Origin of the sequence: Mycoplana rhizolycopersici (genome assembly GCF_013378445.1) — a bacterium.
GTDB lineage: Bacteria > Pseudomonadota > Alphaproteobacteria > Rhizobiales > Rhizobiaceae > Mycoplana > Mycoplana rhizolycopersici.
On the sequence record NZ_JABXYK010000009.1, the window covers coordinates 113,500 to 170,882 of the forward strand.

Below are 57,383 nucleotides of genomic sequence, written 5' to 3' on the forward strand. Positions count from 1 at the left end.
GGAGGTGTTCGACCTGCTGCAGGCGATGAACACCGGTCACGACGGTTCGATGGGAACGATCCACGCCAACTCGCCGCGCGAGTGCTTGAGCCGTATGGAATCGATGATTGCGATGGGCGGCTACACGCTCCCCGCAAAGACCGTGCGCGAAATCATCGCCGGCTCGGTGGACGTCGTCATCCAGGCCACGCGCCTGCGCGACGGCACACGCCGCATTACCCACATTACCGAGGTGGTGGGCATGGAAGGCGACGTCATCGTCACGCAGGACCTGATGCGCTTCGAGATCGAGGGAGAAGATGCCAACGGCCGGATTATCGGCCGCCATGTCGGCACCGGCATCGGCAAACCGCACTTCTGGGATCGCGCACGCTATTTCAACGAGGAGCGGCGCCTGGCGGCAACGCTCGACCAGATGCAGAAACCTGACTGACCGAGGGGCAGATGTTCGGACTTGATCCCACCATCGTCGCGATCGTCGCCCTGGCGGCGCTGGCCGCCGGCGCGCTCGGCTATGGCCTGCTGTTCTCGCGAATCGAGACGGAAAAGAAGGCCGAGAGCCGGGTCAACCGGGTCAAGTCCGCCGAAACGGACCAGAACAAGGTCAGGGCGGCCCGCGAGCGCATGCAGGAAATGTCCAAGCGCCGCAAGTCGGTGCAGGACTCGCTGAAAGACCTGGAGAAGAAGCAGCAGGAGCGCAACAAGAAGGCAGCGCCGACCCTCAAGGCAAAGCTGTCGCAGGCTGGCCTCAGCCTCACGCCGACCCAGTTCATTCTGATCGGCCTCGCCTTCGGCCTGTTCATGGCGTTCGCCTCGCTGGTGGCCGGCGCGCCGCCGGTCATTTCCGCAGGCCTATTCGTCATCGCGGGCCTGGGCGTGCCGCGCTGGGTTCTCAACTTCATCGTCAAGCGGCGCATGAACAAGTTCCTCGAAGAGTTTCCGAACTCGCTGGACGTCATGGTGCGCTCGATCAAGTCGGGCCTGCCGCTGACGGACGCTCTCCGACTTATTGCCGCCGAAGGACAGGACCCGGTGAAATCCGAGTTCCGTCGCGTCGTCGAATCCCAGCAGATGGGCCTGAGCATCCCGGAAGCCTGCGCACGCATGTACACGCACATCCCGCTTCAGGAAGTCAACTTTTTCTCGATCGTCATCGCCATCCAGAGCCAGGCCGGCGGAAACCTGTCGGAGGCGCTGAGCAACCTGTCGAAAGTCCTTCGCGAACGGCGGAAGATGAGGGCCAAGGTCTCGGCCATGTCGATGGAGGCGAAGGCGTCTGCGGCGATCATCGGTGCCCTGCCCCTGATCGTCATGCTGCTCGTCTACCTGACGACGCCCGAATACATGATGATCCTCTTCACTGATCCGCGTGGCCACCTGATCCTCGGATGCTCCGCGGTCTGGATGTCGATCGGCATTCTGATGATGCGCAACATGATCAATTTCGACATCTGAGGAAAAGCGATGAAGGATCTGGCAGCGACCCTCACCAATCCTGACCTGCTCTTGCCGGTCTTCGTCGCACTCGCGGTGCTCGCCACCTTCTATTCGCTCGCCGCACCTTATTTCGAGCGCGGTGACCTCGACAAGCGGATGAAGTCGGTGGCGCTGGAGCGTGACCAGATCCGCGCACGGGAACGGGCGCGGCTGAACTCCGAAGGGGGCCAGACCAAGGGTTCGCTGCGCGCTCAACAAAACGGCTCGGTGCGCCAGGTCGTGGAAAAGCTGAACCTGCGTCAGGCACTGGTGGACACGGGCACGGTCAACCGCCTGCGCCAGGCAGGCTACCGCTCGCAGAACGCGCTCAACATCTTCCTGTTTGCGCGCTTCGTCCTGCCGTTCATCTTCTTCGCGGTCGGCGCATTCTATATCTTCTACCTCGGCTATCTCGGCGACAAGCCGATGACCATCCGGCTTGTTGCTTCGATTGGCTCCGCCTATCTCGGCTTCTATGCGCCCAACATCTATATCTCGAACCGCATCAGCAAGCGTCAGCTCTCGATCAAGCGGGCATGGCCGGACGCGCTAGACCTGCTGCTCATCTGCGTCGAATCGGGCGTCTCGATGGAAGTGGCGTTGCGGCGCGTGGCGGACGAAATCGCCATGGCCTCACCGGAACTGGCCGAAGAACTGGTCCTGACGACCGCGGAACTTTCCTTCCTGCAGGACCGTCGTGTCGCCTATGAAAACCTCGGCACACGTACCGGCCTCGACATCGTCAAGGCCGTCATGCAGGCGCTCATCCAGGCCGAACGCTATGGCACGCCGATCGCGCAGGCGCTGCGCGTGCTCGCGCAGGAAAGCCGTGACACGCGCATGAACGAGGCCGAGAAGAAGGCCGCCGCGCTGCCACCCAAGCTGACGGTGCCGATGATCGTATTCTTCCTGCCGGTGCTGATCGCAGTCATTCTCGGCCCTGCCGGCATTCAGGTCGCCGACAACTTCTGACCGCCGGCCAAGCAACGGCCGTGCCCCGCCCCCGAAGAAGGGTCGGGGAGCGACGATTCCGGACTGAAGAGCGTTCGCCCGAGGCCAGAAAAAGCGTCGCGACGCCGCCAGCCCCGATCAAGGACAGGCGAGCGTCGGCGCAGGCGGCGGCAATCTCAGTTCAGTTGGTGTTGTTGTCGTCGTTCTGGGCGAGTTGCTTCCAGGAGTTCTGCTGGGAAAGCATGCTGCGAAGGTAGGCGACGTTTGCCTCGGCCTGTTCGGCGCTCAGTTCCTGCCGCGCGATCTGCTCCGCCTCGGCGAAGCGACCCTGCAGACCGATGGCGAGCGCGAGGTTCTGCCGGACGCTGGAATCGGCGCCGGGCTGCTGCGCGGCCGAACGCAGATAGGTTTCGGCCGTGCGAAGGTCGCGGGCGAGAAGATAGGACATGCCGAGATTGGACATGACCGACGGCTCGTTGGGCTTGAGGTCGAGCGCTTCGCGGTAGCGAGCGCGCGCCTCGTCGGAGCGGCCCAACTGGTCGAGGATTGCCCCTTCGGCCGACTTCAGCCGCCAGTCCGGCCGGTCAGGCGTCTGGGCGCGCTGGATCGTGCCCAGCGCCTGCTGGAGTTGGCCGGCCGCCGCCTGCGACTTTCCGTAGGCTGCCAGCACTTCGCGGTCACTCGAATGGAAGATGGCCACCTGCTGCATGACGGCGAGCGACTGATCGTTCCTTCCGGTCATGCGCAAGAGGTTTGCGTAGTTCAGGCCGGCCTGACGGTCCTTCGGGTTCTTCTCGTAGGCCTTGCCTACGCTCTCCGCCGCCCGGCTCAACTCGCTGGCGTTCATCTCCGTGATCGGCTTCGACATTTTCGGAATCGAGCCGGTCGTCATCTTGCTTGTGCCGGTCGAGCACCCCGCAAGGGTGACCGTGACCAGGGCAGTGGCCGTCAAAAGGACGAATTTTCGGCAAGACGTTTTTGCGTTGACGAAGCAAAGCATGAAAGATCCCCAGAGCGTCTCCTGCAGCGCGAAGGGAAAGAATCACGCCGCAATCCTCACTCCAGCAATATTCTGTTAACCCTAACAGAACGTTAATTCGCCGATTCCCGGACCTACCGCAAAGGCTCTGCCCCATGGCCCCGTACCAGTTCATCGAACGCCCTTCCCCCTTCAACACGCGCGGCGGCAAGACGCTTCCGATCTTCGCGATCACACCGGCCCACATCGAGACGGGGACGATCGACCCGATCGCGCTGGATTGGGCGAGAAAGGCGGGCTTCAGGGCCGAGTCCGGTTCACTCCTCCTCATTCCCACCGAGGACGGCCATCTGGGCGGCGCGCTGTTCGGCCTGGGCAAGACGCCCTCCGAGGCACCCTTCCTGACGGGCAAGCTGGCGCGGACGCTTCCGGCCGGAGACTGGCATATCGAGACGGCGCCGTTGACGGCGAACCGGCTTTCCCTCGGCTATGGTCTCGGCAGCTACCGGTTCGAGCGCTATCGCGGCGCGACCAAGGACGCGCCGACGCTGCTGATCCCCGGCGATGCGGATGCGGCCGACATCAGGCGTCAGCTTGCCGGGGTGTTCCTGGCGCGCGACCTCATCAACACGCCGACCAACGACATGGGCCCGGAAGCGCTGGAAGACGTCTTCCGGGCGCTCGGCGAGCACTACAAGGCCAAGGTCTCGGTGATAAAGGGCGACGATCTCCTGACGGAGAACTTCCCGCTGATCCACACCGTCGGCAGGGCTTCGGCGGAAGCCCCGCGGCTGCTCGAGATGCGCTGGGGCAAGAAGGGCCATCGCAAGGTCACGCTTGTGGGCAAGGGCGTCTGCTTCGATACGGGCGGGCTCGACATCAAGCCGGCATCGTCGATGCTGCTGATGAAGAAGGACCTGGGCGGGGCGGCAAACGTCATGGGTCTGGCGCTGATGATCATGGACGCCAAGCTGAAGATCGACCTGCGCGTGCTGGTTCCGGCTGTCGAAAACTCGATCTCGGCAAATGCCTTCCGGCCGGGCGACATCTATCGCAGCCGCAAGGGACTGACGGTGCAGATCGACAACACCGACGCCGAGGGCCGGCTGATCCTTGCCGACGCGCTCGCGCTCGCCGACGAGGACGAGCCGGACCTTCTGATCGACATGGCAACGCTGACGGGCGCTGCCCGCGTGGCACTCGGTCCCGATCTTCCGCCCTTCTTCACCGACGACGGAGATCTGGCCGCGGACCTCGCCGAGGCCAGCCTCTTTGTGGACGATCCGCTGTGGCGCATGCCGCTCTACATGGGCTACGACAAGGACGTATCCGCGCGGATAGCAGACCTGACGAACGCGCCGGCAGGCGGCATGGCAGGCGCCATCACCGCGGCCCTGTTCCTCAAGCGGTTCGTCACGCGTACCAAGAGCTGGGCGCATTTCGACATCTACGGCTGGGCACCGACCGAACGGCCGCATTCGCCGGTCGGCGGGGAAGCACAGGCAATTCGCGCGCTCTATCATCATTTGAGAATGTCAGCCGGCTAAGTAAATTTCCTTTGGCACAACGAATGCGATGCCCCGGATTGCGGGGCCTCGCATGCCTTGCAAATCTTCACCGATACGGTAGCGTAACGAAGTCTGCGTCGATCGATCGGGAAACACCTTGCCATTGGAACTCTCCGCCTCACAGGCGCTCGGCCTCTGGCATGCGGTCTCTTTCGGTCAGGTCAAGCTCGACGGACGCGACCTGACACTGAGACAGATGGCGATCCTGCTGGAGATCTATCTCGTACCGCCGCCGCATACCGTTCGCGGGCTGGCCGCCAAGCTCGGCGTCACCAAGCCCGTCATCACGCGCGCGCTGGACACGATGGGCGACATGGGGTTCGTGACGCGCGAACGCGACGAACGCGACCGCCGCAACGTCGTCATCAAGCGCACCGTGGACGGGGCGCTCTACCTTGAGAAGCTGTGCGACCTGATCATCGACCAGGGCCGTGCTCTGAAACCATGAGGCCATGATGAAAAGCCTTCCAGACCGGCGCCTGAACGCCTATCGCAGTGATCTCGCAGACGACGCGTTGCGCGGCATTGTCGAGGCGCCGCGTTACGTAGCCGGAACTGCGGGGAATGTTTCGGCTCCCGTCGTCGCCTTGCGACCGCGGCCGGACGTGGCGGCAGGCATCGATTCCGAGCTTCTTTTCGGCGAGACACTGAGGGTGCTGGACCGCGCCGGCGGCTGGGCATGGGTGAAGGCCGATTTCGACGGCTACGTCGGCTATGTCCCAGAGACGGATATCTCGAACGCCGGGGCGCCCGCCACCCACGTCGTCGCCGTTCCACGGACTTTCGCCTATACCGGTGCGGACCTGCGCACACCTGCGGCATTTGCTCTGTCTGTCGGCAGCCGGTTGACCGTGACCGGCGCGACCGAGACGCGCGGCACACGCTATCTGACGCTCGCCGGCGGCCAGTCGGTCGTCGCCTCCCATTGCGCGCCGGCGGGCCAACCGATTACCGACGACTACGTATCGATCGCCCTGCGCTTTCTGGAAACGCCTTATCTCTGGGGCGGGCGCAGCGGCTTCGGCATCGATTGCTCGGCTCTCGTCCAGCTTTCCATGATGATGGCCGGGCTGCGGGCGCCGCGTGATTCAGACATGCAGGCGAACGGTCTCGGCGTAACGATCGACCGGGCGGAACTTCGGCGCGGCGACCTCGTGTTCTGGAAGGGACACGTGGCGATCATGGAAGATACAGAGACGATCGTCCATGCGAACGGCAATACGATGAGCGTGGCGCGCGAGCGGCTGGACAGTGCCATCGAGCGGATCGGCTGGCTCTATCAGCAGCCGACGGGCTATCGCCGGCCGTAGGCCGCGCGCAGACCCGGCGAGAGAACGGATCAATAGCCGCTCGACCGATCGACGAGATGCTGGAGCGGCTCGCCGTTCTCATGACGGGCGATCTGCTGCTCCACATGGGCAAAGAGCGCCCTGACATCGGAAGCTGCGGCCGCATGCGGGGTGACGAACACCTTGCCGTGGTTCCATAGCCGGCTCTGAAGCGGCAGGGGCTCGGTTTCAAAGACGTCGAGTGACGCCCCCGCGAGCGTACCGGCATCGAGCGCGGCCAGGATATCGGCCTCAACCTGGCTGCCGCCGCGGCCGGCATTGACGAAGAACGGTCCGCCGAGCGGCCCGTTCCGGCGCAGCTTCGAAAAGAGCGCCGCATTGAAGATGCCGCGGGTGTCTGCGGTCAACGGCAGCAGGCCCACGAGGATGTCCGTGCGGGCAAGAAACGCGTCTTGTCCGGCAGCGTCGAACGTCTCCACGCCATCGACGACCTTCTTCCGGCGCGACCAGCCGATGACGTCGAAGCCCATCGTCTTGAGCTTACTGGCCGCATCCATGCCAAGCACCCCCATCCCCATGATGCCGACCGTCACATCGGCGGCCTCGGGCTGGTCGAGCTCATGCCAGACGCGCTTTTCGCTCTGCGTCTCATAGGCCTTGAACTGCCGCAGGTGCAGCAGGCACTGCAGGACCACCCATTCGCTCATGCGGTTCGTCAGGCTCGGATCAACGAAGCGAACGAGAGGAATGTCCGGCAGGCCGGGAACCGTCAGCAGGTGGTCCACGCCGGCACCACCCGAAAAGATCGCCTCCAGGCCTCGCGCCCTTGAGAACAGGTCGGGCGACGGCTTCCAGACCACCGCATAGCCGGCATCGGAAAGGTCGCGTGACCTGTTGGCGGGCAATCCGAGATCGATCACCTCACGGCCGGCGAAGGCACCCTTCAGTGCCGATGCGACCTGCTCGCGATCGAATTTCAGGTCGATGATGACGGGGCTTTTCTCTGACACGGCGATCCTGCATGAAAATGGAAGGAGATTTACTGGTGGACCACGTCCGACTTGACCGCGGCCAGATCGAACGCGGCAGCCATCAGCGCCCGGGTGTAGGGCATTTCCGGCGCCTCGATGATGCGCGACGCCAGCCCCTGCTCCACCACCTTGCCGGCGCGCATGACGATGATGTCGTTGGCAAGCGCACGAACGACCTTCAGGTCGTGGCTGATGAAAAGGTACGCGAGATTGTGTTTGGCCTGCAGGTCGCGCAGGAGGTCGACGACCTGGGCCTGTACGCTCATGTCCAGCGCCGAGGTTGGCTCGTCCAGCATCACGAAGTGCGGCTTCAGCACCATGGCGCGGGCGATCGCAATGCGCTGGCGCTGGCCGCCGGAGAACTCGTGGGGGTAGCGCCAGCGGGTGGATGCGTCGAGGCCCGTCTCCTCGAGGGCTGCGGCAACGCGGCGGTCGCGCTCGTCGGCGGTGAGCTTGGGCTCGTGGATCTGCAGCCCCTCGGCGACGATGTCGGCCACCGACATGCGCGGCGAAAGCGAACCGAAGGGATCCTGGAAGACGATCTGCATCCGGTTGCGGAGCGGGCGCATTTCCTGGAACGAATAGCTCGCGATGTCCTTGCCGATAAAGGCGATCCTGCCCGTGGAGGGAATGAGGCGCGTCAACGCCAGGCCGAGCGTCGTCTTGCCGGAGCCGGATTCACCCACGACGCCGAGCGTGTGTCCGGCGCGCAGCCTGAGGTCGATACCGTCGACCGCCTTCACGTGATCGACGACCTTGCGCATGAACCCCGCCTTGATCGGGAACCAGACCTTTATGTCGTCGGCCTCCATGACGACCGGTTTGGTGTCATCAGCCGGTAGCGGCATGCCGCGCGGCTCCGAAGACAGCAGGTGCCTTGTGTAGTCATGCTGCGGATCGGTGAAGATCGCTTCCACCGGCCCGCTTTCAACGATCTTGCCCTTGGTCATGACACAGACGCGATCGGCGAATTTGCGGACGATGCCGAGATCATGGGTGATGAAGAGCATGGACATGCCGTGCTCCTCCTTCAGCTTCTTCAGAAGCTCGAGGATCTGCGCCTGTACCGTGACGTCGAGTGCCGTCGTCGGCTCGTCGGCAATCAGGAGCTCGGGGCGGTTGGCCAACGCCATCGCGATCATCACGCGCTGGCGCTGGCCCCCGGAAAGTTCGTGCGGGTAGGCGGAAAGCCGCTTCTCCGGCTCGCGTATGCCGACCTGGTTGAGGAGTTCCAGCGTGCGCGCCCTGGCCGGCGCCCCCTTCAGCCCCTGGTGCAGTTCGAGGACCTCGCCGATCTGCCGCTCGATCGAGTGCAGCGGGTTGAGCGAGGTCATCGGCTCCTGGAAGATCATGGTGATGTCGTTGCCGCGCACATGCCGCAGCTTTTCATCCGCCGCGCCTAGAAGATCGCGGCCCTTGAACATCACCGAGCCAGACGGGTGGCTGGCGGCGGGATAGGGCAGAAGCTTGAGAATGGAATTCGCCGTCACCGACTTGCCGGAACCGGATTCGCCGACGAGCGCCACGACCTCGCCGCGTCCGATCTCGAAGGAAACGTGGTCGACGGCAATCGACGTCTTTCCGCCCTGATGGAAGGCGACCGAGAGGTCTTCCACCTTGAGGATCGGCTCGCTCTTCTTTTCGTTCATGGCCGGGCTCAACGGAAGGTCTTTCTCGGGTCGAAGGCGTCGCGGGTCGCTTCACCGACGAAAATCAAAAGCGACAGCATCAGCGACATGACGATGAAGGCCGTCAGCCCCAGCCACGGCGCCTGCAGGTTCTGCTTGCCCTGGGCGATCAGTTCGCCCAGCGACGGCGAACCCGGCGGCATGCCGAAGCCCAGGAAGTCGAGCGATGTCAGCGTGGTGATCGACCCCGACAGGATGAAGGGCAGAAAAGTCAGCGTCGCCACCATCGCATTCGGCAACAGATGGCGGACCATGATCGTGCCGTTGCCGACGCCGAGCGCGCGGGCGGCCCGCACGTATTCGAAGTTTCGCGCCCGGAGGAACTCGGCGCGCACGACGCCCACGAAGCCGACCCAGGAAAACAGCAGCATGATCGACAGCAGGATCCAGAAGCCGGGTGGCAGGATCGCCGAGATGATCAAGAGGATGTAAAGCACCGGCATCGACGACCAGATCTCGATGAAGCGCTGCATCAGAAGATCGGTCCAGCCGCCGAAATAGCCCTGCACGGCACCGGCAGACACGCCGACGATGGCAGACGCGATCGTCAGCGCGAGCCCGAAAAGGACCGAGATGCGGAAACCGTAGATGGAGCGGGCCAGCACGTCGCGCGCCTGGTCGTCCGTGCCGAGCCAGTTCATGTTGCCAAGCGTGCAGCCCCGGTCGGCCGCCCCTTCAGGGTAGCCGGAGCAGCGCTCCTCCGCGCTCATCAGCCAGAACGGCTTCGTCGGTGCGGAATGGGGGATGTTGGAATTGACGGTGCGATAGGAATAGCGGATCGGCGGCCAGACCATCCAGCCGTTCGCCTCGATCTCGTCGCGGATGAAGTCGGACTTGTAATCGGTCTCGGCAAGGAAACCGCCGAACTTTTCCTCCGGGTAGTTCACCAGCACAGGAAACAGGATCTCGCCCTTGTAGGAAGCGATGACCGGCCGGTCGTTGGCGATGAACTCGGCGCAAAGGCTGAGGAAAAACAGCACAAGGAAGATCCAGAGCGACCAGTAGCCGCGCCTGTTCGCCTTGAAATTCTCCCAGCGCCTCTGGTTGGTGGGGGAGAGAAAGCCCTTTGGCGGAGCCCCTTCGGGAAGGGCGCGGGCGTCGGGAAGAACGGCCATCAGACATCCCTCCGCTCGAAGTCGATGCGGGGATCGACCCAGGTGTAGATCAGGTCGGAAATCAAACTGACGACCAGCCCCATCAGCGAGAAGATGAAGAGCGTTGCAAAGACGATCGGATAGTCGCGACGCACCACGGCTTCGTAGCCGAGGCGGCCGAGGCCGTCGAGCGAGAAGATATATTCGATGAGCAGCGAGCCGGTGAAGAAGGCCGAAATGAAGGCGCCGGGAAAGCCGGCGATGATGATCAGCATAGCATTGCGGAAGACGTGGCCGTAGAGCACCTGGCGTTCGGTCAACCCCTTGGCGCGGGCGGTGACGACGTATTGCTTCTTGATCTCGTCGATGAAGGAGTTCTTCGTCAGCAGCGTCGTGGTGGCGAAGGCCGACAGCAGCAGCGTGATCAGCGGCAGCGTCATGTGCCACAGGTAGTCGAGCGGCTTCTGCCACCAGGGCAACTGCCAGAAATTGTCGGAGACGATGCCGCGCAGGGGGAACCAGTCGAAGAAGGATCCGCCCGCGAATACGACGATCAGCAGGATGCCGAACAGGAAGCTGGGCACGGCGTACCCGACGATGATGACACCCGAGGTCCAGACGTCGAAGGGCGAACCGTCGGAGACCGCCTTCTTGATGCCGAGCGGGATCGAGATCGCGTAGGAGAGGATCAGGATCCAGACGCCGAGCGAGATCGACACCGGCATTTTCTCGACGATCAGATCGACGACGGAGGTGTTGCGGAAGAAGCTCTCGCCGAAGTCGAAGCGGATATAGTTGCCCATCATCGTCAGGAAGCGTTCGAGCGGCGGCTTGTCGAAGCCGAACTGCTTTTCCAGCTTGGCGATGAACTCCGGATCAAGCCCGCGGGCGCCGCGATAGCCCGACGAGGCGTCCTGCGAGAAGTCCTGCAGCATGTCGCCGCCGCCGGACAGGCGGTCGCCGCCGCCCTGGCTGGTCAGGTCGGAAATCACCTGTTCGACCGGGCCGCCCGGCGCAAACTGCACGACGATGAAGGAGATCGCCATGATGCCCACGATCGTCGGGATCATCAGAAGCAGGCGTCTGAGGATGTAGGCGCCCATCAGCCGGGCCTCCGCGTGATCGCGGTTGCCATGCCGCCACCTGTCGCCCTGTCAGCTCTCAATCCGCGAATTCCCCGATAAACCTTGGCCGCCGTGGCGGTGATTCGTACTGGCTGCCATTTGGAGCGCCGCCGCGGCCCAATGCAAGCACTCACTCCGGCTTGACCTCGGTCGACCACCAGGCGTCGGGGAAGCCGATGCCGTAGGTCGGTAGCTCAGCCGGCCGGGTGATGCGGTTCCAGTAGGCGATCGGCGCGGCCATGCGGTAGTACATCGGCACGACGTAGTGATGCGCGAGCAATACGCGGTCCAGGGCTCTCGTCGCCGCAACCAGTTCCTCCCGGTCCTTGGCGAAGATGATACGGTTTATCAGGGCGTCGATCGCCGGATCGGAAATGCCGGCATAATTCTTGGAGCCCTGGCGCTCGACCGAGGAAGAACCCCAGTAGTCGCTCTGCTCGTTGCCCGGATGCAGGGTCTGGGCCCAGACGACCCAGGTCATGTCGTAGTCGAAGGCGCGCGTGCGATTGGTATATTGCGATGGATCGACGGTCCGGACCCGGGCGTCGATACCGATGCGCTTGAGATTGTTGGCGTAGGGAAGGGCGACACGCTCGAGCGTCGGGCTCGACAGCAGGATCTCGAAGGACAGCGGCTGGCCGGTGTCCTCCTTTACCATGCGATTTCCCTTCAGCACATAGCCTGCATCCTTGAGCAGGACGACGGCCTTGCGCAGGTTCTCGCGCTGCTTGCCCGGATCGCCGCCGGCAGGATTTTCGAACGGCGTCGTAAAGACGCTCGGCGGCACCTGATCCTTCAGTTCGTTGAGGATTTCCAGTTCCTTGCCTTCCGGCAGCCCCGAGGAGGCAAGCTCGGTTCCGAAGAAGAAGCTGTTGACCCGCTTGTACTGCTCATAGAAGACCGTCTTGTTCAGTTCCTCGAAATCGAAGGCGTAGCTCAGAGCCTCGCGAACCCGCTCGTCCTGGAACATCGGCTTGCGCATGTTCGGCACCATGGCCTGCATGATGCCGGTGGCGCGATACGGGTTGGCGATCTCCTCGCGCTTCACCCGTCCGTCGTTGACGGCGGGAAAGTCGTAACCCGTCGCCCAGCGGCTTGCCTGATTTTCGAACCAATAGTCCACATTGCCGGCGCGGAATGCCTCGAACTCGACGTTGCGGTCGCCGAAATAGGAATAGTCGATGCGTCCGAAATTGTTCTGGCCGACATTGACGTTCAGGTCCTTGCCCCAATAGTCGTCGCGCAATACGTAGCGGATCGTCGAACCCGGCGAGAAGGCGGCGATCTTGTAGGGTCCGGACCCCATCACCGGTTCAAGCGTCGTGCGCGAAATGTCGCGCTCCTTGCCCGATGCATCCTTGCCCTCCCACCAGTGCTTCGGCACGATCGGGAACTGGCCGAGGATCTGCGGCAGCTCGCGATTGTTCTTCTCGTCGAACTGGAAAGTGACGTCGCGATCGCCCGTCTTTTCAACGGAAAGGACGTGCTTGTAGTAGTTGGTGTAGAGCGGGTTATGCTCGATCACTTTTTCGAAGGAGAAGATCACGTCTTCCGGCGTCACCGGCTGGCCATCCGCCCATTTTGCCTCCGGGCGGAGCCGAAAGGTGGCAGACGAGATATCGTCCGGGTAGGAAACGCCCTCGGCCAGAAGGCCGTACGAGGTGGTGACCTCGTCCTCGGAAGACTTCATCAGTGTGTCGAAGACGAGGTTGAGGCCGGCTGCGGCCTCGCCCTTGGCCAGCAGCGGATTGAACGAATCAAACGTGCCGGCGCTGGAAAGCCGAAGCGTGCCGCCCTTCGGCGCCTTCGGGTTGACGTAGCTGTAGTGGGCAAAGCCGGCCGGATATTTGAGTTCGCCGACCGTGGAGATTCCGTGCCGCCATTCCGGCGCCTTCTCCTGCGCTCCCGCCCCCGCGGCCAGCGACGATATCGCCGCCGCAAGCACGAACGCACTGAGAATTCCGGATCTGCCAATCTTCATGCCAAGCCCCTTGTTGTCGATCGCCCAATCGTCTGCCGGAAAGATTAGACAAAATCCGGGCAAATGACAGAAGCCGCCATGAAAGCGGCGATTTTTTGCAGCCCCCTGCCATCGCAGATTTCATCCCCGCCCCGCGCGCACCGTGCTACTTCGTGCGCGAGCGACAGTTAAAATCGATTCTGGACGACGATATGTTTCCCACGTTCAAGCCACTCCTTACCCGTCTTGGAACCGCAGCAGCGCTTTTGGCGGCCATCGCCTCCCCGCTGCATGCCGAAGACAGACCAGCGCGGGAGCTTTTCGGCGGCAAGCCCCTGCCATCCGTGATGCAGCCGCAGGCCTACGGCTTCTATGCCAAGGGCTGCCTTGCCGGCGGCGTGGCTATCCCGACAGACGGGGCGACATGGCAGGCTATGCGGCTTTCGCGCAACCGCCGCTGGGGGCACCCGGCGATGATCGAATTGATCGAGCAGTTCTCCAGGGACGCGCGCACCAAGGTCGGCTGGAACGGGCTGCTTCTCGGCGACATCGCCCAGCCGCGCGGCGGGCCGATGTTGAACGGGCATGCCTCGCACCAGATCGGCCTCGATGCCGATATCTGGCTGACGCCGATGCCGGACCGGACGCTGACCTACCAGGAGCGCGAGAGCATCCAGGCAACCTCGATGCTCCAGCCGAAGAAGTTTCTGACGATCAATCCGAACGCCTGGAGCGAACGCCAGGCGCGACTGATCATGCTTGCTGCGAGCTATCCGCAGGTGGAGCGCATTTTCGTCAATCCGGCCATCAAGAAGAAGCTCTGCGACACCTGGACCGGCGACCGCACCGATCTTGGCAAGGTTCGCCCGATCTACGGGCACGACTACCATTTCCACATCCGCATCAAGTGCCCGCCCGGCTCGGCGAATTGCAAGGGGCAGGCGGCCGTGCCCGCCGGCGACGGCTGCGACAAGTCGCTCGCCTGGTGGTTCACCGACGAACCCTGGGCAAAACCTTCACCGAAAAAGGACCAAAAGCCGGCAAAGCCGCCGCGCCTTGCCACGCTTTCCGATCTACCGAAGGCCTGCGCGGTCGTTCTCGCAGGCCCGGCGCCCGCATCGGAGCAGGACGTCACATATGGCGGCGGCGGCAGTTCGCTCGCCTATTCAGCGAAGGAACCCGCCGATGACGGCATCGCCGCGGTGATTGCCGCCGATGGCGCGCAGCCTTCCTTCGCCGTTCCCGTGCCGCTGCCGCGCCCGTCGCTGCAATAGGAGCCGCTGCGACAGGATCGGGCGGCGATGCTCCAGTGGAGGCGGCTTTTCATGGCGACCATGGTCCTGTATAGAGCCATCAAATCGATTTAAGTTCGAGGTCGCCCCATGTCGCTTCCAAAGACCATCGCCCTTATCGCGCATGACGAGAAGAAGGACGAGATGGCGGATTTCGCCAGGCGCAACGAGGCTGCGCTACGGCAAAGCCGGATTTTTGCGACCGGAACGACCGGCGGTCGCGTGCTGGAAGCCTGCCCGGACCTCGACGTCACGCGCCTGAAGAGCGGGCCGCTCGGCGGCGACCAACAGATCGGCGCGCTGATCGCGACTGGTGAGGTCGACATGCTGATCTTTTTCGTCGATCCGCTGACGGCCATGCCGCACGACGTCGACGTGAAGGCTCTGATGCGGCTTGCGATCGTCTACGACATACCCATGGCATTGAACCTTGCCACGGCGGAACGGCTGGTTGCGGCCAACTGACAACGGTGGCAAAAGCTTTCGGATAGAAAACGGATTGCGGCACAGGCGCCTACAGGAAGAAACTGGTTTCATGGCAAAGTCGAACGATGGCGAACTCGCCTTTCCCTTTCCCATCCTGATCGGAGACATCGGCGGCACCAATGCCCGGTTCGCGCTCCTGCTCGACGCCTTCGCCGCGCCGAAGGAATATCCGATCATCCAGACCGCGCAATTCGAAAACATCGACGATGCGCTGCAGAACTGCATTCTCGACAAGACTTCGGTCCAGCCGCGTTCTGCCATCCTGGCACTGGCCGGACCGATCGAGGGCGACGAGGTTCCGCTGACCAATTGCGATTGGGTCGTGCGCCCGCGCGAGATGATCGCGAAGCTCGGCTTCGAGGAAGTGCTGCTCGTCAACGACTTTGAAGCGCAGGCGCTGGCCGTTGCCTCGCTTTCCGACGATGACAGGGAAAAGATCGGCGGAGGTGGCGAAAATCACGTTGCCTCGCGGGCGGTGCTCGGCCCGGGCACGGGGCTCGGGGTTGCTGGCCTGGTCCACGCCATGCACGCCTGGATACCGGTTCCCGGTGAAGGCGGACATATCGACATGGGACCGCGCACCGAGCGCGACTACCAGATCTGGCCCTTCCTGGAACCGATAGAGGGCCGCATCTCCGCCGAACAACTGCTCTGCGGCCGCGGCATCATGAACATCTACCGTGCCATCAGCGCTGCCGATGCACGGGAGGCGACGCTCGACATTCCCGCAGCGGTGACCTCGGCCGCGCTCACCGGTACGGATGCGGCCGCCGTGGAGACAGTCTCGCTGTTTTCCACCTATCTCGGGCGTGTCGCCGGCGACATTGCCATGATCTTCATGGCCAAGGGCGGCGTCTACCTGGCCGGCGGCATTTCGCAGAAGATCCTGCCGGCATTGCGCGGGCCGGAGTTCCGCGCTGCCTTCGAGGACAAGGCGCCGCACGGCGAGCTGCTGCGGCAAATTCCGACCTACGTGGTCACACATCCGATGGCGGCCCTTGCCGGGCTTGCTGCCTTCGCGCGCATGCCGGATCGATTCGGCGTCACCAGCGAAGGGCGCCACTGGCAGAGGTAGGCGGCCGCTTTGCGAAACGGCAGACTCGCCAAATTGGCTGCAAGGCACTATAGAGCGCCGCAACAGATGCCCGCTCCGGAGCGGGTATCCTCCGCAGCTGCAGGAAAGATGGGTTATTGAGCGAAAAGAGCCGTACCGATCGTCACGTCAGTGCCGAAACGATCACCGGCGTTCTGAAGCGCGTCATTGCGGAGAACGGTCGCGACCACATTCGCGGCTATGTTTTCGCGATCTTCTGCCTCATCGTCGTTGCCGGTTCCACAGCCTTCACCGCGTGGATCATGGAAGCGGTGGTCAACGAAGCGTTTGCCAACCGGCGCGCCGACCTCGTCGCCTGGATCTGCGGCGCGATCCTGGTCGCCTTCATCCTGCGTGGCTTCGCCACCTACGGCCAGGCCGTCACGCTGTCGAAAATCGGCAACAACATCGTCGCCAACTACCAGCGGCGGCTCTATTCGCACCTGATGTCGCTGAGCGTCGGTTTTTTCAGCGAGGCGCGCTCGGCACGGCTGGCGGCGCAGATCAACCAGAACATCAATGGCATCCGCGACGTGCTCAACATGACGGTGACGTCGATCGCACGCGATTTGCTGACGCTGATAGCGTTGATCGGCGTGATGATCTCGAAGGACCCGCTGCTGACGGGGATCGTCTTCTTCGTCGCCCCGCCGCTTCTGCTCGGCCTTCGCTACGTGTCCAAGCGGCTCAAGTCCGCAACCCGCGAATCCGTCGTCATCAACAGCCACGTGCTCGGCGCAATCCAGGAGACGATCCAGGGCATCAGCATCGTCAAGGCCTTCACGATGGAGGACCAGCTCCGCTCCAAGGTGGAGACGATCATCGAACAGGCGGAGAAGCGCTCCAACCGGATCGCGCGCCTGTCGGAGCGGACGGCGCCGATGACCGAGACGTTCGCGGGCGTGGCGATCGCCAGCGTGCTCGGCTATTCCGCCTATCAGGCGATCTATGGCGGGGTTCTGCCAGGCGCCTTCTTCGCCTTCATCGCCGCGCTTCTGATGGCCTATGATCCGGCCCGGCGCCTGGCGCGGCTGCAGGTGCAGATGGAGCGCGCCGTGGTCAATGCTCGGATGATCTACGAGATCCTCGACATCGAGCCGCACCAGCGCGACAAGCCGGACGCCAAACCGCTCGCGATCACCCAGGCCACGATCGAGTTCCGCGACGTGTCTTTCTCCTACGCCAATGGCGGCAAGAGCATCCTCAACGGCGTCAGCTTCATTGCCGAGGGCGGCAGGACGACCGCGCTCGTCGGGCCGTCGGGTGCGGGAAAATCGACCGTCATCAGCCTCATTCCCCGCTTTTACGATCCGGCGGCGGGGCAGATCCTGATTGACGGCCAGGACATTGCCAACGTCACCAAGCAATCGCTGCGCAACAACCTCGCCTATGTCTCCCAGCAGCCATATCTCTTCGAGGGGACGATCCGCGACAATATCCGCTACGGCCGCCCGGAGGCGAGCGATGCGGAAGTCGAAGAGGCAGCAAGACTCGCCTATGCGCACGACTTCATCCTCGATCAGCCGCAGGGCTACGAGACGCCGGTCGGCGAAAACGGCGTGACGCTTTCCGGCGGCCAGCGCCAGCGGCTGTCGATCGCGCGTGCGCTGGTGCGCAACGCGCCGATCCTGCTGCTCGACGAGGCGACCTCGGCGCTCGACACAGAGTCCGAACAGGCCGTGCAGAAGGCGCTGGACCACGCCATGAGCGGCCGGACGGTGGTGGTGATTGCCCATCGCCTGTCGACCGTTGTCAACGCCGACAAGATCATCGTCATGCAGAACGGGACGGTCGCCGAAGAGGGCACCCATGACGTCCTTGCCGTGCGGACCGACGGTCTCTACGCTCGCCTGCACAACCTGCAGGCACCGGGCGCCCCAGTGCAGGAAAACGAGAAGGAAGCGGGAAAATGACGGCAGCGGACATGAAGCTTGTCGTGGTCGGAGCGAGCGGCCGCATGGGCCAGGCGCTGATCAGAACCATCCACGCGATGGATGGTGCAAAGCTGCATGCAGCCGTCGTCCGCCCCGGTTCTCCCTTTGTCGGCAAGGACGCAGGCGAACTGGCGGGCCTGGGACCGATCGGCATCCCCGTGACGGACCAGCCGCTAGAGGCCTTCGTCGAGGCAGAAGGCGTGCTCGACTTCACGAAGCCCGAGATCACGGTCGAATTCGCTGGCCTCGCCGCACAGGCGCGGATCGTCCACGTCATCGGAACGACCGGTTGCTCCGCGGAGGACGAGGACAGAATTGGGGCTGCCGCCCGCCACGCCCGTGTCGTCAAGTCCGGCAACATGAGCCTCGGCGTCAATCTTCTCTCGGTGATGACGCGGCAGGCGGCGAAGGCGCTGGACGCGAACGACTGGGACATCGAGATCGTGGAAATGCACCATCGCCACAAGGTCGATGCGCCCTCCGGTACCGCACTTCTGCTCGGCGAGGCCGCCGCACAGGGCCGCGGCGTCCCGCTTGCCGAAAACGCCGTCCGGGTCCGCGACGGGCACACCGGACCGCGCGTCGCCGGCACCATCGGCTTTGCCACCTTGCGCGGCGGCTCTGTGATCGGCGAGCATTCGGTGCTGCTGGCCGGCGAAGGCGAGACCGTTACGATGTCCCATAGCGCCATCGACCGTTCGATCTTCGCGCGCGGGGCGGTGAAGGCCGCCCTGTGGGCGCGCGACAGGAAACCCGGACGCTATTCCATGCTCGACGTGCTCGGGCTGAACTGACCCCTATCCCAACGCGAGGAGCGAAGACCATATGAGCGGAACCCTTGTCCTTGTTCGCCACGGCCAGAGCGAATGGAACCTGAAGAACCTGTTCACCGGCTGGAAGGATCCGGACCTGACGCCGCTTGGCGTCGAGGAAGCCAATGCCGGCGGCAAGGCGCTGGCCGACACCGGCATCAAGTTCGACATCGCCTTTACCTCCGATCTTTCCCGCGCGCAGAAGACCTGCCAGATCGTGCTCGACAATGTCGGCCAGCCGGACCTGGAGACAATCCGCAACCAGGCGCTGAACGAGCGCGACTACGGCGACCTCTCCGGCCTCAACAAGGACGACGCCCGCGCCAAATGGGGCGAGGAGCAGGTGCACATCTGGCGCCGCTCCTACGATGTGCCGCCGCCGGGCGGCGAAAGCCTGCGCGACACCGGCGCCCGCGTCTGGCCCTACTACCTGACCGACATCCTGCCGCGTGTGCTTGCAGGGCAGACGGTGCTGGTCGCCGCCCACGGCAACTCACTGCGCGCGCTCGTAATGGTGCTCGACCGGCTGACGAAGGAACAGGTGCTGAACCTCAACCTCGCAACCGGCGTTCCGATGGTCTATCGGCTGAACGCGGATTCGACGGTCGCTTCGAAGGAAGTGCTCGGCGACATGTCCGGCGCGCACTGAGCGCAACGATCCAGATCAGATGAAAGGGCCGCTTGCGCGGCCCTTTTTGTATCACGCCTTGCCGGCTTCCCAGCCGAGCATGGCGCGCTTGCGGGTAAGGCCCCAGTGATATCCGGTCAGCGCCCCGCTCTTGCCGAGCGCGCGGTGGCACGGCACGACGAAGGAGATCGGATTGCGGCCCACGGCGGCACCGACCGCCCGCGAGGCAGTGGGCTGGCCGAGTTCTCCGGCGATATCCGAATAGGTCACGGCCTTGCCCATCGGAATGCGCAACAGCGCCTGCCAGACGCGGACCTGGAAGTCAGAACCGATGAGAACGATGCGCAGCGGCTCCTCCGGACGCCAGCGCCCGGGATCGAAAATCCGGTCGGCATACGCGACCGTCGCTTCCTGGTCGCGCACATAGGCAGCGTTGGGCCAACGGCAGGTCATGTCCTCGAGACAGGCCTGCTCGTTGCCGTCATCGGCGAATGCAAGGCCGGCAAGCCCGCGCTCGGTGGCCATCACCAGGGCTTGACCGAACGGCGAGGGATGGAAGCCATAACGGATCGTAAGACCGGCACCGCGCGCTTTCCACTCGCCCGGCGACATCGCTTCGTGGGTCACGAAGAGATCATGCAGGCGACCGGGACCGGACAAGCCTATTTCGATGCTGGTTTCGAGAAGCGGCATCGATTCCTGGCGAAGAAGGCGCTTGGCGTGGTCCAGCGTCACCGCCTGCAGGAACGCCTTCGGCGAAAGGCCGGCCCAGCGGGTAAATGTCTTCTGCAACTGCGTCGGCGGCTGCTTCAGGCGGGCCGCGATATCCTCCAGCGAAGGCTGGTCGCGATAGTCCTCGGTGATCAGCTCGATCACCTGTCGGACGGTTTCGTAGTCCGCCCCTTGCGGGGTGATGTCGGACTTCAGCGTGGCTGTCATGTTCATCGTTCGTCTCCTGTGGCAGCAGGAAATCACGCCGCCAGCCACAGCGCCACCCGAAACTTGCCCGCAGAAACGCGCCCCGGTCGTCAGAGCCCGCGCTTCACGCGGGCCAGCGCGCCGGCAAAGGTCGCAGCAAAGCGTTCGCGGTCGTCGAGATGGAGAAACGACCCGACGTCGGTGCGCCGGCCCTGCCCGCTGACTGACATGTCCGTAATTCCGATCTCCTCCTTGCGGGAGACCTTGAAGCGGGCCCAGAAGGGATTGAACTCATGCGCGGTCTCGAAGCCGGACGGGGCACGCTTGCGGATCGAGATGCTGGTACGCGAGACTTCGACCAGCTCGCATGCGCGGGCGGCGCGATTGTTGAGCCAGAAGGCACCGAACAGGATCAGAAAATCCGCGCCAAAGAACATCACGATCGGCCAGGCGCCGGAGACCAGGAAGATGGCCATATGCGCTACCGTCAGCATTCCCGCGATGAGGAAGAAGACGAAATGGCCGCGCTGGCCCAGCGAACGATGCGGCCTGAGTTCGGCGAAGAACACAGGCCGATCGTTCAGGGGCCGATCATTCAGGCCCCGGTCATCCAGGCTGATATCATCGTTGCCATCGCTCATGGCCACTGACTATAGAGGCAGCATGAAGAACGCGAAACCGAAATCGATGATCGCTGTGCGGGCGGCGCGCTCAGCTCCGAAGCGCGTCAGCAGGAGGCCGAGGACGGCCTACTCGCCCGACGAGGTGCGCGAGATCTTCCGGCGCTTCTCCATCCAGAGGCCGGAGCCGAAGGGAGAACTGGAGCACGTCAACCCGTTCACGCTCGTCGTTGCCGTCGCCCTTTCGGCGCAGGCGACCGATGCCGGCGTCAACAAGGCGACGCGGGCGCTCTTCAAGGTTGCCGATACACCGGAAAAGATGCTGGCGCTCGGCGAGGACAAGGTGCGCGACCATATCAAGACGATCGGGCTCTATCGCAACAAGGCCAAGAACGTGATCGCGCTCAGCCGAACGCTCGTCGACGAGTTCGGCGGCGAGGTGCCGCGCACACGCGAGGAACTGGTGACGTTGCCCGGCGTCGGCCGCAAGACGGCGAACGTGGTGATGTCCATGGCGTTCGGACAGGCGACGATGGCGGTCGACACCCACATCTTCCGCATCGCCAACCGGATCTGTCTGGCACCGGGCAAGACCCCGGACGAAGTCGAAGATCATCTGATGAAGATCGTGCCGGGCGAATACCTCTACCATGCCCACCACTGGCTGATCCTGCACGGCCGTTATGTCTGCAAGGCGCGCAAGCCGGAATGCGAACGCTGCGTGATCGCCGACATCTGCAAGTCAGCAGAGAAGACCTGCGACATTCCCGCGCCTCTCGTGGAACTGCCGCCGCAGGCGATCGTGGCGGCGCAGTAGCAGTCTGTCCAGATCGATCAGGCCGAAAGCCCGTCGAGCACTTCCGCAATCGCTGCCTCGAAGTCGGCGCGCTTGCCGCCGGCGGCAATCTCGAGCGCGGCGCGATCGAACGCAGACGAGAGCAATGCCGTCAGCTGTTCCACGAGAGGGATCCGGCGATCCTGATGCTGCAACAGCGCCGTCAGGCCGGCACGCAACGCCCCTTCCGCATTGTCTCGGTCAAGCGCGGCGACGGTGGCTGCGCCGAGCACGGCCGGTGCCTCCAGCAGCAGAAGCCGCGTGCGCCCGTCGACGGACATCGCGTCGAAGTATCCACGCGCACCGGCAAGGAGGGCTGCGCGTGGTTCGCCGGCCGTGACGGATGACGCCTCGATCTCTGCCACGACCAATTGAGCCTCCCGTTCGACGACGGCGAGGAACAGCGCCTTCTTGTCCTCGAAATGATGATAGAGCGCGCCGCGGGTGACGCCGGCTGCGGCGACGATGTCCGGCGTGGCCGTCTCGGCATACCCCTGTTCCACGAAAAGCCTGCGGGCGGCATCGATGAGCGCGGTGCGCGTCGCCTCCGTCCTGTCCTTGTTGCTGCGGCTCACAGCCCCTCCTTTACATACAGTCTGCATGTATGTTAAATAAAAACATACAGATTGTACGTCACCTATCAAGAAGGGAAAAGTGATGAAATGCACGAGCTACTATCCCGTCATCATGACCGACGACGTGCCCGGAACCGCGGCGTTCTACCGCCAGCATTTCGGTTTCACGCCCCTCTTCTCGAGCGATTGGTACGTTCACCTGCAATCGATCGACGATGAGCATGTAACGCTTGCCGTCCTGGACGGCCAGCACGAGACGATCCCGCCGTCCGGACGGGGCAAGGCCTCGGGCATCCTTCTCAATTTTGAAGTCGAGGATGTGGACGCGGTATACGATGCCTGCCGCGCGGCCGGGCTTCCGATCCTGAAGGACATCTGTGACGAAGCCTTCGGTCAGCGGCACTTCATCACTGCCGATCTGAACGGCGTGCTGATCGATGTCATCAAGCCGATCCCGCCCAGCGCGGAGTTCGCCGGCCAGTACGATCCGGCGGCATTACCGCAGTAGGGGCGCAGTAGCGTCAGCCGCGAAAGCCCGGATCGGCGCGCGAAAGCAACTTGTGCAGGTGAACCATGAGGCCGGCGGCGAAGAGCGGCGTCAGCAGGTTGACAATCGGCACGGCAAGAAATGCCGCGACGACGAGGCCGGCCAGAAATACCGTCGAGGCATGCTTGGCACGGAACAGGCGCGCGTCCTCCGGCGAACGGAAGCGCATCGCGGCGAATTCGAAGAACTCGCGCCCGAGCAGGTAGCCGTTGACCAGGAAGAAGGCGATCAGATTGATGCCGGGAATGAAAAGCAGGAGCAGCGCGACGAGGTTGCCGGCCAGCACCACGCCCAGAAACTTCAGCGACCCGGCGATCGCGGCACCGAGCGGCAAAGCCCGGCCGGGCTGGTCGGCAGGATAGTCACGCCTTTCCACGACCTCGGCCACGTCATCGAGGAAGAAACCGGCGATGACGGCGGTGACCGGGGCAAGCAGGAGTGCCATCGACAGCGCAAGGCCGATGCTCGCCACGATGCCAAAGACAAATGCCAGCCATCCCGCCCAGTCGGGCACGGCCGGCACGTAGTCGGCGAACCATGGCAGCACCCATGCGATGAAGCTCTCGCGCAGGGTGAACCACAGCACCGCCAGGACAAAAATCGTCAGGCCCAGAACCTTCCAGAAGACACGCCGCGTTTCCGGTGCCAGAAGATTGGCCAGCGCCAGCCGCGCCGCGTCGAGGATCATGCCGTTACTCCCTTGTTCCAGCAGCGATGTAGGGTGTGGGTGATCGTCCCGCAAGGCAGGGTTTGGCAACCGTCATTAAGGCCCCATTAAACGCCCGACACTAGACTCCCGGCCTGCAAGCACTGGGATCATAATAAATATTTTGGGAACTTTGATATGCGTGCCGTTCGGATCAGCAGACTGCTTCCAACCCTTTTCGTCCTGATGGTACTGCTGGGAGCGCTCCAAGGTGCCGTCGCGTTCCGCTCGCTGTCCACGATCACCGGCCAGTTCGAGCAGATCGGCAAGGAACGCATGCCCCAGATGAGCGAGATCCTGCAGATCAGCAACGCCTTCTCGGAATTGAGCGGGACCTATTCGGCCCATCTTCTCTCGATGGATCCGGACGAACTCACCGCAATCGAGACACAGATCACCGAACGCGCCGACGCCCTCGGCAAGCGGATCGACGCCTATGCGGCGAGCATCTCCAGCGTTGCGGATACCACGGCAACCGTCGCCACCATCAAGGAAAGCCTGTCCGCCTACCTCGCCGAATCGGAGAAACTGAAGCAGTTCTCCGCGATTGCCGCCAAGGGGCCGGCGCTTGAGGTCTTCCACGGTCCGATGCAGCAGCAGGCCGACAGGATCGATGCCGCGCTGAAGAGCCTGATCACGGCCAACCAGTCCTTGACGGCTACGGCCATCGACGCGGCCCAGGCGGAGCAGGATTCCGCCTATCGCCTGACCATTGCATCCCTCCTGCTTTCGGTCGGCCTCGCGATCGCCGCCATCTTCATCGTACAGCGCCGGGTCGTTCGCCCGCTCGGAGGCATTTCTGCAGCGATGGACAGAGTTGCCGACGGCAATATCGGGCAGGAAATTCCCTACGCGGAGCGACGCGACGAGATTGGCGAGATGGCGGCTGCCGTCGCCGTATTCCGCGACAATGCAGCGGAGCGGATGCGGCTCGAGCGGCAGGCCACGTCCGACCGTGCACTCGCCGAGGGTGAGCGCATGGCGCGCGATGCGGAGCGCAACCGCGAGAGCGGCAAGGTGCAGGCAGCCGTTGCCACGCTCGGCGAGGCCCTTGGCCGCCTTGCAGCCGGCGACATGACATCTTCGATCGAGACGCCCTTTGAAGGCGACCTCGACCGGCTGCGCCAGGACTTCAACACGTCGGTGTCGCACCTGCGTGAGGCGCTGTGCGAGGTCGGCGACAATGCCCGGGCGATCGACGCCAGCGCCCGAGAGATCCGCGCAGCAGCCGACGCAATGGCGCGCAGGACGGAAAATCAGGCGGCTTCTGTAGAAGAAACAGCGGCGGCCCTGGAACAGATCACCACCACGGTGAAGGATTCGACGCGGCGCGCCGAGGAAGCTGGTGCACTCGTGGCCCGTACGCGCCAGGGCGCGGAACGGTCGGGCGAGATCGTCCACCGTGCGATCGCCGCCATGCAGCAGATCGAGCGCTCCTCCGGCGAGATCGGCAACATCATCGGCGTAATCGATGACATCGCCTTCCAGACCAACCTGCTTGCCCTGAATGCCGGCGTCGAGGCCGCGCGCGCCGGGGAAGCCGGCAAGGGCTTTGCCGTCGTGGCGCAGGAAGTGCGCGAACTCGCCCAGCGCTCGGCCAACGCCGCCCGCGAAATCAAGACCCTTATCGGTGCCTCCGGCGAACATGTGGGCAGCGGCGTGGCGCTTGTCGCCGAGACCGGAACCGCACTGCAGGCGATCGTGACCGAGGTTCAGGAGATCAACGGCCATGTGCAGGCAATCGTGCAGGCCGCCCGCGAACAGGCCCTGGGCCTGTCGGAGATCAATACGGCCGTCGGCAACATGGATCAGGGTACGCAGCAGAATGCCGCCATGGTGGAAGAGACGACCGCCGCCAGCCACGGCCTCGCCAACGACGTTCAGGCGCTCAACGGCCTGATCGGCCGTTTCAACGTCGGGAACGCCATCAGCCAGCCTTCCCGTTCGCCGGGCCTGCAGGCCGCCGGATCGGATGGGACACCGGCGCCGCGGTCGGCAACGACACACCGCGAGCCGGGCGCATCATTCACTTCCGCACCGCCTGCCGCGCCGTCCGGCACGGTTACCCGGCTTCCGCGCAAATCCGCCGGCCAGTGGAACGTCAAGGCAGCCGGCGAGACGTCGAAAGCCGTCGCCTCGCCGGCGCACCTCCTTAAACAGAAGCTGATGGGCGCTCTCGGCGCCAAGTCGCAGAGCAAGGACGGCGACTGGGAGGAATTCTGATCCCATGGCCACGGGCCTGAGCCAGTGCCATTGGCGGGTCGAAGCGCCTCTCGCCGCCCTCAGTCCTTGTCGTTGAGCACGGAACTTTCGGCCGGCGGCGGATAGATATGCTCGCCGCCGCGATAGTCGCGGATGCGGAAGCAGCCGTCGTCGCCTTCCCGAACCGCTGGCGATAGCACCGGAACCTTGCCGTAGCCGCCCGGTATGTCGAGGATGTAGGTCGGCTGGCACAGGCCGGATATGCGGCCGCGCATCTGATCGACCAGCGCCCGGCCCTCATCGAGACCGAGGCGGAAATGGCTCGTGCCGGGCGCCAGATCCGGGTGATGAAGGTAGTAGGGCCGGATCCGGTTCTCGACAAAAGCGCGCATCAGCGCCGCCAGGACATCGGCGTCGTCATTGACGCCCTTCAAGAGGACGGTCTGGCTGATCATGGCGATGCCGGCATCGATCAGGCGGGCGCAGGCGGCGCGCGCATCCGCCGTCAGTTCGCGCGGATGGTTGGCATGCAGGGCCACATAGGTCGTCTTTCCCGACGCCATCAGCGCGTCGACGAGGCCTGCATCCACCTTGTAGGGATCGACGACAGGCACGCGCGTATGGAAGCGCACGACCCTGACGTGGCCGATCGCCGACAGGCGCTGCGTGATCTCGCGCAACCTGCGGGCAGACAGCACCAACGGATCGCCGCCGGTGAGGATCACCTCCCAGATCTCCGACCGTCCGGCAATATATTCGATCGCCCGGTCCAGTTCCTCGGGCGTCAGCGTTCCGAGGCCGGCGGGGCCGACCATCTCGCGTCGGAAACAGAACCGGCAATAGACCGGGCAAACATGAACCGCTTTCAGCAGTACCCGATCCGGGTAGCGATGGACGATGCCCGTGACGGGACTGTGCGCCAGATCTCCGATCGGGTCGGCCTGTTCCCCGGGCAGCGTCTCAAGCTCCGCGACATCCGGTATGAACTGGCGCGCGATCGGATCGGACGGATCGTTCCTATCGATCAGCGCTGCCATGGCGGGTGTTACGGCCACCGCATAACGCTCGCCGACGCGGGCGAGATCGTTGACCTCCACGTCGGGCGCAAGAAGCTGTGCGTCGTCCAGTTCCGCAACGGAGCGCAAAGTCCTCGCGCCGATCGACGCAACGGCCCCGGCCGGGATCTTTCGCGCCGTCCCGCTCACAACGCGGTCTCCGCAACCGGCGCCCAGATCACCTGGTCGATGCGCAAAGCGCCGGTCACGAGCATCACCAGACGGTCGAAGCCGAGCGCAATGCCGCTGGCCTCCGGCATGATCGCGAGTGCTGACAGAAAATCCTCGTCCAGCGGATAGTTTTCGCCGTAGACGCGCTGCTTCTCCGCCATCTCCAGACCGAAACGGCGGCGCTGTTCGGCTGCATCGGTGAGTTCGCCGAAGGCATTGGCGAGTTCGACACCGCAGGCATAGAGCTCGAAGCGTTCGGCAACCCGCGGATCGCGCGGCGAAGGCCGCGCAAGCGCGGCTTCGGCAACCGGATACTCGCAGAGGATCGTCGCGCGATCGAACCCCAGTTTCGGCTCGACGCACTCGACGAGGACGCGGCTGAAGAGATCGGCCCAGGTATCGTCGGCTGCAACGCGCAGTCCGCTTTCGGCCATTGCCTGCGCCAGTCCCTGCCGGTCCGTCGCCCCGTCCGAGGCAATCGTCGCCAGCAGGTCGATGCCGGCATGGCGCTCAAAGGCTTCCGCGACCGTCAGCCGTTCGGGCGTCGCAAACGGATCGCAGCTACTATTGCGATGAACGAGCCGGTCGGTCCCCGCCGTTCGGGCGGCCAGCGCCAGGATGTCGGCGCAGTCGTCCATCAGTGCCTCATAGCTCTCCCCGGCCCGGTACCATTCCAGCATGGTGAACTCCGGATGGTGCAGGGGGCCGCGCTCGCGGTTGCGATAGACGTGGGCAAAGCAGGCGATGCGTTTCTCACCCGCAGAGAGCAGCTTCTTGCAGGCGAATTCCGGCGACGTGTGCAGATAGAGCTGCGTCGCAACACCCGAATGGCCGATCGCCTCGGTGCGAAAGGCATGCAGATGCGCCTCATTCCCCGGCGATACCTGCAGGGTCGCCGTATCGACCTCGATGAAATCGCGCTCTGCGAAGAAGCCTCGCAACGCCGCCTGGACACGGTTGCGCGCGAGCAGGAACGGACGGCGGTCGGCATGGACGTCAGGCGTCCACCAGGGGGATGGGGCGGGGCTCTTCGCGGTCATGGCAAGTTTCTATCAGATTCCGGCGGACGTGCTGGCCTTTTACCGGAATTTAGGGTAGTTGCGGCCCGATCCCGCTTTCTGCGGTCCGGGGATGACACTTGCTGCGTCCTCTACGACGCGGCCGCTCCAGATACAAGGAAGTCTTATGGCAAAGATCATCGCTTCTTCCGTCCGCAAGGGCAATGTGCTCGACGTCGACGGCAAACTCTATGTGGTTCTGACAGCACAGAACTTCCACCCGGGCAAGGGCACGCCGGTCACACAGGTCGACATGCGCCGCATCTCCGACGGCGTGAAGGTATCGGAGCGCTACCGCACGACCGAACAGGTCGAGCGCGCCCATGTCGAAGACCGCGAGCACACCTTCCTTTACGAGGACAGCGACGGCTTCCACTTCATGAACCCGGAAAGCTACGACCAGCTGACCATGTCCCCCGACGACGTCGGCGATTCCAAGGCCTACCTGCAGGAAGGCATGGCCGTGATCCTGAAGACACACGAGGGCGTGGCGATCGCGCTCGACCTGCCGCGTCACGTGACGCTGGAGATCACCGAGACCGAGCCGGTTGTGAAGGGCCAGACGGCGTCCTCCTCCTACAAGCCCGCCATGCTTTCCAACGGCGTGCGCACGCTCGTTCCGCCGCACATCCAGGCTGGCACCCGCGTCGTGATCGCAACAGAAGACGGCTCCTACGTCGAGCGCGCCAAGGACTGACGATATTTCGCCGCCCGACGGGCAACCTTCGGGCGGCACCCCTTACAATCCGTCGAAAATCCGCTAAGACCGGTAACCGGCTCTTCCCTTTCGAGACGGATAAACTGCATGACCCAATTCGACGTGCTGACGGTCGGCAACGCGATTGTCGACATCATCGCCCGCTGCGACGAAACTTTCCTCACTGACAACGCCATCATCAAGGGCGCGATGAACCTCATCGACGCCGAGCGCGCCGAGTTGCTCTATTCGCGGATGGGACCGGCGGTGGAGGCCTCAGGCGGCAGCGCCGGCAACACGGCCGCCGGCATTGCCAGCTTCGGCGGGCGCGCGGCCTATTTCGGCAAGGTGGCAAGGGACCAGCTCGGCGACATCTTCACGCACGACATTCGCGCGCAGGGCGTCCACTTCGCGACCAGCCCGCTCGACCGCCTTCCGCCGACCGCGCGATCGATGATCTTCGTCACCGAGGACGGCGAACGCTCGATGAACACCTATCTCGGTGCCTGCGTCGAGCTTGGTCCCGAGGACGTCGAGGAGGAGGTCGTGGCCGCGGCCAAGGTGACCTATTTCGAGGGCTATCTCTGGGATCCTCCGCGCGCCAAGGAAGCCATTCTCGCCTGCGCCCGCATTGCCCACGCCAACGGGCGCGAGATGTCGATGACGCTTTCCGACAGCTTCTGCGTCCATCGTTACCGCGACGAATTCCTGGATCTGATGCGTTCGGGAACCGTCGACATCGTGTTCGCCAACAAGACCGAGGTCCTGGCGCTCTACGAGACGGAAAACTTCGAGTATGCGCTGTCGATGATCGAAAAGGACTGCCGCCTGGCGATCGTGACGATGAGCGAGGAGGGTTCGATCCTCATGAAGGACGGCGAACGCGTGCGGGTGCACGCCACCTCGATCGAGGCGGTGGTGGATACGACCGGGGCCGGCGATCTCTATGCCGCCGGCTTCCTTCACGGCTACACGCAAGGCCGCTCGCTTGAAGACTGCGGCAAGCTCGGCAGCCTTGCCGCGGGCATCGTGATCGAGCAGATCGGGCCGCGGCCGATGGTTTCCCTTGCGGACGCAGCAACGGAGGCCGGGCTCGCCTGAGCCCCGCCGGCGAGGCCGCTACTTGAAGGCTTCGCCGGGATAGGCGCCCCATATTTCGGCCTGCGAAACCCAACCGCCGGCGCCTTCGACCTCGGCCCTGCACCAGTCGCCGTTGCATTCGCCGACCTTGATGACGACGCCGGGCTCGAGCTTGGCGATGATGGCGCTCGACGACTGGGGATCCCGCCGCATGTTGACGAAGACGTCCGCGCCCTTGCCGCGCATCCAGGGTGCGGTGACCGCCGTGCGCTCTCCCGACAGGAGCGCCTGGTTGACCCAACCTTCCGTGCCGTCGGCGTCGCGGATCCGGCGCCAGTTGTCGTACTCCTGGATGATCTCGACCGGGACGCCCGATTTCATGTAGCGCCAGGCGACCGCGTAGTCGACGCTGGGCCCCACGCGCAGGTTCACGCTCTTGGCCTTGAGACTGACGAAACGCGGCAGGGGCAGCCCGCTCGGACCTTTTGCAGCTTGGGCGAAGGCGTTGGGAACTGCCTGGGATCCCAGGGCCATCAAGGCGACCAACACAACGGTGCGGATGCGAAAATGTAAGTGACGCATGACGTGATCCACTTCCAGCCAGACAAGGCATCCGGTGACCGGACCCCGGCCGAAGCACGCAATTCGCGCGACCGGTCTTCAGAGCGGATTGTCTTCGCGACGGGGTCTGGTAGAAAATGCCCTTGATGAAGCAAGTCTTGCCTATCTTGGTTAAGGACCCGTCAACAGGACGCCGAACGGACCATGACGAACAAGAAAAAGCCGAAGGTCTACCTCACCCGCCGACTGCCCGACGTGGTCGAAACGCGCATGCGCGAATTGTTCGATGCCGAGCTCAATATCGAGGACACCCCGCGCACGCAGCCGGAGTTGGTGGCGGCAGTCAGGAGCCATGACGTGCTGGTGCCGACGGTCACGGACCGAATCGACGCGGCGCTGATCGAGCAGGCAGGCCCGCAGCTCAAGCTTATCGCCAGCTTCTCCAACGGTGTGGACCATATCGACGTGGACGCGGCGGCGCGGCGCGGCATCACCGTCACCAACACGCCGAACGTTCTGACCGAGGATACCGCCGACATGACCATGGCGCTGATCCTGTCGGTGCCCAGAAGGCTTGCCGAGGGCGCGCACCTTCTGACCGACCGCAAGGGCGAGTGGGCCGGCTGGTCGCCCACCTGGATGCTCGGGCACAGGATCTGGGGCAAGCGCCTCGGCATTGTCGGCATGGGCCGGATCGGCACCGCCGTCGCCCGCCGCGCCAAGGCCTTCGGCCTGTCGATCCACTACCACAACCGCCACCGCGTGAGCACGGCGACGGAAGAGGCGCTGGAGGCAACCTACTGGGACAGCCTCGACCAGATGCTAGCGCGCGTCGACATCGTCTCGGTCAACTGCCCCTCGACGCCTGCGACCTACCATCTGCTCTCCGCCCGGCGGCTGGCGCTGATGCAGCCGTCGAGCTACATCGTCAACACCGCACGCGGAGGGATCATCGACGAGGTGGCGCTGATAAAATCTCTGCGCGAAGGAAAGATCGCCGGCGCCGGCCTCGACGTGTTCGAGCATGAACCCGCCGTCAACCCGAAACTGGTCAAGCTTGCGACCGAAGGCAAGGTGGTGCTCCTGCCGCATATGGGGTCTGCAACGCTGGAAGGGCGGATCGAGATGGGCGAGAAGGTCGTCATCAACATCCGCACCTTCTTCGACGGCCACCGCCCGCCCGACCGGGTCCTGCCCGGGCGCACCTGACGCTGCCAGCCAGGCGGAGGCAAGGGTTCAGAGGCGCTTCGTCATCTCGATGGATGTCGTCCGGTCGAAGCCCAGATGACGGTTCTCGGCCGTCTTCTCGAAGCCCATGGCGTGGAAACGTCCGTGGTTTTCCGTGAGTTCGATCCGCGTCTCCAGCCGCATCGCCTGAAGGGACAAGCTGCGGGCCTCGGCCTCAGTCGCCATCAACAGCGCGCGGCCGATGCCCTCCCCCTGCCGGTCCGGCACCACCGCAAGCTTACCGATGTAGAGGCGCTGCTGCTCCGGGCGGCAGAAGATGCAGCCCACCAACCGCTGGTCGTCGACCGCCAAAAAGACGATTTCGGACAGCGCCTTTTCCTTCAGGCTAGCCGGCGTCAGGCGGTGGGCCGAGGACGGCGGATCGATGCGGGCGTCCATGTAGGCGAAGGCGGTGCGTATCATCGCCAGCAGTTCGTCGTAGCGGTCGAAGGACGGCTCCAGGCGGCGGACCTGCATCACCGGGCCTCCTTGCGGCGACGGTAGCGCATGACGTCGAAACGTGCCGCAAGCCCGTCATACAAAAGCAGCCGTCCGACGAGGGGCTCGCCGGCGCCGGTGATGAGCTTGATCGCTTCCATCGCCATCAGCGTGCCGATCACGCCGGTCAGCGCGCCCACGATGCCGACCTCGGCGCAGGAGGGAACGACGCCGGGCGGAGGCGCTTCTGGAAAAAGGTCGCGGTAGGCCGGATTGGTTTTCCCGTCGTCATCCGTTTCCCACGGCTTCAGCACCGTCAGCGAGCCATCGAAGCGGCCGACCGCGCCGGTGACGAGCGGCACCCGTGTTGCCTCCGCCGCATCGGCGGCGGCATAGCGTGTCTCGAAGTTGTCCGACCCGTCGACCAGAAGATCGAAGCCTGCCAGAAGCTGCGTCGCGGTATCGGGCGTGAACCGACGCTCGAAGGCCGTGACCCGCACATGCGGATTGATCGCAGCGATGGCTGTCGCAGCACTTGCGACCTTCTTCTGTCCGATCGCGCCGGTCGCGTGGATCACCTGCCGCTGCAGGTTCGACAGCGCGACGATGTCATCATCGACGATGCCGATATGGCCGACGCCGGCGGCTGCGAGATACTGCAGCACGGGGGCGCCGAGACCGCCCGCGCCAATAACCAGAACGGACGCGTTCTTCAGCCGTTGCTGCCCTGCCCCGCCGATCTCCGAGAGAACGATGTGGCGCCGGTAACGCTCGATCTCGTCTGGCGCCAGCGCATCCCCACCCGGTATCCTGTCGAGCCTGGTTTTGTCGCCGGTCACGTGCCGTCTCCGAAGTTCCGTTTCATCCCTCGATCCTGCCGTTTTCGACGTTCAGCAGGCGCGCGCGCTCACCGAGCGCCGCAAACATCGCACGATCCGTTCCCGTCATGAAGGCCTGCCCGCCGAGCGCGTCGATACGATCGAACAGGGCCGCACGTCGCCCCTCGTCGAGATGGGCGGTGATCTCGTCCAGCAACAGCACCGGGGCATGTCCGGTCATGCCTGCGACGAGACCGGCATGGGCGAGGATCATCCCGACCAGCAGCGCCTTCTGCTCGCCGGTGGAGCAACGGGCCGCGTCCATGCCCTTTTCCCGATGGCGGATGAGGAGATCGACGCGGTGCGGGCCGTCGAGCGTTCGGCCGGCGGCGGCATCGCGAAAGCGGCCGTCGCGCAGGAGGGCGGCATATTCCTCCTCGATCTCGTAGGCGGGACGATCAAGCCGGTCGTCCAGAAATCCGCTCAGCGTCATGGAGGAAGACGGGAACGGCCCTTCGTCGCGAGACGCCTCGACGATATCGGCGAGCAGGCCGACCAGTTCCCGGCGCGCCAGCGCCATGGCGACGCCGAGCTCGGCCATCTGCGTTTCCAGTGCGTCCAGCCAGCGCGCATCGGGCCGGGGTTCCGACAGCAGGCGGTTGCGCCCACGCATCGCCTTTTCAAAATCGGCGGCCCTTCGCCCGTGTTCCGGGTCGAGCGACAGGACGAGCCGATCGAGGAAGCGGCGGCGATCGGAGGAGGAACCGGTGAATAGCCCATCCATCGAGGGCGTCAGCCAGACGACGCGCAAATGGTCAAGAAGTTCATCCACCGAACGTACCGTCGTGCCGTTCAGCCTGAGGCGACGCGATTGCCCGTCCTCGCCGGCATCCGTACCCGTGCCGATCTCGACTTCGCCCTGCATGCCGTCGATTGCCGCGAAAACGCTGAAGCCGCCGGCCGCACCCTCGCGGGCGACGTCGGCATAGGCCGCCCGGCGCAGCCCGCGTCCGGGAGAGAGGAACGAGACGGCCTCCATGAGGTTCGTCTTTCCCGCACCGTTTGCGCCGGTGAGTACGACATGGCGATCATCGAGCCCGAGCGCGACTGACGCATAGTTGCGAAAATCGTGAAGCTTGAGGCTGTAAATGGTGACCTTGTGGGGCATCGGGCATCCGGCTCTTTCGCCAGAGAGCTATGCCGAAGCGTTCCCCGACGCAAGGCCATCGGGGTACCTTCTCCAAAATCCGATACATTGCCGCTGCGACGTTCATTCCGCCTTAACGCCTCGTCCGGACAATGGTGCGGCCGTATCCGCGACCAGCCGGGAGCGGCCTCCGTCCTCAAGGTCGACATGACGCCGAACGAACGATCATTCCGCCTCTCCCTCGTGGTGGCCACGCTTGGCCGCACCGAGGAGCTGTCGCGTCTGTTTCGGTCGCTGGCGGAGCAGAACGGAAGTGATTTCGAGGTGATCGTCGTCGACCAGAACGAGGACGACCGTCTGCTGGATATTGTCGCGCCGTTCTCGCGGACGCTGGAGATCGTGCACCTGAAGACCTCGAGGAAGGGCGTCTGCCGTGCCCGCAATCTCGGCGCGGCCCAGGCGCGCGGCGAATGGCTCATGTTTCCGGACGACGACTGCTGGTATCCGGCCGACCTGCTGGAACGGTATTTCCGCCTGACGGACCGCATGCCCGCCGCCTTCTATTGCGGCCGGGCCACCAATGCCGCCGGCTCCACCATCATGGGCCAGTTCGAGACCGAAGCGACGACAATCGACCGCAGCAACGTCTGGACGACACTGATCGAGTGGATGCTCCTCGTGCGGCGAAGCGCTTTTGCCGCGACCGGCGGGTTCGACGAGAAGATCGGACCCGGCTCGGGCACGCCGTGGGGGGCATACGAAATCCAGGACCTTGCACTGACGCTCATCGAACGCGGCGAGACGGGGTACTACGATCCTTCCCTTTTCGGCCATCACCCCGAGGATGGCTGCGACCAGACCGTGCCCGAGAACATCGCCAAGATCCGCCGCTACAGCGCCGGCCTCGGCTATGTGATGCGCAAGCATCGCTTCGGCGCCGCCAGGTTTCTGCCGCGCCTCCTGCGGCCGATGGCCGGAATCGCGATCCATGCGCTCACGCTTCGGCCGGCCATGGCGCGGCGCTCGCAGCAGATCCTGATCGGCCGCTGGGACGGCTGGCGGACGTCCGCCGGCGCGATGCAACCGGCGCAGGATATCTTAACGTATGAACACTAGTTTTCCCCCGGGGCCGGCAGGGCCCTTCAGGGCAGGCAGCAAGGCGCAATGAGCAAGGGCATCATGTCGAATTCGATCATGAACGCGGCGGCGGGAATGCTGCTGCTCGTGACCGGCTTTGCCTGCTCGATTGCCATCGCCCGCCTCCTCGGGCCTGAGGCGAACGGCACCATTGCCTTTGCGCTCTGGGTCGCCACGACCGGTGCGCTCGTCGCCGAACTCGGGACCGGCGTGCTTTTGATGCGCTGCCTTCCCCAGTTGAAGGCGCGTGGCCTTGGCACCCAGGACCGGCGCGGTTTCGCCGCCTATCTCGCCTTGCCTGTGCTCGTCTCCACCGTCCTGCTCGTGATCCTCTATGCGTCCGCTTCGTGGGAAGCCGAGCGCGAAGCGGTGATCGGCACGCCGGAAAGCATCGTCATCCTTACGGGCGCGCTTCTCTTCGTGCAGTCGATCGGGGCGCTGACGAAGAATTATCTGGTCGGCGAGCAGCGGCTTTCCGCCTTCTTCCGCATCACCGCTCTTTCGTCGACCTTGCAACTCATTCTCGTCATCGGCGGCGCCTTCGGCTGGGGCGTGGAGGGCGCGTTGCTCGGCTATATCGCCGGGCAGGCCGCACCCTTTGCCTTTGCGCTCGGGATCCTGCTGTCGCCGCGCAACAGCGCCGGCTTTGCGCCGAAGGCGCTGATATCGTCGTCGGCCGTCCTGTTCTTCGAATTCGTCCTGAGCGCGGTGTTCCTCAACCGGCCGGAGCTTTTCTTTCTCCAGCAGTTCCGGAGCCTGGAGGAAGTCGGCTTCTACGCCGTGGCGCTGTCGCTTGCCAATCTGGCGCTGCAACTGCCCGTGCAACTGACAGGCAGCCTGCTGCCGTTCTATGTCCATAGCCGAGAAGGCGCCGACGGCGTCTTGCCGGCCGGCATCTTCGCCGCCGTCACGCGCAGCTTCGCCTACATCACCTTTCCGCTCTGCTTCGGGCTTGCCGCCATCGCCGAGCCGCTCGTCGTGACGATCTATGGTGAGAGCTTCAGGCCGAGCGGTCTCATCGTCGCGATCCTCGCCGCCGGCTCGCCCGCCTTCGTCTTCAGCCAGCTGACGACGCAGTACCTCTACTCCATGGATCGCATCGGCATCAGGCTGGTGACGACGGGTATCGGCGCGCTTGTCATGCTCATCGGCTGCATCGCCGTCATTCCGCAGTTCGGGGGGCCAGCCGGTGCGCTGGTACGCGGCGGCACCTTCCTGCTTATCTGCGTGCTTCTGCTTCGCAGCATGAAAAGCGCCGACATGTCGCCCCGGCTTGCGCTGACGGTCTGCAAGGTCGCGGCAGCGGCGGCAGTCTGCGGTCTCGTCGCCTTCGCCGTTACCGACATGGTCCCCGGTCTTGCAGGGCTGACGGCGGGTGTTATCGCCGGCGCATTGGCGTATGCCGTTTCCCTGCGTCTCATGCGCGCCGTCGATCCGGTGGATGCGCATGTCCTCGACATGGTCCTATCGCGATCATCGGCCCGCCTTGCCCCGCTTCGGCGCGGCTTGTCCTTCGTCGCCAGGGCGAAGGCGAATGCTCCCGCGGAGTGACTTGCCTAATGCGTCGCATCAAGGAACAGGGAACCGCCGACGTTTTCGATGCCGTATCCTGGGAACCGGGCTCGGCTTCCATCCCCGTATCCTTCGCGAGATCGGTCGGGCTCTACACGCCCGCAATTGCGGGGACGGTGCCTTCGGATTGCGCGGTGCTGTTCCTCAGTCCCTGGGGTTTCGAGGAAATGTGCACGCGCAAGCTGTGGCGCGATCTCGCCGAGCGCTTCGCCAGGTCTGGGATATCCAGCCTGCGTTTCGACTACCCCGGCACCGGTGACACGCCAGACGACATGGAATTTCCCGGCGGCCTTCCGGTATGGGAGACGGCGATCGAGGCGGCCGCCGCCGAGTTGCACAGGCTTTGCGGCACTTCGCGACTGATCCTGGTCGGGCATGGACTTGGTGCGACTTTTGCCGCCCTGAATGCCGGCAGGCTCGGAACTGTCGAAGGTGCCGTCATGATGGCGCCCGTCATCAGCGGCCGCTTCTACCTGCGCGAACTTGCCGCCTGGTCGAAAATGGTCGATGACGGCCTCGGGCTTTCCGACGAGCAGCGCATTGCCGGAAAAGTGTCGGTCGCCGGGCTCGTCATGCCGGCGGAAATCGCCGCCGCGGTCCGGGGTATCAGCGTTCACAATATCGAGACGACCCCGGCCCGGGCCGTGCTCGTCGTTCACCGTGCGGCGCGGGACAGCGAGGCTGCGTTCGCCGACCGGCTGGAGAGCCTGGGCGCGACCGTGACCCGCCAGGTTTATGCCGGCTACGACGATCTCGTATCGAATCCAACCATCGCAAGGCAGCCGGAGGCGGTGGCGACCGCCGTCGCCGACTGGGTCGCCGCGCTGGCCTCGGACGCCGGAACCGCCGTCGATCCTGAACTGCCGTCCGCGCCGGCAATCGTTACGGGCGGCGAATTCCGCGAGGAGCCGTTACGCTTCGGCCCCCGGCACAGGCTGTTCGGCACGCTCTGCCTGCCGAAGGGGGAGCGGCGCGGCGCCGCAGTCGTGCTGCTCGGGACGGCCTATGATCGGCAAGCCGGCTGGGGTCGCTCCGCAACGGAGACCGCGCGGTACCTGGCCGCAAACGGCGTCGCGTCGATGCGGTTCGACGCGGCCAATGTTGGCGACAGTCCACCGGTTGCCGGCGCTCCGGTACAGGTTCTCTTTTCCGCAGGGCAGCAGGACGATGTGAGAGCGGCCTTCGATCTCCTTGCGGAGCGCGGGCTCGGTCCGGCCGTGCTTGCCGGGCGCTGCAGCGGCGCCTATGTCGCCTTCCGCAGCTCACTGGACGAAAAGCGTTGCGCCGGCGTCGTTGCCATCAATCCGTTCACCTTCGTGTGGGACGAGGAGGAGAACGTCGAGGAGGCCCTGCGCTACAACCCGCGCTCTCTAGGCGACTACCGCAAGCGGGCACTGCGTGCCGAGACGTTCAGGCGACTGGTCTCCGGCCAGATCGATATCCCGCGGGCGGCAGGCAACATATGCCGCCAGCTTGGCAGCCGCGCTGCGCGCTCGGCACCCCGGATTTTCTGGCGGCTGTCGAAGTTCGGCCGGCTGAGGCATACGGTGCATGCATCCTTCGGCAGGCTTTCCGAACGCCACATCCCGATGCGGCTGATCTACAGCGAAACCGACGTCGGACTGGAACGCTATCACGCCTATTTCGGCGCGGACGGGGCGGCCATGAAGGCCTATCCGAATGTCAGCGTCGAGATCGTGCCGGGCGCAGACCACAACATGTCCCCGCCGGAGGCGAAGGCATTGTTGCGGCAGCGCATCCTGGAAATGGCGCTGGCTGCGGCGGAATAGCGCCCGCGGCAACATTGGTCGCGCCGACCTACGACAGCTGGCAAAGCCGTGTCGCACCATTCGACGGACGCACCTAAAAGGACAATGTGCCCGGCAAATTCAGTGCGCCGACCTCGCCCGTCGGGCGCTCCAATCCGCCGGTCCCGGTCAGGCGAATTGCGCGCGGTGTGCCGGGCGCGAGATGGAACCAGTTGTCGGACGGCAGAAATCCGGGGCAATCGATATGCACGGACTGGAGAAGCCGGTCCGACGAAATCTGCAACAGCCAGTTTCCATCGCTCTTCTCGACGACAACCGTCGCCGTCGCCGGATGAAGGGCGCGGGCGCGACCTTGCGGGAAATGGAAGGCTTCCGCAACGAGCGAGGATGTCTCGTGATCGCGCAACGTCGCGACAGTGACGTCATGCGCGGGCGGGCCGAAGCGGAAAGCATAGGTCGTGTCGAAGAAGGCGCCGAACAGATCGGTCGCGGCAATCGTTACCGCCTCGCGCGGATCCAGCGAAAGTTCGCAGCGCCCGGATACGACCGGCTGGCGCCCCTCGCGCAGGCAGGCGATTTCCAGAACGAACCCGCGCTCCACGTCGGTCTCATTCAGGACATGCACGTCCAGCCCGTTCGTGCCCTCGTCGGAAAGCAGGAGCTGCACCGGCCGGAAAGCGCGCCGAAGCGCGTGCCACGCCGGCTTGGGCAGGCCGGTGGCGTCGATAACGCCCCAGCCGGCGCCCGGAAGCAGATCCTGCAGGGTCCAGACCAGAGCGCCGTTGCAGGTCGATTGCGGGCGACGCCACTCTGCGAATGTCGTCTCCATCACCTCGCCGCTCACCGCCCGCGAGAGATCGAGATAGCGAGCCGGATTCTCGCGACGCAGGCGCGCGGGATCGCAGTCATAGAGCAGGCCGAGATAGTGGTCCCGTACGTCCTCGAAGTCCCAGGAAGCACCACGGTCGCGAGGGACGCGCGCCTTCCAGCGTGGATCGTGGACCGCGGGAACGGGCAGATGCGCATCCAGCGTCGCCTGCTCCGGCACATTGGCGAAAGCGAGCGATTCGGCGGCGAAACGCACACCGGCCCGGCGCGCATCCTCCAGCGGCCGGCAATAGGCGCCGACGCCGTAGTAGTGGGCAACCCCGGCATTGGGCGAGAACGGCATGGCGCCGCCAAAAGGGGAATTGGCGAGGTAGGGCACGTCCGGACGCAGCGCTTGCGCCACTTCCGGCAGAAGGCTGTCGGTCAGTGCGCCGCTCCAGCTGGCCTTCGGAAGACCCAGCATCGCCGCCTGCTGGAACATCTCGCTTCCGCCGCACAGAACGGCCAGCGACGGCGAGGCGGACATTCGGGTCAGCAGTTGCTCCGCCTCCGCGCGCAGGAGATCGCAGAACTCCGGTTCGGCAGCGGGATAGTCGAAGTTCGCCAGCATGAAATCCTGCCAGACGAGAATACCGAACTCGTCGCAAAGGTCGAAGAACGCCTTCGCCTCGTAGGCCATCGTGCCGCCGATGCGCAGCATGTTCATGCCCGCTTCGCGCGCAAGGCGGAGAAGCGGTTCGTATCGTTCCCGGTCGCCCGGCAGATCGACGATGTCGGCCGTCGTCCACACCGCGCCACGGCAGAAGACCGGTATGCCATTCACCTGCAGCGAGAAGCCGGAGCCATCCGGGCCGCGGTCGACGTGAAGTCGGCGAAAGCCTGTGCGCCCGATCACCCGCCGCTCTCCCGCGACATGGAGTTCGACCGCATGCAGAACGGGCTTCCCGTGCGTGTGCGGCCACCAGGGCTCGACGTCAGGCATGACCAAGTCAACCGACCAGCGGTCATCAGACATCCGCCTCATCGGCGCGCGAAAACGGCCGCAGCAGAGGTCCGGGGGCCCAGAGAGATCGCCAGCCCGTAACGAGACGTGAAGGTGTCCGCTTCCCTCGTCATCAAGAGTGGCGCGGATCTGCACATCCTCGATCGTGCCTTCCTGCGGTCGCCTCAGCCGCACCGGCCGGTACGGGCCTACAGCCTGTACCGACGGGCACCAGCCGGGCATGTGACCGAGCAGCGTGGTCCGCACGAGGCGCAGGCCCTGCGGCACGATCATCTGCGGGCGCCAGCGGGCGCGCGGGCCGCGACGTTCGAGATGTGGCCCCAGGGCACGGAAGCAGATGGCGAGACGATCATTGCCGCTTACGATCACTGCAATCTCATGGGCAACGAACATGGACCGCGAATCGAGCTTCCTCTCGCCGTTCCAGTAGACCTCCGCGATGGTCGCCAGGCCATCGAGGGCAAGAATGGCCGCGCCGGGCTCGCAGCCTGCAATGTCGAGGAAATACCAGGCGTCCCGGTCGATCAAGGGCTCAGGGTCCGTCCGATCGAACAGCCCGGCTCGCTCCAGCGCACCGGCAACGGTCCCCGGAACAGGCGCGTCAAACGCTATCATGTCTGCAGAGCGCATGGACGGGTCTGCCCATGCACCGGGCGGCGTCAGGCAGAGGCGCCAGCCGCTGTCGAGCCTCGTTTCGTGCTCGTTTCGAGGATCGCCCATCGTGCCGCTCCGGTCTAGTCGATGCGCCGGGAGAGCACCTGCATCAGCTCTTCCCAGGCTTCGACGGCCGGGTCCAGTGCGGTCGCGAGCGGCTCGAACCGCTTGCGCGTCACAGCGCGGGCAAGCTGGAACTGAACCGACTTCGCAACCTCGGAAATCCGGCGGGCAGCGTCCGACGCGGGCACCAGCGAACCGTCTGCTGCGAGCCAGTCGAGATGGCTTGCCGCCAGTTCGAAGTTGGCGCCGACCTGGCGCAGCGTGTTGAAGGCGTATTTGTGGAAGAAGCCGAACGGACGCTCCGCCACCGCCTCGACCTGTCTCGGGAAAACGCCGGCAAAGGCGGCGAGCGGATTTTCGCGAGGCCGGCGCGCAAAATGAACGCGCAGCAGGCGGCGGGCAGCCGCGCGCAGATCCGCTTCGGAGGGACAGGACTGCGGGAACTTGGCAAATTCGGTATAGGGCAGGAACGGCAGCGCATCGGCCGGCGCGTTCATCTGGAACAGCCCGTCGAAATCCTCACCCTCCAGACGGAAGAAGCCGGCATTGTGGAAGTAGTCCAGCGTCCGACCTTCTAGGTCGAGCCGGTTGATCGCGACCGTCGTCTTGCCGTGCTCCTGCCGGTAGGCGACACCGCGGGTATCGGGCATGTGGAAGCTGTCCATCTCGACGAGGCAGAGGCGGCCGCGGCCGATCTGCTCGGCGACATGCCGCTCCACCCTGTCATAGATCGCAAGCTCCGTGCAGCGTATGCCGTAGAGCGCCTCAAGATCTTCCAGGGGAACCTTGAAGAAGGTGAACTGGTCGCCCTCGAAATCCTGCGTCAGCGTGAAGCCGAGCATGGCTTCCGGCAAAAGCCCCTGCGCATGGAGGACTTCGATCCAGAGATCGACATAGCAATTGGTCTCCGGCCACATGCGCTCCTGATCGTGAAGCGCGTGCGGCCGGTAGTTGGCGGGATCCAGACCCGGAAGGACGCTCGGTGCCTGCAAGGTCAGCCCCAGAGGGTCTTGCGGACGTTTTCCGGCCAGTCGGCGACGTCGAGGCCGTGGGTATGGAACAGCGCCAGCGCGATGCGTTCCAGGCCGAAGCCGACGCAAGCGGTGTGCGCCACGTTGCCGTCCTCCATCGTCAGACCCCATTTCGAGCCGAACGCGTCCTGATGGTAATTGAAGCTCATGCAGGCGGTGGGCCTGGCGACCGAGGTGATCGGGATCAGAAGCTCGAACTTCAGGTTCTGGTCGCGCTGGTTGTTCGCCAGCATCTTGCCGGCCCGGCCGAAGAAGGGATCGTTGGCCACGTCGATGGTCACCTCGAGGCCGACTTCCTTCATCATCTGCACACCGCGATCCATCCAGGTTTGGCGGAATTCGGTGACATGCGTCTCCGTCCCCATGCAGACATATTCGCGCATGCGGAACAACTGCTGGCGCGCCGGATCCTGCGAGGGCTCATGGCGGAAGCAGTAGGACTGGAGATCGTAGAGCGCGCCCTTCGCCGGAATGCGGCCGCGCCGTGCGACCGTCGGATAAAGCGGATAGCAGGCAGCAGGGGTCAGGACGATGTCGGTCGCCTTCTGGTCCTTCGTCCAGTCCTCCTCGCCGACCTCCATGCACTGCAGCAGGCTCATGTGGTCGAGCTCGTTGCCGCAGAAAGAGTGGACGGTACCCGCCAGCTGCGGGAAGCTCTTCATGTAACCGCTCTTTTCGAAAAAGGCGCGGTTCATGCCCGGCGGGAAGCGCATGGCCTCGGCGCCATCGGCACCGCCAAAGCGATCGATCAGGCGCTCGAAGGCTGTGATCACGTCCTCGAACTGGCCGCTGCGGCCATAGAGGCCTTCAACGCCGGTGTCGATCAGAAGGCCGGCATCGAACAGCCGGTCGAGAAACGAGGTCTGCATATCCATCGTGCTTCACCCCACGAGACTGGTGTCCTGCTTGTGGACGAGCAGGAGGTTGGACGTATTGCCGAGAATGCGGTCGTTGGAGATCATCAGCTGGGCCGAGTGCGCGTCGCGCAGATGGCGTCCGAGGCTGAAGGGGGTACCGTTCTTGTAGCCCATGATCCCGCAGATCAGCATGGCGTGGTTGATGATCGTCAGGATCGTTTCCGACGAGCCGATCTTGAGATTGTTCATGGCGACGGCAAAGCCCATCGACGAGAGCCGGTCAGGATCTGCCTTTGCGGCTTCGAATTCCCGAAGACCCTCGACGACATTCGATTTGAGCATCTGCAGCAGGCTTGAGGCTTCGGCGAGCCGCAGCGCGCCGGGCGGCGTCTGGCCGGGGCTCCTGCGCGCCGCAGCGCGCACGAAAGCCTGTGCGCGGGCCATGGCATTGACGGCGATCCCGTACCAGACCGCGCTCCAGAGCAGGTGCGAGGTCGCCAGCATCGACTGGGCGGCAATCTCCGCAAACGGCTTGGGCAGGATCTGGGCCGCCGGCGCCTCGCCCTTGAAGAGATAGCCGTCGGAGCAGGTGCCGCGCATGCCGAGCGTGTCCCAGACATGGGTGCGCTCGAGCGTATACTGGTCCCTGGTGAAAACCGTCATCACCTGGTCGGTGGAAGCGGCATCCGCGTGGCTGCGCGAGGTGATCAGGATTGCATCCGCATAGGCACCGTAGGAGATGACGGTCGCGTCCTTCTCAAGCCGGCAGCGGTCGCCCTCGACCGCGATGGCGCAGATGCTGTTGCGGAGGTTGCCGCCAATCCCGCCCTCGGTCGTGGCCGACGCCAGCAGCAGCTGCTCGTCGGCGATGCGGCGCATGAACGCGCGATGCCAGTCTGCATCCTCGCCATGCGAGACGAGGCTCGACGCCTTGATCTGGTGCATGGCGAAGACCATGGCCGACGCCGCACAGGTCTGGCCGATGAGCGAGCAGACCTCGGCAATGTCAGAAATCGACGCGCCTTCGCCGCCGAGATCGGGCGCAACCTGGATCGACAGCAGGCGTTCCGCCCGCATCGCATCGACGGCTTCTTTCGGAAAGCGGCCCTTCGCGTCGACATCATCGGCGTGCGCCTCGGCCACCGCAGCCACGCGCGCGGCTCGCTCTGCCAGACCTGCGCCGGTCGACATGTTCATTCGGCCGCCTCCGCGCTACCCGTGAGACCTTCGACGGTCTTCGCGATGGCGTCGATGCTCTGGAACGACTTGCGGTTGAGAAGGCTGTCGGGGAACTCGAGGTCGAAAGCTTCCTCGATCGCCAGCATGATCTGCACGGACGCGAAGGACGACATGCCCGCAACATAGAGATCGGCATTGTCGGCAACCTGGTCCACGGCGACCGGCAAACCGCCATGCTTGGCGAGCAACTCACGGATTTTCTGCTTCATGACATCTTTCTCCCGCGCGTTCTATCCGGCCGGCGCACGATGCCGCGCGCCTTGCCAGTTCAACCAGAGGCATACACGGGGGAGAGATAAGATGGCCTGAAAGGACATGGATAAATTTCCGTGAAAAAGCGGCCGTAGTCGGTCCGCGACATGGCGCAGCTACAGTCTCCAGCCGGCCCAGCCGGAAAAACATCGTATTTTCAATATGATTCATATTGCGAGCGGAGATGCGCACCGAGCGCTTGCCGCAAACGATTGATCACTTGTTAACCATAATCTGAGAGGTTGAGGATGATCTTGCGGGCGACATCGGCCGCCGGACAACGCGTGCAATGATTGGAATAGGCGTTACCCCGTCACATACGGGCTTTTGGTCATTTGATGGACATCGACATTTTTCAGTTGCCGGGCATCGTGAGGAAGAGGATCCACTACGTGATCCTCGCCGCACTGGCATGCGTCATATTCGGGATGGTGTTCGTCCTCACACAGAAGCCATTCTTCCGCTCCACTGCCGAGCTGTTCATCGACATGGGGCGGGGGCCGGTGGTCGGCACCGACACCGGCGGCGGAACGAACACTCAGCAGATAATCGGCAGCCAGGTCTACCTGATCCAGTCACGCGACGTGCTGCGCGAGGTCGTCAGAAAGCTGGACCTGACGAAGGATCCCTATTTCAATCGTGTCGGTCTTGCATCGAGACTGCTCGGGCGAACGAAGGCGGAAGCCGCGACCGTAGACGACGTCATCAGTTCGCTGCTCGAGAATCTCAGCGTCGAGCGCAATGGCGACAGCTACGTGTTCACCGTCACCGTCAAGCACGGCAACAGCGAGATGGCCGCCAGGATCGCCAACGCGATCTCCGAGAGTTACATCGCCCTCGCCGACAAGGCGCGCCTCGACGTGAGCCTGCGCACGACGCGGACCATCGCCGAACAGGCGGAGGAATTGCGCCAGCGCGTCCTCGACGCGCAGGAAGCCGTGGAGAACTTCCGCTCCGAGAACGGAATGATCAGCATGGGCGATCAGGGGTTGATCACCGACCAGCAGCTCGTCGGGCTGAACCAACAGCTGCTTGCTGCCCGCCAGCAGGTCGAACAACAAAGGACGGCCTACGAACAGGCGCGGCAGCTCAACGTGTCGAACGTCGAAGCCGGCGCCATTCCCGAAACGCTCAATTCCGGCGCGCTGTCCGGTCTTCGCAGCCGCTACTCCCAGGCGCTCGACCGCCAAGCCGAGCTTTCGGCCAACCTTGGCAACGACCATCCGCAGATGCGCGCCATCCGCTCCCAGATCGCCAGCATCCGCAGCGCGATCGAGATCGAGCTGGAGCGCGTCCGCGAATTGTCAGCGAATACCTACGAGCGCGCCAAGGCCAATCTTGCCTCCCTCGAAACGCGCTTCGACGATCAGGCGGCTTCCACCAAGGATAACGGCAGGCTCCGCTTCCAACTCGTGCAGCTCGTCAGCGAAGCCCAGGCGATCGATGCCGTCTACAAGGCCTTTTTGACGCGATCGGAGGAACTCAGCAGGCAGCAGGATCTCGGTAGCGGCAACTCGCGCATCATTTCCGAGGCGGTGCCGTCGGACAAGGCCGTGCAGGCGCCGAAACTTCTGGTGCTCATCGCGGCCGTCCTGTTCGGCTCGGCCGCCGGCGCGACGCTTGCCGTCGCCCGTGAGCTTCTCGGCGGCACCAAGCGGCTCGAGCGACGGCTTGCGACCAAGACCGGCACGCCGATCCTTTCGACGGTCGCGAGCGCCACGCCCCCGCATCCCGGACGGATCGATCGGCTCGTGCAGCGCCTGCCGTTTGCCAAGCCCGTGGGGCCAGCGGCACTGCCGCGCGATGCCGGTGTCCATCGCCTATCGCAGCTTCTGCAGGCCGAATTTGCAACCACCCGACCGGTCACGGTGGCCTTTCTCGCACCGGCAGGCATCGCGAAAAACAGCCTTGCCGGGGATGTCGCCAGGGATCTTCATGCCGCCGGCGAAGTGGTTCTTCTCGCCAACGGCGAGCTTCGTTCCAGTCTCGGCTCCGCAAGCCGGCAGTCCTGGTCCGTGAAGGTCAGGACCGATGGCGCAAGGCCCGGCGGCCAGGATCTGGAGAACATCCTGCAGGTGGAGCGGATCGGCTCTGGCGGATTGCGGCGTCTCGCAGCCCTGTCATCGTCGCGCATCAGCACGGCGCCGCAGGTCGAGACCATCGATTTCACCATCGTCGACTGCTGCGGAACGCAGGCGGAAGCCGTCATTCCGACCGTACTCAAGAAGGCAGACGGGATCGTCATCGTTGTCTCGCCGGAAACCGCAGACAACGATGCGCTGGACGCGCTGATGGCGGAGATCGGCCCCTGGCGCGACAGGCTGCTCGGCAGCGTCGTACTCCTCGGCGACGGCCGGTAGCGGGGCGCGCCGATGTCGCACACCGGATCGCTTGGATACGGCTCGCGCTACCCGACGCGCAGCCGGCGCGGCCCGCCAAGTCCTGCCCGTGATGCCGACGCCCCGGATATTGTACGGAAAGTGGCGACCGCAACCGTTCTCGGCGGGCTGGTCTTCAACGCCATCCTCTGCTTCGTCAATACGCGCATCATGGGAACGGCCGATCGCCACGTCATCATGGCCGAGCTCGTGATCGTGGGATGCACCGTGCTGGCGGCGATGACACGCAAGTCGGCGCTGTACGTCATCTTCGGGCTGTTCGTCAGCTACATGGTGTTCCTGTTCATGCTGCGCGGCGGTCAGGTCAATCCGAAGGCCGTGCGCGACATTCTCATTCCGCTCGCCTTCTATTTCCTGGCGATGCGCATTGCGGATGCAAGGCTGGCGGACAGGCTCGTGCTGGCGAGCGGCCTGATCGTCGTCGGCTTCGGACTGTTCGAATATCTCTTCCTGCCGGTCTTCCTCGAATACTTCAACGTGATCGGCTATTATCTGGCGCGCGGCACCGTGACGCTGGATCAGGTCTTCGGGCAGACAAAGGGCCTCTTTATCTCGGGGCAGCGGCCGGAGGCACGCACCATCCTGCCGTTCCTGGGGCAGCATCGCGTCTCCTCCGTCTTCCTTGAGCCTGTCTCGATGGGCAATTTCGGCGCCATCATCTACGCCTGGGCTCTCTTCCGGGGCCGGGAATTCAGGCTGCGCTGGGTCATCTTCCTGCTCGCTTTCACCGTCATCGCGCTCGCGGACGCCCGCTTCGGGCTCTATACCTGCATCCTCATCACCCTGCTCTATCCATTCTATTCCTTTATTCCGCGTCTCGTCTGGGTGGTGATGCCGTTCTTCCTGCTGGCGGCCTTGGCGATCTACGGCATCACGTCTGTTTCGGAAGGCGGGCCGAACGACGTTGCGGGCCGGTTTGCAGTGACCGCCCACATCCTCACGCAGCTCGATCTCGGCGTGGTGCTCGGCTGGGAGACGACCGACGCGTTTACGGCCGATTCCGGCATCAGCTACTCGCTGACGGCGTTCGGCATCTTCGGTTTCGTCGCGCTTTGGAGCCTGTTCGTCTATGCCCCGATGGCTGATGCGCGCGGCTGGCGTTTCCACTCGATGATGATCATCTATCTGCTGCTTCTGATGCTGATCAGCGACAGCTTCTATTCGATCAAGACCGGAGCGCTGATGTGGTTTCTGGTCGGCACCGCCAGCGCCTACCGCCGAGCCGATGCGCCGCGATCAGGACAATCACGCGCGGCCACGCCCCTATCCGCGTAGCGGACGACAGAGCTTCGACAACGGCCTGATCGTTAGCGGGATTCGCCCAATGCCGGACAGGATCCCTTCGGTGCGGGAATGCTGCCGCCGTACTCGAGCGCCCGCAGTTGGAGGCGGTCGCCTTCCTTGGTGGGCTGGATATTCAGCGCCTCGCTCTCAGGCCACCAGTCGCCAGCCGCCCAGTAGGTCCAGCCGGTCCAGACGTCCGGCGCACCATCGACGACGGCAGTCATCCGGGAAAGGGCCGTCAGGCATTCGGTCTTCGCCGGCGCGCCGAACTCGCCGAGGAAGCCCCGCTTGCCGTTTTCACGCAGCCATGCGGTGAAGCGCTCAAGCGCCGAAACCGCCGCATCGGCAGCCTCGCAGGTCTCGCGCGTGCCGGAGAAGTCGTTGTCGAGGTACTGATGAACCTCGTAGGCGAAGTTCCTTTCCGGATCCTCGATACCCAGCATGACGGTCGCATTGGAGCCGCCGGGATTGTCGCGCTCCCAGCTGTGCGCACCCGTCCAGATGGTTCCCGGGACGTAGATGAGATTGGTGGCGCCCGCCGAACGGATGGCGGCGATCGCGGCATTCGCCGCCGTCAGCCAATCGTTGGCGGCGATGTCGTGCGGTTCGTTCATCAGACCGAACTGCACCGCGGGATCGTTCTTGAACTCCGTGGCCAGCCGATGCCAGAAATCGGCGAAGGCCTCAACCGGCACGCCGGCGGAACCGATCTGCTGGCCATCGTAATGGGCGTAGTTGTGCGGATCGAGAACAACGATGAAGCCGGCCCCCTTCAGCCGCTTGACCGCATCGTGAAGCCGTCTTCGCTCGCCCATCGCAAACGCCCTGCCGAGTTTCGGCTGAAGCCGCTCCCAGCGGAACGGCAGGCGTGCACCGTTAAATCCCTTGCCGGCGAAATAACGGATCGTCTCGTCGCTCGGGTAGATGTAGTCCTTGCCGTAGACGCCGGGAGGATCGCCGAATTCGGCGCCGGCGAAGTTTACCCCCCGCAGGCAGGCGGCAGAGGCTTCGAGCGGCAGGAGAATAGCCATCATCAGGGCTCCGACACGCCCCGCCATCCGCTTGCCGGGCCTGGTTGCAAATACGCCGTTGCGCGCAGGCGGGCACTCAGCCATTGGCCGCAATCCCATTGCCCTCACCGCCCTTCGCCGGTGCGACCCGTGCAGCCGGCGCGACATTTCCGAGTATTTCGGTATAGATCTCGGCATAGCGCCCGGCAACCTTGTCCCAGGCATAGCCATTGGCCGCCTGCATCGCTTCCACACGGTAGCCGGCCACGTCACGCGCCAGCCCCAGGAAGGCTGCATGGATGGTACCCGCCGCCTCTTCCGGGTCATCGAAATCGCAAAGCCGCACTTCGGGATGGCTTCCGGCGAGATCGGTATAGGCCTGATTGGGATGGAGCAGCGGCATCAGGCCGGCGCTCATCGCCTCCACGGCCACGAGCCCGAAGCCCTCATATTCGGAAGCCGACGCAAAGAGCGAGCAGCCGTTCAGCACATCCCTGATCTGTTCATTCGAGAGCCCGACAAGCACGTCGACATTGTCGTCCAGATTGCGCTCGGCGATCATCGCCCGCAGTTGCGCCTCGCTGACTTCACCCGGCACGCCAACAACGAAGAGGCGCCAGTCGGGCTCGTGGGCGACCAGCCGCGACAGGGCATCCAGAAGACGGTCCAGCCGCTTGTTGGAGGAGAAGCGGCCGATGGTAACGATCCGGCGCAGCGGAACCATCGCACCGGCATCGTGGAATTTTGCGACATCGGCGCCATTGCCGATCTCAACCGTCCAGCGCCCGGCGATCTTGCGGAACAGGCGCGTATCCTGTGCGCTGCAACCGATCACCCTGCGATAGGCAAGCGCCGAAAGGCGGGTCGCAACGTTGAACCAGATGCGCTTGACTGCCGCATGTCTGGACGTATGGAAGAAGCCGCCGTGCGTGGTCGCAACGAGCGGCTTGCCGTGCAGGAACTTGCCCCATGCCAGCGCGTCGAAGAAGAAGTCGATCGCATGGACATGCACCAGGTCCGCATCCTTGATATGGCGGAAGACCTCGGGTGCGATGGGGTAGCGGGTGCTGCCGCGAAAGGGAATGCGCACGATCTCGATGCCGTCGATCGTTTCCCTTGCGGGCAGCTTGCGGTCCAGGGCGGTGAAGACGCGATCGAGCGTCACGACGCGGACCCGATAGCCGCGGCTCCGCAACTGCCGCGAAAGATTGGCGACCACGTCCTCCAGCCCGCCGCGGCTCGGCGCATACTGGCGCACGACCTGCACCACCAGCGGCGCACGCCGTTCGAAATCTGCAGAAAGACTACCTTGCCGCGCCGCGTCCATCCCGTTACCCGCACGTTTCAGGCGCCACGCGCCCCACAAGCCACCTGCAGAAACGCATCAAGCGATTAAGGCGGCGTTAAGGCAGGAAGGTTGGTGTGCCGTACTGACGTCAAACGTCAGCACGTGGTAAACGGACCCGCAACAGTTGCACCCTCGATAGTGGCCACCACTGGTCAATGCGCCTCGTCCCAGTTCAGCGCGGCGCGCGCGTCGACCTTCAGCGGCACCTTCATGGAAACCGCCGGCATCGATGCGTTTTCCATCACGCCGACAATGACCGGGATCGCACGCTCGACCTCGACATCCTCGACCTCGAAGATGAGTTCGTCATGCACCTGCAGCAGCATGCGGACGGCGGAAAGCCCGTTTTCCGCGAGCGCCGGCTCCATCTTGACCATCGCCCGGCGGATAATGTCGGCGGCAGAGCCCTGGATCGGCGCGTTGATCGCCGCTCGCTCGTTGAAAGCACGGACAGAGGGGTTGGACGACTTGATCTCGGGATAGTGCGCACGGCGACCGAATATCGTCTCGACATAACCGTTTTCACGGGCGAATGCCTTGGTGGAATCCATGTAGTCCCTGATGCCGGGAAAGCGCTCGAAATAGCGCTTGATGTAGTCGCCCGCTTCCGACCGCTCGATCGACAGCTGGTTGGCGAGCCCGAACGCCGAGATGCCGTAGATGATGCCGAAATTGATCGCCTTGGCGCGACGGCGCACTTCGGCCGGCATGTCCTTCACCGGCACGCCGAACATCTCGGACGCGGTCATGGCGTGAATGTCGACGCCGTCCGCGAAGGCCTGCTTCAGCTGCGGAATGTCGGCGACGTGCGCAAGCACCCTAAGCTCGATCTGGCTGTAGTCGGCAGAAACGAGCTTGTGGCCGGGAGCGGCGATGAAGGCGGTGCGGATCTTGCGTCCTTCGGCCGTGCGCACGGGGATGTTCTGCAGGTTCGGGTCCGACGACGACAGACGACCGGTGGTGGTCGCTGCGAGCGCATAGGAGGTGTGCACACGCCGGGTGTCGGGATGGACGAAGCCCGGCAGAGCATCGGTATAGGTCGACTTCAGCTTGGTCAGCTGGCGCCAGTCAACGATCTTGCGCGGCAAGGGAATGCCTTGGGCCGCCAGGTCTTCCAGCACCTGCGCGGAAGTCGACCATTGCCCCGTCTTCGTCTTCGAACCGCCGGGAAGACCCATCTTTCCAAAGAGGATGTCGCCGAGCTGCTTGGGCGAGCCGATCGTGAAACGCTCGCCGGCAAGTTCGTAGATCTCGTCCTCCAGCGCGGCCGCGCCCTGGGCGAGATCGCCGGAGAGGCGGGCGAGGATCTGCCGATCGATGGTGATGCCGCGCTCTTCCATGTGCGCGAGCACCGGAACGAGCGGCCGTTCCAGTCGCTCGTAGACCGTCGTCATCCTTTCAGCCGGCAGCCGCGGCTTCAGCACGTGCCACAGGCGAAGCGTGACGTCGGCGTCCTCCGCGGCGTAGGCCGTCGCCCGGTCAATATCGACCATGTCAAACGTCTGGGCACCCTTGCCGCTCCCGGCGACGTCCTTGTAGGCGATCGGCTTGTGGCCGAGCCAGCGCTCCGACAAGGCATCCATGCCATGCGTTCCCGCCCCCGCATCGAGCGCATAGGACATCAGCATGGTGTCGTCGAAGCCCTGCACGGTGATGCCGTGCCGCTTCATGACGAGGTAATCGTATTTCAGGTTCTGCGCGACCTTGAGGATTGCGGGATCCTCGAGCAGGTCCTTCAGCCTGGCAAGCGCATCGCGCATCGGGATCTGCCCGTCCACGAGCCCCCCGCCAAGAAGATCGCCGGCGCCGGCCTTGTGCAGCAGCGGAACGTAGGCTGCCCGGATGGCGATGCCGGTGGGATCCTTCGCATTGTCGGCGATTGCCAGCGAGAAGCCACAAAGCTCGGCCTGCATGGCATCCAGCGATGTCGTCTCCGTGTCGAAGGCGACGAGGCCAGTTTCGCGCGCGTCTGCGACCCAGCGGTCGAGCGTCGCGAGGTCACGGATCGTCACATAGGAAGAATGATCGATCGGCTTGCCGGAAAAAAGCGCGGCCCTCGATTTCGCGAGTGTCGCGGGTTCATGGCCGTTGGCAGAAACGCTTGGCAAGAGGGTCTCAGCCGCTTCGGCGGCGCTCTCCGCGGGCGTACCGGACATCGAACTGACGCCGCCGGCCTCACCCTTGTCGAGGTCGGGGCCGTGGGCCTCAGCGCCCCACTCGACGGGCACGACGGCTGCCTCGATCGCCGATGCATCGCAATCGCACGCCTCGGCCACGCGCCGCGTCAGCGTGGTGAACTCCATCGCCTTGAGGAAGGCGATCAGCCGCGGCCCGTCCTGGGCTTCGAGCACGAGATCCTCGAGCGGCACATCGAGCGGCGTGTCCGTCTTCAGGGTGACGAGTTCGCGCGACAGCAGCGCCTGGGCGCGATTGGCGATGATGTTCTCGCGCCGCTTCTGCTGCTTGATTTCCTCCGCGCGCGCCAGCAGCGTGTCGAGATCGCCGTATTCCTCCAGGAGCTGGGCCGCCGTCTTCGGACCGATACCGGGGATGCCCGGGACGTTGTCGGTCGAATCGCCGGTCATCGCCTGCAGGTCGATCATCTTGTCCGGTGTCACCCCCCATTTCTCGACCACTTCGGGGATCGTGATCTGCTTGTCCTTCATGCTGTCGTACATCGACACTTTCGACGTGACGAGCTGCATCAGGTCCTTGTCCGACGACACGATCGTAACGTCGGCACCGGCCGCCTCGGCAAGCCGCGCATAGGTGGCTATCAGGTCGTCGGCCTCGTAGCCCTCCTTCTCGATGCAGGGAAGGTTGAACGCGCGGGTGGCGTGACGAATCAGCCCGAACTGCGGGATCAGGTCTTCCGGCGGCGCCGTGCGGTTCGCCTTGTACTGATCGTAGAGCGCGTTGCGGAAGGTCTTCGAGGAATAATCGAAGATGACGGCGAAATGGGTCGGCGTGACGCCGACATCGGTGTTGCGCGCATCCTTGAGCAGCTTCCACAACATGTTGCAGAAGCCGGATACGGCGTTCACCGGCAGACCGTCCGATTTCCGGTTCAGCGGCGGGATCGCATGAAAGGCCCGGAAGATGAATCCGGAGCCGTCGACGAGGAAGAGATGATCACCATTTTTCATGGGCGAATGGATAGCGTGCGCGGCCTCCCACGTCCATCATCCATTGCAGTTGGGCATGGCCAACCAAACCGCTTTGAGCCTCACACAAACGTTACCGATTTGTAATTTTCAGCGGCGCGCAACTCCCTTGAAAAGCCACAATCCGAGGACCAAATGACACTCATCGGCACCTGATTAAGCCGTGGTCTGGCATCCCGGCCTGTCCCCCGCCGCGCCAGACCAGAGGACAAAGGCCTTATCCCCCTCTCCGGGCCTTTGTCCACAATTTGCAAGAGCCGCTGCAGGCGTTACCTCCCGCCTGCAGCGGCTTTTGTCATTGCGGAGCAGGTGGCGATTTCGATCCCAACCGACAAGAACCCCCGATTGCCCGGAATCGAAATCCGGCATAGCCTTGTCGAATGGTGTTCGATCGGAGGGAATCGGCCGCTTATCTTGCCGGGTTGCTGGCAAAGGAGGCCGCGCGTGCGCTGCAGGCCCGCGCCAGGCAGTCCGGCTTTGCGCCGGGGCAACTGCCGGTGCTTCTGGAACTGTGGGCCGGCGACGGCCTGACCCAGCGGCAACTGCTGGATCGCCTCGACATCGAGCAGGCCACGATGGCCAACACCCTGGCACGCATGGAGCGCGACGGGCTGATCACGCGATCGCCGCATCCGAACGACAAACGCGCTCAGCTGATCCATCTGAGCGAACGCGGGCAGGCCATGCGCGCCGATGCCCTGGCCGCCGCCGAAGACGCCGAGAGCGAGCTGTTTCGCGGGTTTCGCAAGTTCGAGAAGGAACTGCTCCTGGAGTACATGCGCATGATGATCGCCAATATCGCGCGCGACACGCGTTCTTGAGGCGGCATGGCCTTTCTTGGATCGGGCACAATCGCTAATGTCCGGTCGAAAAGAAGGATTCGACCATGACCAACTTGCTTCCCGTCCTCGATCACGCAGCGGCGGGTGTACCGGCCGCCCTCGAGCGCCTGTTCGACCTCGTCCGCATCAAGTCCATCTCCACCGATCCCGCCTACAAGGCCGAGGTGCAGCGCGGGGCTGAATGGCTGGTGAACGAACTGCGCTCGCTGGGTTTCGATGCCACGGTTCGCGACACGGCCGGCCACCCGATGGTGGTCGCCCATCATGACGGGGCGACGGCGAATGCGCCGCACGTCCTCTTCTACGGGCACTACGACGTGCAGCCCGTTGATCCCCTGGAGCTGTGGGAGCACGATCCCTTCGAACCGGCGGTGCGCGACATCGCCGGTGGCCGGCGGATCATCACGGGCCGCGGCACTTCCGACGACAAGGGCCAGCTGATGACCTTCGTCGAGGCCTGCCGCGCGTACAAGGAGACGACCGGCGCCCTGCCCTGCAAGGTGACGATCCTGTTCGAGGGCGAGGAAGAATCCGGCTCGCCTTCGCTTAAACCGTTCCTGGAAGCCAACGCTGCCGAACTGAAGGCGGATTTCGCCCTCGTTTGCGATACCAACATGTGGGACGCGGAGACGCCTGCGATTTCCGCGGGCCTGCGCGGGCTCGTGGGCGAGGAGATCGTCGTCAAGGCGGCCGACCGCGACCTCCATTCCGGATATTTCGGTGGGGCGGCGGCCAATCCGATTCATATCCTCGCCGATATCCTGGCGGGCCTCCATGACGCCGACGGACGCGTGACGCTCGACGGTTTCTATGACGGTGTCGAGGAGACGCCTGCGGACATCAAGGCTTCCTGGGAGAAGCTCGGTCAGACGGCGGACAAGTTCCTGGGCGAGATCGGCCTCTCGGTTCCCTCCGGCGAGAAGAACCGTTCCGTCCTCGAGCTGACCTGGGCGCGGCCGACAGCGGAAGTCAACGGGATCCTCGGCGGCTATACCGGCGACGGCTTCAAGACGGTGATCGCGGCGCAGGCGTCGGCGAAGGTTTCGTTCCGGCTCGTCGGCAAGCAGGATCCGGCAAGGATCCGCGATGCGTTCCGCGCCTATGTGCGATCGAAGATCCCGAAGGACTGCTCCGTCAGCTTCCACGCCCATGGCGGTTCGCCTGCAATCCAGCTGCCCTATGATTCGCCGCTTCTGAACAAGGCGAAGGATGCTCTTTCGGAAGAATGGCCGAAGCCCGCGGTGATGATCGGCATGGGCGGGTCCATCCCGATCGTCGGCGATTTCCAGAAGATGCTCGGCATGGAATCGCTCCTCGTCGGCTTCGGGCTGTCGGACGACCGGATTCATTCGCCGAACGAGAAATATGAATTGCGGTCCTTCGAAAAGGGCATCCGTTCCTGGGTGCGAATTCTTGCCGCACTCGCCGCCCGCTGACCGCCACTTCGCCCGGGAGCGATCACGATTGCGTATCCCGGGCGCTCGCGGCATTGCGAATCATTGTCCTGCCTTTTCCATATGTTTAACTTGACCGGATAATTCCGAAAGCGAGGGCAGGTCCGCACGGCCAGCGTTGCGGAGGAAAAAGAGGCCAAGGGGAAGCATGCCATGACTGACAATCGCGCCTATCGTCTGCTATCGGAACAGTCCCGCAAGGACGGCGACCGCTGCGGACGGGCGCCGGGCGCATGAGGCTCAAAAAGTTCTTCTGGCCGGTCGTCGGCGCAGCCGCGATCGTATTTTCGCTCTGGATCCTCTACCACGACCTCAGGGGACTTTCGTTCCACGAATTCCGCGAGAGCCTGCTGGCCATACCGCCTTCCGGCTGGATACTGGCGGCGCTTGCGACGATTGCCGCCTATGCGGCGCTGGCAGCCTACGACCACCTGGCGCTGGAGCATCTGGGCCGTCGCATATCGCTCTGGTTCATCACCATCGCCTCGTTCACGGCCTACGCGCTGGCCCACAATATCGGCGCCTCGGTCTTTTCCGGCGCCGTCGTGCGCTACCGCGCCTATTCGTCGAAGGGGCTTTCGGCAAGCGAAGTGGGTGTGCTCGTCGCCTTCTGTTCCTTCACCTTTGCCCTCGGCACCGCAGTGCTCATGGGCCTGGTGCTGATCGTCGAGCCGGAAATCATCGAGCGGGTATCGGAGGTACTTCCGGTCGAGGCGGCGTTCTCGACGGGCGTACTGATCCTGGCGCTCGTTTCACTCTATGTCGTCGGCAGCCTGGTGGGGTTCCGCCCGATCCGCACCCGCTGGCTGAAACTCGAATATCCGCGCCCCTCGATCGCCTTCCGGCAGCTCTTGATCGCCCCGGTGGAGCTGCTCGCGGCTGCAGCCATCATCTATTTCGTGCTGCCGGAAGCGGGCAATCCCGGTTACCTCGTGGTGCTCGGCATCTTCCTCGCCTCGTTCTCGGCCGCTCTCCTGTCGCATGCGCCGGGCGGCATCGGCGTGCTCGAACTGATCTTCATCGCCGGCCTGCCCGAGCTCAGCCCGGTGGACGTGCTCGCCGCGCTCGCGGTGTTCCGCATCTTCTACCTGATCATTCCGTTCGTGCTGGGTCTGGGTGCCGTTCTAGCGTTCGAACACGCGCGCTACACCCAGTCAAAGCGCGAGGAGAAGACGAATACCGGCGGCTGACGCGGTTCATCCTGCATTCAGCCGAATAGCCGCATGATGGAGGCCGTCTTAGAATGCAGATTGGCTTTCGGGAGTAAGAAGATGAAGAAGATCGTCACGGGCCTGATGGTTGCCGCGCTTTCCGCGGCCACCCTTGCCACCGGCCTGCTGCCAGCCGAAGCCGCCTCGATGCCCCGCACCGGCGTCACGGTTCCGACGAACGTCGAGGCCGTCGACTACTACGTCCG

Annotated in this window: 52 protein-coding genes (2 of these 52 only partly in view); 28 read left to right on the forward strand and 24 right to left on the reverse strand. The window is 64.2% G+C overall.

Features of this window, described 5'->3' with window-relative positions; translation table 11 throughout:
- The 3 genes in view from HV823_RS15835 to HV823_RS15845 are tightly spaced (at most 11 nt apart) and all read left to right on the forward strand, a layout consistent with a single transcriptional unit that may run on beyond the window.
- Positions 1-433: the 3' portion of a TadA family conjugal transfer-associated ATPase gene (locus HV823_RS15835; RefSeq protein ID WP_176950696.1), read on the forward strand. It extends 1,037 nt beyond the left edge of the window; the window shows 433 of its 1,470 coding nt (coding positions 1,038-1,470); the start codon falls outside the window, past its left edge; its stop codon occupies positions 431-433.
- 11 nt (positions 434-444) lie between these two features.
- Entirely contained in the window at positions 445-1,455 is a 1,011-nt protein-coding gene (locus tag HV823_RS15840) for a type II secretion system F family protein (RefSeq protein WP_176950697.1), read from the forward strand.
- Positions 1,456-1,464: 9 nt separating this feature from the next.
- Positions 1,465-2,448, forward strand: a complete 984-nt coding sequence (locus tag HV823_RS15845) for a type II secretion system F family protein (RefSeq protein ID WP_176950698.1) — start codon at positions 1,465-1,467, stop codon at positions 2,446-2,448.
- A gap of 160 nt (positions 2,449-2,608) precedes the next feature.
- On the opposite strand, the gene HV823_RS15850 is transcribed toward HV823_RS15845, so the two are convergent.
- Positions 2,609-3,427 carry a tetratricopeptide repeat protein gene (locus HV823_RS15850; RefSeq protein WP_176950699.1) on the reverse strand — a complete coding sequence of 273 codons (819 nt, stop codon included), beginning with the start codon at positions 3,425-3,427 and terminating at the stop codon, positions 2,609-2,611.
- Positions 3,428-3,561: 134 nt separating this feature from the next.
- On the opposite strand from HV823_RS15850, the gene HV823_RS15855 reads away from it, so the two are divergent.
- The 3 genes from HV823_RS15855 (at position 3,562) to HV823_RS15865 (ending at position 6,284) form a co-directional block, all read left to right on the forward strand.
- On the forward strand, positions 3,562-4,953 hold the full coding sequence (locus HV823_RS15855) for a leucyl aminopeptidase family protein (RefSeq protein ID WP_176950700.1): 1,392 nt from the start codon (positions 3,562-3,564) through the stop codon (positions 4,951-4,953).
- Positions 4,954-5,071: 118 nt separating this feature from the next.
- Positions 5,072-5,422, forward strand: a complete 351-nt coding sequence (locus tag HV823_RS15860) for a MarR family winged helix-turn-helix transcriptional regulator (protein ID WP_176950701.1) — start codon at positions 5,072-5,074, stop codon at positions 5,420-5,422.
- Between the two features lie 7 nt (positions 5,423-5,429).
- Positions 5,430-6,284, forward strand: coding sequence for a C40 family peptidase (locus tag HV823_RS15865; RefSeq protein ID WP_176950702.1), 855 nt, complete (start codon positions 5,430-5,432; stop codon positions 6,282-6,284).
- Between the two features lie 29 nt (positions 6,285-6,313).
- Here the strand turns inward: HV823_RS15865 and HV823_RS15870 are convergent, their stop codons facing one another.
- The 5 genes from HV823_RS15870 to HV823_RS15890 all read right to left on the reverse strand — a co-directional run bounded on the left by HV823_RS15870 (position 6,314) and on the right by HV823_RS15890 (position 13,181).
- Entirely contained in the window at positions 6,314-7,273 is a 960-nt protein-coding gene (locus tag HV823_RS15870; RefSeq protein WP_176950703.1) for an NAD(P)-dependent oxidoreductase, read from the reverse strand.
- A 29-nt stretch (positions 7,274-7,302) separates the two neighbouring features.
- On the reverse strand, positions 7,303-8,943 hold the full coding sequence (locus HV823_RS15875; protein ID WP_176950704.1) for an ABC transporter ATP-binding protein: 1,641 nt from the start codon (positions 8,941-8,943) through the stop codon (positions 7,303-7,305).
- Positions 8,944-8,951: 8 nt separating this feature from the next.
- Complete coding sequence (locus HV823_RS15880) at positions 8,952-10,097, reverse strand: ABC transporter permease (protein ID WP_176950705.1); 1,146 nt, start codon at positions 10,095-10,097, stop codon at positions 8,952-8,954.
- Positions 10,097-11,179 carry a microcin C ABC transporter permease YejB gene (locus HV823_RS15885; RefSeq protein ID WP_176950706.1) on the reverse strand — a complete coding sequence of 361 codons (1,083 nt, stop codon included), beginning with the start codon at positions 11,177-11,179 and terminating at the stop codon, positions 10,097-10,099. The genes HV823_RS15880 and HV823_RS15885 overlap by 1 nt, the downstream gene beginning before the upstream one ends.
- A 151-nt stretch (positions 11,180-11,330) precedes the next feature.
- Entirely contained in the window at positions 11,331-13,181 is a 1,851-nt protein-coding gene (locus HV823_RS15890; protein ID WP_176950707.1) for an extracellular solute-binding protein, read from the reverse strand.
- A 191-nt stretch (positions 13,182-13,372) separates the two neighbouring features.
- Between HV823_RS15890 and mepA the strand changes: the two genes are divergently transcribed.
- The 6 genes from mepA to HV823_RS15920 all read left to right on the forward strand — a co-directional run bounded on the left by mepA (position 13,373) and on the right by HV823_RS15920 (position 19,426).
- Positions 13,373-14,434 carry a penicillin-insensitive murein endopeptidase gene (mepA, locus tag HV823_RS15895; protein WP_176950708.1) on the forward strand — a complete coding sequence of 354 codons (1,062 nt, stop codon included), beginning with the start codon at positions 13,373-13,375 and terminating at the stop codon, positions 14,432-14,434.
- 108 nt (positions 14,435-14,542) lie between these two features.
- Positions 14,543-14,917, forward strand: coding sequence for a methylglyoxal synthase (locus HV823_RS15900; RefSeq protein ID WP_176950709.1), 375 nt, complete (start codon positions 14,543-14,545; stop codon positions 14,915-14,917).
- A gap of 70 nt (positions 14,918-14,987) precedes the next feature.
- On the forward strand, positions 14,988-16,013 hold the full coding sequence (locus HV823_RS15905) for a glucokinase (RefSeq protein ID WP_176950710.1): 1,026 nt from the start codon (positions 14,988-14,990) through the stop codon (positions 16,011-16,013).
- Between the two features lie 116 nt (positions 16,014-16,129).
- The gene (locus tag HV823_RS15910; protein ID WP_176950711.1) at positions 16,130-17,944 is read left to right on the forward strand and encodes an ABC transporter ATP-binding protein; all 1,815 of its coding nucleotides are present in this window, start codon (positions 16,130-16,132) and stop codon (positions 17,942-17,944) included.
- A complete protein-coding gene (dapB, locus tag HV823_RS15915; protein ID WP_176950712.1) occupies positions 17,941-18,759 on the forward strand; it encodes a 4-hydroxy-tetrahydrodipicolinate reductase in 819 nt (272 codons plus the stop codon). The genes HV823_RS15910 and dapB overlap by 4 nt, the downstream gene beginning before the upstream one ends.
- A gap of 31 nt (positions 18,760-18,790) precedes the next feature.
- Positions 18,791-19,426 (forward strand): 2,3-bisphosphoglycerate-dependent phosphoglycerate mutase, encoded by a 636-nt coding sequence (locus HV823_RS15920; protein ID WP_176950713.1) that lies wholly within the window; start codon positions 18,791-18,793, stop codon positions 19,424-19,426.
- Between the two features lie 51 nt (positions 19,427-19,477).
- On the opposite strand, the gene HV823_RS15925 is transcribed toward HV823_RS15920, so the two are convergent.
- On the reverse strand, positions 19,478-20,350 hold the full coding sequence (locus HV823_RS15925; protein WP_176950714.1) for a methylated-DNA--[protein]-cysteine S-methyltransferase: 873 nt from the start codon (positions 20,348-20,350) through the stop codon (positions 19,478-19,480).
- A gap of 83 nt (positions 20,351-20,433) precedes the next feature.
- On the reverse strand, positions 20,434-20,859 hold the full coding sequence (locus HV823_RS15930; RefSeq protein WP_246301495.1) for a DUF2244 domain-containing protein: 426 nt from the start codon (positions 20,857-20,859) through the stop codon (positions 20,434-20,436).
- Here HV823_RS15930 and HV823_RS26730 point away from each other — a divergent pair.
- Together HV823_RS26730 and nth are read left to right on the forward strand one after the other, a co-directional pair.
- Complete coding sequence (locus tag HV823_RS26730; RefSeq protein WP_246301503.1) at positions 20,800-20,973, forward strand: hypothetical protein; 174 nt, start codon at positions 20,800-20,802, stop codon at positions 20,971-20,973. The two genes, HV823_RS15930 and HV823_RS26730, sit on opposite strands and share 60 nt — an antisense overlap.
- 13 nt (positions 20,974-20,986) lie before the next feature.
- Positions 20,987-21,760 (forward strand): endonuclease III, encoded by a 774-nt coding sequence (nth, locus tag HV823_RS15935; RefSeq protein ID WP_176950716.1) that lies wholly within the window; start codon positions 20,987-20,989, stop codon positions 21,758-21,760.
- 17 nt (positions 21,761-21,777) lie between these two features.
- On the opposite strand, the gene HV823_RS15940 is transcribed toward nth, so the two are convergent.
- Positions 21,778-22,353: a TetR family transcriptional regulator gene (locus HV823_RS15940; RefSeq protein ID WP_176950717.1), complete on the reverse strand. Its 576-nt coding sequence runs from the start codon at positions 22,351-22,353 to the stop codon at positions 21,778-21,780.
- An 82-nt stretch (positions 22,354-22,435) separates the two neighbouring features.
- Here HV823_RS15940 and HV823_RS15945 point away from each other — a divergent pair, with 82 nt between their 5' ends.
- Entirely contained in the window at positions 22,436-22,861 is a 426-nt protein-coding gene (locus HV823_RS15945) for a VOC family protein (RefSeq protein ID WP_176950718.1), read from the forward strand.
- Between the two features lie 13 nt (positions 22,862-22,874).
- Here HV823_RS15945 and HV823_RS15950 read toward each other — a convergent pair whose 3' ends face one another.
- Positions 22,875-23,588: a sulfate transporter family protein gene (locus HV823_RS15950; protein ID WP_176950719.1), complete on the reverse strand. Its 714-nt coding sequence runs from the start codon at positions 23,586-23,588 to the stop codon at positions 22,875-22,877.
- A gap of 156 nt (positions 23,589-23,744) precedes the next feature.
- Here HV823_RS15950 and HV823_RS15955 point away from each other — a divergent pair, with 156 nt between their 5' ends.
- A complete protein-coding gene (locus tag HV823_RS15955; RefSeq protein ID WP_176950720.1) occupies positions 23,745-25,829 on the forward strand; it encodes a methyl-accepting chemotaxis protein in 2,085 nt (694 codons plus the stop codon).
- 59 nt (positions 25,830-25,888) lie between these two features.
- Here the strand turns inward: HV823_RS15955 and HV823_RS15960 are convergent, their stop codons facing one another.
- On the reverse strand, positions 25,889-26,968 hold the full coding sequence (locus tag HV823_RS15960; protein WP_176950814.1) for a lysine-2,3-aminomutase-like protein: 1,080 nt from the start codon (positions 26,966-26,968) through the stop codon (positions 25,889-25,891).
- Between the two features lie 41 nt (positions 26,969-27,009).
- Positions 27,010-28,074: an EF-P lysine aminoacylase EpmA gene (gene epmA, locus HV823_RS15965; RefSeq protein WP_176950721.1), complete on the reverse strand. Its 1,065-nt coding sequence runs from the start codon at positions 28,072-28,074 to the stop codon at positions 27,010-27,012.
- Between the two features lie 145 nt (positions 28,075-28,219).
- On the opposite strand from epmA, the gene efp reads away from it, so the two are divergent.
- The gene (gene efp / locus HV823_RS15970; protein WP_176950722.1) at positions 28,220-28,789 is read left to right on the forward strand and encodes an elongation factor P; all 570 of its coding nucleotides are present in this window, start codon (positions 28,220-28,222) and stop codon (positions 28,787-28,789) included.
- A 108-nt stretch (positions 28,790-28,897) separates the two neighbouring features.
- A complete protein-coding gene (locus HV823_RS15975) occupies positions 28,898-29,890 on the forward strand; it encodes an adenosine kinase (protein ID WP_176950723.1) in 993 nt (330 codons plus the stop codon).
- 18 nt (positions 29,891-29,908) lie between these two features.
- Here HV823_RS15975 and HV823_RS15980 read toward each other — a convergent pair whose 3' ends face one another.
- Positions 29,909-30,451 (reverse strand): SH3 domain-containing protein, encoded by a 543-nt coding sequence (locus HV823_RS15980; RefSeq protein WP_176950724.1) that lies wholly within the window; start codon positions 30,449-30,451, stop codon positions 29,909-29,911.
- A gap of 183 nt (positions 30,452-30,634) precedes the next feature.
- Between HV823_RS15980 and HV823_RS15985 the strand changes: the two genes are divergently transcribed.
- Positions 30,635-31,639, forward strand: coding sequence for a 2-hydroxyacid dehydrogenase (locus tag HV823_RS15985; RefSeq protein WP_176950725.1), 1,005 nt, complete (start codon positions 30,635-30,637; stop codon positions 31,637-31,639).
- 27 nt (positions 31,640-31,666) lie between these two features.
- Here the strand turns inward: HV823_RS15985 and HV823_RS15990 are convergent, their stop codons facing one another.
- Genes HV823_RS15990 through recF form a run of 3 tightly spaced genes read right to left on the reverse strand, consistent with a single transcriptional unit; the run spans position 31,667 to position 34,081 of the window.
- Complete coding sequence (locus HV823_RS15990; RefSeq protein WP_176950726.1) at positions 31,667-32,134, reverse strand: GNAT family N-acetyltransferase; 468 nt, start codon at positions 32,132-32,134, stop codon at positions 31,667-31,669.
- Positions 32,134-32,934 carry a molybdopterin-synthase adenylyltransferase MoeB gene (gene moeB / locus HV823_RS15995; protein WP_176950727.1) on the reverse strand — a complete coding sequence of 267 codons (801 nt, stop codon included), beginning with the start codon at positions 32,932-32,934 and terminating at the stop codon, positions 32,134-32,136. Before moeB ends, HV823_RS15990 begins: the two co-directional genes overlap by 1 nt.
- A gap of 22 nt (positions 32,935-32,956) precedes the next feature.
- Positions 32,957-34,081, reverse strand: a complete 1,125-nt coding sequence (recF, locus tag HV823_RS16000) for a DNA replication/repair protein RecF (protein WP_176950728.1) — start codon at positions 34,079-34,081, stop codon at positions 32,957-32,959.
- A gap of 186 nt (positions 34,082-34,267) precedes the next feature.
- Here recF and HV823_RS16005 point away from each other — a divergent pair, with 186 nt between their 5' ends.
- Genes HV823_RS16005 through HV823_RS16015 form a run of 3 tightly spaced genes read left to right on the forward strand, consistent with a single transcriptional unit; the run spans position 34,268 to position 38,559 of the window.
- Positions 34,268-35,176 carry a glycosyltransferase family 2 protein gene (locus HV823_RS16005; RefSeq protein WP_176950729.1) on the forward strand — a complete coding sequence of 303 codons (909 nt, stop codon included), beginning with the start codon at positions 34,268-34,270 and terminating at the stop codon, positions 35,174-35,176.
- 48 nt (positions 35,177-35,224) lie between these two features.
- Positions 35,225-36,748: a lipopolysaccharide biosynthesis protein gene (locus tag HV823_RS16010; protein WP_176950730.1), complete on the forward strand. Its 1,524-nt coding sequence runs from the start codon at positions 35,225-35,227 to the stop codon at positions 36,746-36,748.
- An 8-nt stretch (positions 36,749-36,756) separates the two neighbouring features.
- Positions 36,757-38,559, forward strand: coding sequence for an alpha/beta fold hydrolase (locus HV823_RS16015; RefSeq protein WP_176950731.1), 1,803 nt, complete (start codon positions 36,757-36,759; stop codon positions 38,557-38,559).
- Between the two features lie 73 nt (positions 38,560-38,632).
- Here the strand turns inward: HV823_RS16015 and HV823_RS16020 are convergent, their stop codons facing one another.
- Genes HV823_RS16020 through HV823_RS16040 form a run of 5 tightly spaced genes read right to left on the reverse strand, consistent with a single transcriptional unit; the run spans position 38,633 to position 44,422 of the window.
- Positions 38,633-41,089: a glycoside hydrolase family 2 protein gene (locus HV823_RS16020; protein WP_176950732.1), complete on the reverse strand. Its 2,457-nt coding sequence runs from the start codon at positions 41,087-41,089 to the stop codon at positions 38,633-38,635.
- Between the two features lie 14 nt (positions 41,090-41,103).
- Positions 41,104-42,090 (reverse strand): DUF1839 family protein, encoded by a 987-nt coding sequence (locus HV823_RS16025; RefSeq protein WP_176950815.1) that lies wholly within the window; start codon positions 42,088-42,090, stop codon positions 41,104-41,106.
- A complete protein-coding gene (locus HV823_RS16030) occupies positions 42,081-42,992 on the reverse strand; it encodes an amino acid--[acyl-carrier-protein] ligase (RefSeq protein ID WP_176950733.1) in 912 nt (303 codons plus the stop codon). Before HV823_RS16030 ends, HV823_RS16025 begins: the two co-directional genes overlap by 10 nt.
- Positions 42,993-42,998: 6 nt before the next feature.
- Entirely contained in the window at positions 42,999-44,171 is a 1,173-nt protein-coding gene (locus tag HV823_RS16035) for an acyl-CoA dehydrogenase family protein (RefSeq protein WP_176950734.1), read from the reverse strand.
- A complete protein-coding gene (locus tag HV823_RS16040) occupies positions 44,168-44,422 on the reverse strand; it encodes an acyl carrier protein (protein ID WP_176950735.1) in 255 nt (84 codons plus the stop codon). Before HV823_RS16040 ends, HV823_RS16035 begins: the two co-directional genes overlap by 4 nt.
- 381 nt (positions 44,423-44,803) lie before the next feature.
- On the opposite strand from HV823_RS16040, the gene HV823_RS16045 reads away from it, so the two are divergent.
- Both HV823_RS16045 and HV823_RS16050 read left to right on the forward strand, forming a co-directional pair.
- Positions 44,804-46,825 carry a GumC family protein gene (locus HV823_RS16045; RefSeq protein WP_176950736.1) on the forward strand — a complete coding sequence of 674 codons (2,022 nt, stop codon included), beginning with the start codon at positions 44,804-44,806 and terminating at the stop codon, positions 46,823-46,825.
- Between the two features lie 12 nt (positions 46,826-46,837).
- Entirely contained in the window at positions 46,838-48,139 is a 1,302-nt protein-coding gene (locus HV823_RS16050; protein WP_176950737.1) for a UDP-phosphate alpha N-acetylglucosaminyltransferase, read from the forward strand.
- 32 nt (positions 48,140-48,171) lie between these two features.
- Here HV823_RS16050 and HV823_RS16055 read toward each other — a convergent pair whose 3' ends face one another.
- The 3 genes from HV823_RS16055 to polA all read right to left on the reverse strand — a co-directional run bounded on the left by HV823_RS16055 (position 48,172) and on the right by polA (position 53,652).
- Complete coding sequence (locus HV823_RS16055; RefSeq protein WP_246301487.1) at positions 48,172-49,182, reverse strand: glycoside hydrolase family 5 protein; 1,011 nt, start codon at positions 49,180-49,182, stop codon at positions 48,172-48,174.
- A 73-nt stretch (positions 49,183-49,255) separates the two neighbouring features.
- Positions 49,256-50,485 carry a glycosyltransferase family 4 protein gene (locus HV823_RS16060; RefSeq protein ID WP_176950738.1) on the reverse strand — a complete coding sequence of 410 codons (1,230 nt, stop codon included), beginning with the start codon at positions 50,483-50,485 and terminating at the stop codon, positions 49,256-49,258.
- Positions 50,486-50,658: 173 nt separating this feature from the next.
- Positions 50,659-53,652, reverse strand: a complete 2,994-nt coding sequence (gene polA, locus HV823_RS16065; RefSeq protein ID WP_176950739.1) for a DNA polymerase I — start codon at positions 53,650-53,652, stop codon at positions 50,659-50,661.
- A gap of 398 nt (positions 53,653-54,050) precedes the next feature.
- Between polA and HV823_RS16070 the strand changes: the two genes are divergently transcribed.
- From HV823_RS16070 to HV823_RS16085, 4 genes are all read left to right on the forward strand, one after another.
- Complete coding sequence (locus tag HV823_RS16070; protein ID WP_176950740.1) at positions 54,051-54,491, forward strand: MarR family winged helix-turn-helix transcriptional regulator; 441 nt, start codon at positions 54,051-54,053, stop codon at positions 54,489-54,491.
- Between the two features lie 65 nt (positions 54,492-54,556).
- Positions 54,557-55,948, forward strand: coding sequence for a dipeptidase (locus tag HV823_RS16075; RefSeq protein ID WP_176950741.1), 1,392 nt, complete (start codon positions 54,557-54,559; stop codon positions 55,946-55,948).
- A 251-nt stretch (positions 55,949-56,199) separates the two neighbouring features.
- Positions 56,200-57,156: a lysylphosphatidylglycerol synthase transmembrane domain-containing protein gene (locus tag HV823_RS16080; RefSeq protein ID WP_176950742.1), complete on the forward strand. Its 957-nt coding sequence runs from the start codon at positions 56,200-56,202 to the stop codon at positions 57,154-57,156.
- 81 nt (positions 57,157-57,237) lie between these two features.
- Positions 57,238-57,383, forward strand: partial view of a BA14K family protein gene (locus tag HV823_RS16085; RefSeq protein WP_176950743.1) — the beginning only. The gene runs 331 nt beyond the window's last position; the window shows 146 of its 477 coding nt (coding positions 1-146); the start codon lies at positions 57,238-57,240; its stop codon lies beyond the right edge, outside the window.

Coding starts and splice junctions, on each gene's coding strand:
- HV823_RS15900 (WP_176950709.1), top strand. CDS start 14,543: ATGTCGCTTCCAAAGACCATCGCCCTTATCGCGCATGACGAGAAGAAG.
- HV823_RS15920 (WP_176950713.1), top strand. CDS start 18,791: ATGAGCGGAACCCTTGTCCTTGTTCGCCACGGCCAGAGCGAATGGAAC.
- HV823_RS16035 (WP_176950734.1), bottom strand. CDS start 44,171: ATGAACATGTCGACCGGCGCAGGTCTGGCAGAGCGAGCCGCGCGCGTG.
- HV823_RS16075 (WP_176950741.1), top strand. CDS start 54,557: ATGACCAACTTGCTTCCCGTCCTCGATCACGCAGCGGCGGGTGTACCG.
- HV823_RS15890 (WP_176950707.1), bottom strand. CDS start 13,181: ATGAAGATTGGCAGATCCGGAATTCTCAGTGCGTTCGTGCTTGCGGCG.
- HV823_RS15845 (WP_176950698.1), top strand. CDS start 1,465: ATGAAGGATCTGGCAGCGACCCTCACCAATCCTGACCTGCTCTTGCCG.
- HV823_RS15855 (WP_176950700.1), top strand. CDS start 3,562: ATGGCCCCGTACCAGTTCATCGAACGCCCTTCCCCCTTCAACACGCGC.
- HV823_RS16040 (WP_176950735.1), bottom strand. CDS start 44,422: ATGAAGCAGAAAATCCGTGAGTTGCTCGCCAAGCATGGCGGTTTGCCG.
- epmA (WP_176950721.1), bottom strand. CDS start 28,074: ATGACCGCGAAGAGCCCCGCCCCATCCCCCTGGTGGACGCCTGACGTC.
- HV823_RS16015 (WP_176950731.1), top strand. CDS start 36,757: ATGCGTCGCATCAAGGAACAGGGAACCGCCGACGTTTTCGATGCCGTA.
- polA (WP_176950739.1), bottom strand. CDS start 53,652: ATGAAAAATGGTGATCATCTCTTCCTCGTCGACGGCTCCGGATTCATC.
- HV823_RS15840 (WP_176950697.1), top strand. CDS start 445: ATGTTCGGACTTGATCCCACCATCGTCGCGATCGTCGCCCTGGCGGCG.
- HV823_RS26730 (WP_246301503.1), top strand. CDS start 20,800: ATGCGCTACCGTCAGCATTCCCGCGATGAGGAAGAAGACGAAATGGCC.
- HV823_RS16050 (WP_176950737.1), top strand. CDS start 46,838: ATGTCGCACACCGGATCGCTTGGATACGGCTCGCGCTACCCGACGCGC.
- HV823_RS15945 (WP_176950718.1), top strand. CDS start 22,436: ATGAAATGCACGAGCTACTATCCCGTCATCATGACCGACGACGTGCCC.
- recF (WP_176950728.1), bottom strand. CDS start 34,081: ATGCCCCACAAGGTCACCATTTACAGCCTCAAGCTTCACGATTTTCGC.
- HV823_RS15875 (WP_176950704.1), bottom strand. CDS start 8,943: ATGAACGAAAAGAAGAGCGAGCCGATCCTCAAGGTGGAAGACCTCTCG.
- HV823_RS15990 (WP_176950726.1), bottom strand. CDS start 32,134: ATGCAGGTCCGCCGCCTGGAGCCGTCCTTCGACCGCTACGACGAACTG.
- efp (WP_176950722.1), top strand. CDS start 28,220: ATGGCAAAGATCATCGCTTCTTCCGTCCGCAAGGGCAATGTGCTCGAC.
- HV823_RS15850 (WP_176950699.1), bottom strand. CDS start 3,427: ATGCTTTGCTTCGTCAACGCAAAAACGTCTTGCCGAAAATTCGTCCTT.
- HV823_RS16030 (WP_176950733.1), bottom strand. CDS start 42,992: ATGGATATGCAGACCTCGTTTCTCGACCGGCTGTTCGATGCCGGCCTT.
- HV823_RS16020 (WP_176950732.1), bottom strand. CDS start 41,089: ATGGGCGATCCTCGAAACGAGCACGAAACGAGGCTCGACAGCGGCTGG.
- HV823_RS16010 (WP_176950730.1), top strand. CDS start 35,225: ATGAGCAAGGGCATCATGTCGAATTCGATCATGAACGCGGCGGCGGGA.
- mepA (WP_176950708.1), top strand. CDS start 13,373: ATGTTTCCCACGTTCAAGCCACTCCTTACCCGTCTTGGAACCGCAGCA.
- dapB (WP_176950712.1), top strand. CDS start 17,941: ATGACGGCAGCGGACATGAAGCTTGTCGTGGTCGGAGCGAGCGGCCGC.
- HV823_RS16070 (WP_176950740.1), top strand. CDS start 54,051: ATGGTGTTCGATCGGAGGGAATCGGCCGCTTATCTTGCCGGGTTGCTG.
- HV823_RS16080 (WP_176950742.1), top strand. CDS start 56,200: ATGAGGCTCAAAAAGTTCTTCTGGCCGGTCGTCGGCGCAGCCGCGATC.
- HV823_RS15905 (WP_176950710.1), top strand. CDS start 14,988: ATGGCAAAGTCGAACGATGGCGAACTCGCCTTTCCCTTTCCCATCCTG.
- HV823_RS16045 (WP_176950736.1), top strand. CDS start 44,804: ATGGACATCGACATTTTTCAGTTGCCGGGCATCGTGAGGAAGAGGATC.
- HV823_RS15980 (WP_176950724.1), bottom strand. CDS start 30,451: ATGCGTCACTTACATTTTCGCATCCGCACCGTTGTGTTGGTCGCCTTG.
- HV823_RS15865 (WP_176950702.1), top strand. CDS start 5,430: ATGAAAAGCCTTCCAGACCGGCGCCTGAACGCCTATCGCAGTGATCTC.
- nth (WP_176950716.1), top strand. CDS start 20,987: ATGAAGAACGCGAAACCGAAATCGATGATCGCTGTGCGGGCGGCGCGC.
- HV823_RS15985 (WP_176950725.1), top strand. CDS start 30,635: ATGACGAACAAGAAAAAGCCGAAGGTCTACCTCACCCGCCGACTGCCC.
- HV823_RS15975 (WP_176950723.1), top strand. CDS start 28,898: ATGACCCAATTCGACGTGCTGACGGTCGGCAACGCGATTGTCGACATC.
- HV823_RS15880 (WP_176950705.1), bottom strand. CDS start 10,097: ATGGCCGTTCTTCCCGACGCCCGCGCCCTTCCCGAAGGGGCTCCGCCA.
- HV823_RS15925 (WP_176950714.1), bottom strand. CDS start 20,350: ATGAACATGACAGCCACGCTGAAGTCCGACATCACCCCGCAAGGGGCG.
- HV823_RS15950 (WP_176950719.1), bottom strand. CDS start 23,588: ATGATCCTCGACGCGGCGCGGCTGGCGCTGGCCAATCTTCTGGCACCG.
- HV823_RS15955 (WP_176950720.1), top strand. CDS start 23,745: ATGCGTGCCGTTCGGATCAGCAGACTGCTTCCAACCCTTTTCGTCCTG.
- HV823_RS16060 (WP_176950738.1), bottom strand. CDS start 50,485: ATGGACGCGGCGCGGCAAGGTAGTCTTTCTGCAGATTTCGAACGGCGT.
- HV823_RS16005 (WP_176950729.1), top strand. CDS start 34,268: ATGACGCCGAACGAACGATCATTCCGCCTCTCCCTCGTGGTGGCCACG.
- HV823_RS16055 (WP_246301487.1), bottom strand. CDS start 49,182: ATGATGGCTATTCTCCTGCCGCTCGAAGCCTCTGCCGCCTGCCTGCGG.
- HV823_RS15885 (WP_176950706.1), bottom strand. CDS start 11,179: ATGGGCGCCTACATCCTCAGACGCCTGCTTCTGATGATCCCGACGATC.